49 protein-coding genes and 6 pseudogenes are annotated in these 52948 nt (G+C 58.3%); 18 read left to right on the plus strand and 37 right to left on the minus strand.

Going from position 1 to position 52948, the window contains the following annotated elements; all coding sequences use genetic code 11:
- Positions 1 to 58: 58 nt before the first annotated feature.
- From tnpB to H8A95_RS13715, 5 genes and pseudogenes are all read right to left on the minus strand, one after another.
- Positions 59 to 412 (minus strand): IS66 family insertion sequence element accessory protein TnpB, encoded by a 354-nt coding sequence (tnpB, locus tag H8A95_RS44440; protein WP_420839384.1) that lies wholly within the window; start codon positions 410 to 412, stop codon positions 59 to 61.
- On the minus strand, positions 393 to 866 hold the full coding sequence (gene tnpA, locus H8A95_RS13700; protein ID WP_229183656.1) for an IS66-like element accessory protein TnpA: 474 nt from the start codon (positions 864 to 866) through the stop codon (positions 393 to 395). Before tnpA ends, tnpB begins: the two co-directional genes overlap by 20 nt.
- A gap of 347 nt (positions 867 to 1213) precedes the next feature.
- A complete protein-coding gene (locus tag H8A95_RS13705) occupies positions 1214 to 1564 on the minus strand; it encodes an SGNH/GDSL hydrolase family protein (RefSeq protein ID WP_229169623.1) in 351 nt (116 codons plus the stop codon).
- A 24-nt stretch (positions 1565 to 1588) separates the two neighbouring features.
- A pseudogene (locus tag H8A95_RS13710) lies at positions 1589 to 2295 on the minus strand (S1/P1 nuclease).
- A gap of 47 nt (positions 2296 to 2342) precedes the next feature.
- The gene (locus H8A95_RS13715) at positions 2343 to 2504 is read right to left on the minus strand and encodes a hypothetical protein (protein ID WP_229169625.1); all 162 of its coding nucleotides are present in this window, start codon (positions 2502 to 2504) and stop codon (positions 2343 to 2345) included.
- 140 nt (positions 2505 to 2644) lie between these two features.
- On the opposite strand from H8A95_RS13715, the gene H8A95_RS13720 reads away from it, so the two are divergent.
- The 3 genes and pseudogenes from H8A95_RS13720 to H8A95_RS13730 form a co-directional block, all read left to right on the plus strand.
- The gene (locus H8A95_RS13720; RefSeq protein WP_229169626.1) at positions 2645 to 2893 is read left to right on the plus strand and encodes a hypothetical protein; all 249 of its coding nucleotides are present in this window, start codon (positions 2645 to 2647) and stop codon (positions 2891 to 2893) included.
- Positions 2894 to 3163: 270 nt separating this feature from the next.
- Positions 3164 to 3493 carry an RsbRD N-terminal domain-containing protein gene (locus H8A95_RS13725; RefSeq protein WP_229169627.1) on the plus strand — a complete coding sequence of 110 codons (330 nt, stop codon included), beginning with the start codon at positions 3164 to 3166 and terminating at the stop codon, positions 3491 to 3493.
- A gap of 615 nt (positions 3494 to 4108) precedes the next feature.
- Positions 4109 to 4542, plus strand: a pseudogene (locus H8A95_RS13730) (NEL-type E3 ubiquitin ligase domain-containing protein); the annotation flags it as partial.
- Positions 4543 to 5403: 861 nt separating this feature from the next.
- Here the strand turns inward: H8A95_RS13730 and H8A95_RS13735 are convergent.
- The 3 genes from H8A95_RS13735 to H8A95_RS13745 form a co-directional block, all read right to left on the minus strand.
- On the minus strand, positions 5404 to 7650 hold the full coding sequence (locus H8A95_RS13735; protein ID WP_229169628.1) for a hypothetical protein: 2247 nt from the start codon (positions 7648 to 7650) through the stop codon (positions 5404 to 5406).
- A gap of 638 nt (positions 7651 to 8288) precedes the next feature.
- Complete coding sequence (locus H8A95_RS13740; RefSeq protein WP_229169629.1) at positions 8289 to 8519, minus strand: hypothetical protein; 231 nt, start codon at positions 8517 to 8519, stop codon at positions 8289 to 8291.
- Positions 8520 to 8923: 404 nt separating this feature from the next.
- Positions 8924 to 10165 carry a cytochrome P450 gene (locus H8A95_RS13745; RefSeq protein ID WP_229169630.1) on the minus strand — a complete coding sequence of 414 codons (1242 nt, stop codon included), beginning with the start codon at positions 10163 to 10165 and terminating at the stop codon, positions 8924 to 8926.
- Between the two features lie 1170 nt (positions 10166 to 11335).
- Here H8A95_RS13745 and H8A95_RS13750 point away from each other — a divergent pair.
- The gene (locus H8A95_RS13750) at positions 11336 to 12079 is read left to right on the plus strand and encodes a radical SAM/SPASM domain-containing protein (RefSeq protein WP_229169631.1); all 744 of its coding nucleotides are present in this window, start codon (positions 11336 to 11338) and stop codon (positions 12077 to 12079) included.
- 136 nt (positions 12080 to 12215) lie between these two features.
- Here the strand turns inward: H8A95_RS13750 and H8A95_RS13755 are convergent, their stop codons facing one another.
- Positions 12216 to 12365, minus strand: coding sequence for a hypothetical protein (locus H8A95_RS13755; RefSeq protein WP_229169632.1), 150 nt, complete (start codon positions 12363 to 12365; stop codon positions 12216 to 12218).
- 95 nt (positions 12366 to 12460) lie between these two features.
- Here H8A95_RS13755 and H8A95_RS13760 point away from each other — a divergent pair, with 95 nt between their 5' ends.
- Together H8A95_RS13760 and H8A95_RS13765 are read left to right on the plus strand one after the other, a co-directional pair.
- Complete coding sequence (locus H8A95_RS13760) at positions 12461 to 13381, plus strand: integrase catalytic domain-containing protein (protein ID WP_229169633.1); 921 nt, start codon at positions 12461 to 12463, stop codon at positions 13379 to 13381.
- Positions 13344 to 13883, plus strand: a complete 540-nt coding sequence (locus H8A95_RS13765; RefSeq protein WP_229169634.1) for a hypothetical protein — start codon at positions 13344 to 13346, stop codon at positions 13881 to 13883. Before H8A95_RS13760 ends, H8A95_RS13765 begins: the two co-directional genes overlap by 38 nt.
- A gap of 614 nt (positions 13884 to 14497) precedes the next feature.
- Here H8A95_RS13765 and H8A95_RS13770 read toward each other — a convergent pair.
- Together H8A95_RS13770 and H8A95_RS13775 are read right to left on the minus strand one after the other, a co-directional pair.
- On the minus strand, positions 14498 to 14893 hold the full coding sequence (locus tag H8A95_RS13770) for a hypothetical protein (protein WP_229169635.1): 396 nt from the start codon (positions 14891 to 14893) through the stop codon (positions 14498 to 14500).
- Between the two features lie 231 nt (positions 14894 to 15124).
- The gene (locus H8A95_RS13775; RefSeq protein ID WP_229169636.1) at positions 15125 to 16366 is read right to left on the minus strand and encodes a cytochrome P450; all 1242 of its coding nucleotides are present in this window, start codon (positions 16364 to 16366) and stop codon (positions 15125 to 15127) included.
- Positions 16367 to 18107: 1741 nt separating this feature from the next.
- Between H8A95_RS13775 and H8A95_RS13780 the strand changes: the two genes are divergently transcribed.
- Positions 18108 to 18293, plus strand: a complete 186-nt coding sequence (locus tag H8A95_RS13780) for a hypothetical protein (RefSeq protein ID WP_229169638.1) — start codon at positions 18108 to 18110, stop codon at positions 18291 to 18293.
- A gap of 143 nt (positions 18294 to 18436) precedes the next feature.
- Here H8A95_RS13780 and H8A95_RS43795 read toward each other — a convergent pair.
- Together H8A95_RS43795 and H8A95_RS13795 are read right to left on the minus strand one after the other, a co-directional pair.
- Positions 18437 to 19705: pseudogene (locus tag H8A95_RS43795) on the minus strand (NAD(P)/FAD-dependent oxidoreductase).
- A 145-nt stretch (positions 19706 to 19850) separates the two neighbouring features.
- Positions 19851 to 20603, minus strand: a complete 753-nt coding sequence (locus H8A95_RS13795; RefSeq protein WP_229169639.1) for a 50S ribosomal protein L11 methyltransferase — start codon at positions 20601 to 20603, stop codon at positions 19851 to 19853.
- A 605-nt stretch (positions 20604 to 21208) separates the two neighbouring features.
- Between H8A95_RS13795 and H8A95_RS13800 the strand changes: the two genes are divergently transcribed.
- From H8A95_RS13800 to ahpD, 6 genes are all read left to right on the plus strand, one after another.
- Positions 21209 to 21472 carry a hypothetical protein gene (locus tag H8A95_RS13800; RefSeq protein ID WP_229169637.1) on the plus strand — a complete coding sequence of 88 codons (264 nt, stop codon included), beginning with the start codon at positions 21209 to 21211 and terminating at the stop codon, positions 21470 to 21472.
- A gap of 3165 nt (positions 21473 to 24637) precedes the next feature.
- Complete coding sequence (locus tag H8A95_RS13805; RefSeq protein ID WP_229183657.1) at positions 24638 to 25138, plus strand: hypothetical protein; 501 nt, start codon at positions 24638 to 24640, stop codon at positions 25136 to 25138.
- A 28-nt stretch (positions 25139 to 25166) separates the two neighbouring features.
- Positions 25167 to 26363, plus strand: a complete 1197-nt coding sequence (gene modC, locus H8A95_RS13810) for a molybdenum ABC transporter ATP-binding protein (protein ID WP_376711687.1) — start codon at positions 25167 to 25169, stop codon at positions 26361 to 26363.
- Positions 26347 to 26910, plus strand: a complete 564-nt coding sequence (locus H8A95_RS13815; RefSeq protein WP_229167791.1) for a DUF2478 domain-containing protein — start codon at positions 26347 to 26349, stop codon at positions 26908 to 26910. Before modC ends, H8A95_RS13815 begins: the two co-directional genes overlap by 17 nt.
- Before the next feature lie 400 nt (positions 26911 to 27310).
- Positions 27311 to 27865 carry a peroxiredoxin gene (locus H8A95_RS13820; protein WP_229167790.1) on the plus strand — a complete coding sequence of 185 codons (555 nt, stop codon included), beginning with the start codon at positions 27311 to 27313 and terminating at the stop codon, positions 27863 to 27865.
- A 6-nt stretch (positions 27866 to 27871) separates the two neighbouring features.
- Positions 27872 to 28420 carry an alkylhydroperoxidase, AhpD family gene (gene ahpD, locus H8A95_RS13825; RefSeq protein ID WP_229167789.1) on the plus strand — a complete coding sequence of 183 codons (549 nt, stop codon included), beginning with the start codon at positions 27872 to 27874 and terminating at the stop codon, positions 28418 to 28420.
- A gap of 225 nt (positions 28421 to 28645) precedes the next feature.
- Here the strand turns inward: ahpD and H8A95_RS13830 are convergent, their stop codons facing one another.
- The 7 genes from H8A95_RS13830 to nifH all read right to left on the minus strand — a co-directional run bounded on the left by H8A95_RS13830 (position 28646) and on the right by nifH (position 36173).
- Positions 28646 to 28942 (minus strand): ferredoxin family protein, encoded by a 297-nt coding sequence (locus H8A95_RS13830; protein ID WP_141341122.1) that lies wholly within the window; start codon positions 28940 to 28942, stop codon positions 28646 to 28648.
- A 39-nt stretch (positions 28943 to 28981) separates the two neighbouring features.
- Positions 28982 to 30289: an FAD-dependent monooxygenase gene (locus tag H8A95_RS13835; RefSeq protein ID WP_229167788.1), complete on the minus strand. Its 1308-nt coding sequence runs from the start codon at positions 30287 to 30289 to the stop codon at positions 28982 to 28984.
- A 13-nt stretch (positions 30290 to 30302) separates the two neighbouring features.
- Positions 30303 to 31412, minus strand: a complete 1110-nt coding sequence (locus H8A95_RS13840) for an electron transfer flavoprotein subunit alpha/FixB family protein (RefSeq protein WP_229167787.1) — start codon at positions 31410 to 31412, stop codon at positions 30303 to 30305.
- A gap of 944 nt (positions 31413 to 32356) precedes the next feature.
- Complete coding sequence (gene nifW / locus H8A95_RS13845; RefSeq protein ID WP_229167786.1) at positions 32357 to 32698, minus strand: nitrogenase stabilizing/protective protein NifW; 342 nt, start codon at positions 32696 to 32698, stop codon at positions 32357 to 32359.
- Positions 32699 to 32882: 184 nt separating this feature from the next.
- Positions 32883 to 34070, minus strand: coding sequence for a homocitrate synthase (gene nifV / locus H8A95_RS13850; RefSeq protein WP_229167785.1), 1188 nt, complete (start codon positions 34068 to 34070; stop codon positions 32883 to 32885).
- Positions 34071 to 34430: 360 nt separating this feature from the next.
- Positions 34431 to 35147 carry a nitrogen fixation protein NifQ gene (locus tag H8A95_RS13855; protein WP_312001051.1) on the minus strand — a complete coding sequence of 239 codons (717 nt, stop codon included), beginning with the start codon at positions 35145 to 35147 and terminating at the stop codon, positions 34431 to 34433.
- Between the two features lie 141 nt (positions 35148 to 35288).
- Positions 35289 to 36173 carry a nitrogenase iron protein gene (gene nifH, locus H8A95_RS13860; RefSeq protein WP_229167784.1) on the minus strand — a complete coding sequence of 295 codons (885 nt, stop codon included), beginning with the start codon at positions 36171 to 36173 and terminating at the stop codon, positions 35289 to 35291.
- Between the two features lie 859 nt (positions 36174 to 37032).
- Here nifH and H8A95_RS13865 point away from each other — a divergent pair.
- Both H8A95_RS13865 and H8A95_RS13870 read left to right on the plus strand, forming a co-directional pair.
- Positions 37033 to 37440, plus strand: a complete 408-nt coding sequence (locus H8A95_RS13865) for an ArsC/Spx/MgsR family protein (RefSeq protein ID WP_229167783.1) — start codon at positions 37033 to 37035, stop codon at positions 37438 to 37440.
- A 468-nt stretch (positions 37441 to 37908) separates the two neighbouring features.
- A complete protein-coding gene (locus tag H8A95_RS13870; protein WP_376711686.1) occupies positions 37909 to 38652 on the plus strand; it encodes an OmpW/AlkL family protein in 744 nt (247 codons plus the stop codon).
- Between the two features lie 544 nt (positions 38653 to 39196).
- On the opposite strand, the gene H8A95_RS13875 is transcribed toward H8A95_RS13870, so the two are convergent.
- The 16 genes and pseudogenes from H8A95_RS13875 to H8A95_RS13950 form a co-directional block, all read right to left on the minus strand.
- A complete protein-coding gene (locus H8A95_RS13875) occupies positions 39197 to 39544 on the minus strand; it encodes a (2Fe-2S) ferredoxin domain-containing protein (protein ID WP_229167781.1) in 348 nt (115 codons plus the stop codon).
- A 79-nt stretch (positions 39545 to 39623) separates the two neighbouring features.
- Positions 39624 to 39764 (minus strand): hypothetical protein, encoded by a 141-nt coding sequence (locus H8A95_RS13880; protein ID WP_229167780.1) that lies wholly within the window; start codon positions 39762 to 39764, stop codon positions 39624 to 39626.
- Positions 39765 to 40498: 734 nt separating this feature from the next.
- Positions 40499 to 40944 (minus strand): annotated as a pseudogene (locus H8A95_RS13885) (Rieske (2Fe-2S) protein).
- A gap of 18 nt (positions 40945 to 40962) precedes the next feature.
- On the minus strand, positions 40963 to 41184 hold the full coding sequence (locus H8A95_RS13890; protein WP_229167779.1) for a hypothetical protein: 222 nt from the start codon (positions 41182 to 41184) through the stop codon (positions 40963 to 40965).
- A 253-nt stretch (positions 41185 to 41437) separates the two neighbouring features.
- Entirely contained in the window at positions 41438 to 42631 is a 1194-nt protein-coding gene (locus H8A95_RS13895) for a DegT/DnrJ/EryC1/StrS family aminotransferase (RefSeq protein WP_229167795.1), read from the minus strand.
- A gap of 5 nt (positions 42632 to 42636) precedes the next feature.
- Positions 42637 to 42906 carry a hypothetical protein gene (locus H8A95_RS13900; protein ID WP_229167778.1) on the minus strand — a complete coding sequence of 90 codons (270 nt, stop codon included), beginning with the start codon at positions 42904 to 42906 and terminating at the stop codon, positions 42637 to 42639.
- Positions 42907 to 42939: 33 nt separating this feature from the next.
- Positions 42940 to 43299, minus strand: a complete 360-nt coding sequence (locus H8A95_RS13905; RefSeq protein ID WP_229167777.1) for a DUF3024 domain-containing protein — start codon at positions 43297 to 43299, stop codon at positions 42940 to 42942.
- A 12-nt stretch (positions 43300 to 43311) separates the two neighbouring features.
- Positions 43312 to 43551 carry a nitrogen fixation protein NifZ gene (locus tag H8A95_RS13910; RefSeq protein WP_229167776.1) on the minus strand — a complete coding sequence of 80 codons (240 nt, stop codon included), beginning with the start codon at positions 43549 to 43551 and terminating at the stop codon, positions 43312 to 43314.
- Entirely contained in the window at positions 43548 to 43868 is a 321-nt protein-coding gene (locus H8A95_RS13915) for a nitrogen fixation protein NifZ (protein ID WP_229167775.1), read from the minus strand. Before H8A95_RS13915 ends, H8A95_RS13910 begins: the two co-directional genes overlap by 4 nt.
- Positions 43869 to 43979: 111 nt before the next feature.
- Complete coding sequence (locus tag H8A95_RS13920; RefSeq protein ID WP_229167774.1) at positions 43980 to 44246, minus strand: hypothetical protein; 267 nt, start codon at positions 44244 to 44246, stop codon at positions 43980 to 43982.
- A 160-nt stretch (positions 44247 to 44406) separates the two neighbouring features.
- Entirely contained in the window at positions 44407 to 44631 is a 225-nt protein-coding gene (locus tag H8A95_RS13925) for a 4Fe-4S binding protein (RefSeq protein WP_229167773.1), read from the minus strand.
- 9 nt (positions 44632 to 44640) lie between these two features.
- On the minus strand, positions 44641 to 46143 hold the full coding sequence (gene nifB, locus H8A95_RS13930) for a nitrogenase cofactor biosynthesis protein NifB (RefSeq protein ID WP_376711688.1): 1503 nt from the start codon (positions 46141 to 46143) through the stop codon (positions 44641 to 44643).
- Positions 46144 to 46532: 389 nt separating this feature from the next.
- Complete coding sequence (locus H8A95_RS13935) at positions 46533 to 47396, minus strand: SIR2 family NAD-dependent protein deacylase (protein ID WP_229167771.1); 864 nt, start codon at positions 47394 to 47396, stop codon at positions 46533 to 46535.
- Positions 47393 to 47617 (minus strand): putative nitrogen fixation protein NifT, encoded by a 225-nt coding sequence (nifT, locus tag H8A95_RS13940; protein ID WP_229167770.1) that lies wholly within the window; start codon positions 47615 to 47617, stop codon positions 47393 to 47395. The genes H8A95_RS13935 and nifT overlap by 4 nt, the downstream gene beginning before the upstream one ends.
- Complete coding sequence (gene nifS, locus H8A95_RS13945; protein ID WP_229167769.1) at positions 47614 to 48822, minus strand: cysteine desulfurase NifS; 1209 nt, start codon at positions 48820 to 48822, stop codon at positions 47614 to 47616. Before nifS ends, nifT begins: the two co-directional genes overlap by 4 nt.
- Before the next feature lie 158 nt (positions 48823 to 48980).
- Positions 48981 to 49301 carry a HesB/IscA family protein gene (locus tag H8A95_RS13950; protein WP_229167768.1) on the minus strand — a complete coding sequence of 107 codons (321 nt, stop codon included), beginning with the start codon at positions 49299 to 49301 and terminating at the stop codon, positions 48981 to 48983.
- A 272-nt stretch (positions 49302 to 49573) separates the two neighbouring features.
- Here H8A95_RS13950 and H8A95_RS13955 point away from each other — a divergent pair, with 272 nt between their 5' ends.
- Positions 49574 to 50164 carry a hypothetical protein gene (locus H8A95_RS13955; RefSeq protein WP_229167794.1) on the plus strand — a complete coding sequence of 197 codons (591 nt, stop codon included), beginning with the start codon at positions 49574 to 49576 and terminating at the stop codon, positions 50162 to 50164.
- 6 nt (positions 50165 to 50170) lie between these two features.
- On the opposite strand, the gene H8A95_RS13960 is transcribed toward H8A95_RS13955, so the two are convergent.
- Positions 50171 to 50566, minus strand: coding sequence for a Rieske (2Fe-2S) protein (locus H8A95_RS13960; RefSeq protein ID WP_229167767.1), 396 nt, complete (start codon positions 50564 to 50566; stop codon positions 50171 to 50173).
- A gap of 80 nt (positions 50567 to 50646) precedes the next feature.
- Between H8A95_RS13960 and H8A95_RS13965 the strand changes: the two are divergent.
- A pseudogene (locus tag H8A95_RS13965) lies at positions 50647 to 51890 on the plus strand (IS701 family transposase).
- A gap of 154 nt (positions 51891 to 52044) precedes the next feature.
- Positions 52045 to 52948 (plus strand): annotated as a pseudogene (locus tag H8A95_RS13970) (IS110 family RNA-guided transposase); the annotation flags it as partial.

Here is a 52948-nt window from a genome sequence, read left to right on the forward strand (position 1 = left end):
ATTCATCGGATTCTTGAATCTGAACCGTACCGACGCGTCAACCGCTCAACTCGAGAGCTCAGCTGGCAACCTGATATTGCCGCACCGGATGGCGGACCATCGCATCGATATCGATGCCGTCAAGAATCCAGTGCAATTGCTCGGTCGTAAGCCGGACGACCGCCTCCTGGCGGCGCGGCCATCGGAACTTGTCCTCGGTCAGCCGCTTCAGGACCAGCACAAAGCCGGACCGGTCGAAGAACAGCAACTTCATCCGGTCGCAACGGCGATTGCAGAACGCAAAAACCGCCGGAGTGAATGGATCGAGCGCCATCGTCTCCTGGACCAGGACCGCAAGGCTATTGATGCCAGCCCGGAAGTCGATCGGCTCACGGTGCAGATAGACCTGCAGGTCACCGCCCAGTCTGAACATGGCCCAGTGCTCCGATGATCGCCGTCAATGCATCCACATCGCCGCATTCCAGCGCGAGCTTCACGCCGTTCGGCAGCGACACGCTCACTTTGGCCGGAGAACAAAAAGCTGCAGTCCCTTTGGGTTCCGAAGCACGCACTTCATCGCAAGTCGCCGGCAAATCCACCGTCGCCACGCCGTCTTGCCGCGACAGGGCTCGATCGGCGGACCCCTCAAGCTGAACCGGGATGAACGCCGGGCGTGAGGACGGCGGCAGCGACCTGGTCGCGGTGTGCTTCTTGATCCACTTCCGAAGCAGGTTCGCGTTGACCCCATGTTCGAGCGCAAGCCTCGATACCGAAACCCCAGGCTCAAGGCAGGCCGTGACAAGACGCTCTTTCGATGCCGCCTCGTAGCGCCGGCGACCGTTCCGGCCAACAAGCCTGACCCGCAGTTTCTGATCATCCGCTGCCATCACAAGGTGTCCACCTATTTGGTGGACACCTCATGCATCAGAGCACTCAAAAGCAAAAGGTGCGGAGAAATTCGCGCTTACCGTCAAAATTGCTGATCATCTGATCAAAGGGGCCCACGATCGAGGTGCCAGCTGCGCATGAGTTCAAAGCGGCGGAACAGAGCGACGTCGTGCTCCGTCGAAATCTTGCCGATGATACGGAGCATCTCTTCGGTCGCGGCGGTCGGCCTCTCCTGTTGGTCAAGCACAGCGGGTGCGCATTGAAGGCTCATAAGGACTACGTCGGCGTTCGCGCCCGAGAGGTGATCTAGGCCCCGAAGAATGGCCGCTCCAACGTCGTCTAGAAATTAGTCTTTCCATGCGGCGTTCGTGCCGATTTGCCAAATTACCAGCGCTGGTTTGAACGCGAGCACGTCGTTCTTGAATCGCGCAGCCTCGTCTGGCGCCTCTTGGCCGTTTAAGCCGACATTATGCATATTGATCTTTGGGCCCGGGAAGCGGGCGCTCAGCGCGGGCGCGAGCTTGTTCGGGTACGAGTTCTCCTTTGAACTCGCTCCTTCGCCTACCGTCGACGAAGAACCGATGGCAACAATGCTTACATCGTCGGGACCGTGCAGTGCCTCAGCCAGGAGGGGCAAATGCTGGCCCAACGAGATGAGGTCCTCACGCGTCTCGCAGCTTGGGTTTGCCGACGTCATCTTCTGCGCTTCCTGGCCAGATGGTTATCCGTTAGTCGGAGCTGTCACTTGGTAGGTATAAGGGCACTGCGACGAACTGAAGACGTCGTTCAGGTACCGCGCCAAGCGTAGGCCAGCGAAGCCGAGTTGCTGCGTTACGAGTGGTGTAGCCCGATCGTAATAAGCTTGGTCCAGGGTATCACCAGCTACCCAGATATTGCGGGCGATCGCTTCATTGTGAGCATCCTCAGTCCACATGACCGGATCGTGCTTGGTGTCGGTCTTCGCAGCATCGCTGGTCAGCCAACCTGACTCAAGATTATCGACAGAAGTCGGCCAATTGTACTCCATCGCGCGTATCAAGGTCGTCTCCCACATCTTGTGAAGATTGTCGGGCGGCGTCGAACACTTGTCCGCCGTGCAGGTCTTGCCCTTGAACTGGATCACCTTGATTGCGATCCCGTTGCCGCCGCTGCTTTCCCATATCGTGTGAAACGGCTGATGAATGTCACCGACGAAGTGAACGGCGAATTTGAGGGCTCGAAGCTGTTGTCGCCGGCGGTGCAACGCAGGTCATTCTTTAAACGCGAGAGCTCGTTAATGACGCAGTCGCCTTGCTCAGGCTTCTCCTTGGGGCACTCTGTTGCCGGATCGTAGTGCGTGTCCTGTCGCGGAATATCGACGAAATGCCAGTTATAGGTCTCATTCGGCTTTGGACCATTGTAGCGGACCTCGTCAGCCCAGGTCGAAATCGAGGCAAGTGACGGGGTCGTGCCGCGTTGGGGCTCGCCTGAAGTATCTAGGTTATGGCCTGCGCCGCGTTCTGAGAGAGCCGCCGCTGTGCGATTTCAGTGACGATCGAATGCCCTTCTTCGCCCCAGGCCCATGCATTGGAAGTTGTCAGGGTCAAAATCAACGACAGAAGAATTCGGCGCTTCGCAAATTTGAATCGACCGCTCATGAGCCCATCCTCGAAGTAAGTAAGATGATTATTTTTGATCCGTTTGTTCGACTTTAGCTAGAAAATGGTCCATAGTGCAATCTAGCGCTTGAATTGTTTTACGACGGAACGCCGCAGGCTCATTTTAGAAGACCCTCGCGATGACTGGCGAATCGCCCGGTTATAGAATGCCCGAGAAGCTGTACGATATCGCTGATTTGCTGCAAGGATATGATCCGAGCGATAAGTTGGCTTTTGTAAAGTCATGGGATTTCGGGGCGTACGGTCGCTACATTTCAGACGGGGCTGCAACGCCCGCCTCACTCGAGATTAGACTTGCTCAGGCAGAGCATGACGCGCGCATTGGAGAAGCCTTGGAACGCGTTTCTCGATCGCGAGCCGAAACCTGAGTTGGTTGGGGCCGGTTCACCCGCTTTATGGTAGTCTCCTGCCCAGAAGGTGCTTCCTTGGAGGGCGACGGGTTGTATCCTATTTCGGTGACCAGATTGGGGTCGGCATCAATTCGAAGCACCTGTTCAGCTACAGGAGACGAACATGGCCTCTCACGGGAAAAAGGTCCGAGTAAAATCAGTTTCCCTTAGCGTTCTTGGTATCGGTGGTGGCGTAGGGGGAGGTAAGCGACGCAGAACAAAAAGCGGTCCAAGGATTGATTTGCGTACATGGAAGATCGCCGTATATTGTTCAATACGCCCGATCAGCAGATGCGGGAAAAGGCCGATCCGTCTGTTGACGACATACGCAGCGAGTGCACCAATGTTATTGGCAAGCTCGATAGCAAATCACCTGCTGAGGCCGCTGTACGCGGGATACGACGGGCTTGTCACCAATTTCTTTCGCAGATAGGTGGTCCGGGACGGGCCGAGACCGACTTTTATTTCGCCCTAGGAGAACTCCGTGCGGCTGTTGGCCTCCATGTTGCCGCCCTTTCTCAGGCTTACAATGTGGGGGTCGAGGACCAACTCGCGCGCATACTGCCTAAAGACGATTAGCTGATCGATCTTTCGGTCAGATGACGATATGCGGCTATCGTGCTTCGGCTCGCAGTTTGGGATTCGGAACCTTTCCGTCTTTTTGCGTTGCGCGCGCTTGAAGCGCTCGCCGCGATACCGTCATTGCCGGCTCTTGGCAATATTCTGACCACGTCCGGCGACCTCGCCCGGGGATACGATGGCAAGGCTGACCAGGCGCGTCTGTGGCTCAACGTCAGGCATAGCGCCCTGAAGGACCGGGGGGCGAAGCCTTACAAGTCCGACCTGGTTCTACGGCCTCTGCCTATAGTCAGGGTTCTTCAGGGACGACTAACGGGGGCGGGGAGATCGATGCGCGGCGTGCTTTCCACTATCTCGTCCTGCCGAACTGAACCCATGCGCAGGTCTGGACGATGGGACTTCATGCGGAGCAGGATGCGTCGGCCGCGTATTGCGCGTTCGATCTGGACGGCGATATCGCTTGATTCGCTCAGGCGGCCAAAGTCGTTATCGATTGCGGGCAGGCGAGGAGATGGACAGAAGTCAGCCGATATGATCGGTGGCGCGTCAGAATAATAATCTGCCAGAGCGATGAGTGAGAGAATGAAGTGTTAATTCAAGGATCGCGGACAGCCGGTCGACGAGATCGAGGTCTACCTCGCCTACCAGACCCAGTTGCGCGAGCCGCTGGAGCTGCGACACGTCGCCCCCGACATGCGCTTTTTGACGGTCTCTCACGTTACCGGCGACGACGTTGCGAGCGCGATCGCAACGGTGCGACAGCGGGAAGCCACAGGCTTTGCGGACTATCTAGCAACGCGTTGGCAACCTTGGGAAACGGTGCTCAGGCGCACTGCCCCCGAAGAGCATGCAGAAATGGAGGAGCGGCTCGTCGATGCGATGGGCGAGGAGTTTCAAGTTCGGCTGAACCAAGGGCTCGCCGAAGTGGGCCTAGCGGGCGATGCCGATGCCGAGCGGACGCTCGGACCTCAAACCCTAACGAGATCGCCCTCGAGATCAAAAGCGAGGTGATGCACCGGGTGCTTGGGGCGCACGGCATCGAGCTGTAAAGATCGGTTAGACCAATGGTACAGATTGCTGTCGTGAGCTCGCGCCGCGCTCAGTGGACAGAGCCCGGCATGCTGATCGGGCTGCGGAGGCATCGCTTATTCAGCGATGCCATCCTTACTCAGTGTGTGATGGCGATCGAACAGTAAATTGCCGCCTCTATATCGATGTGAATTCCGGTATTGGAATTGCCGCCGTGAGCCTTTGACAAGAAGCAGCTCCGCCCTCACGCGGCTGAGACACTCAAGGAAGAACGAAAAGCCCCAGCATCTTCTGGGGGACCTGGAGGCCGGGATGCTGGGGCTCTCGTCGCCTTATCAAGAGAAGCAAACGGATAGGCGGCGTCATTGTGCATTGCAAAGTCGATTCGTCAAACCGGAGGGCATGCTTGTCTCTCGGGCATGCCAACTGCCGCGCGGCAATGAGGATGACAGTGCCCAGCCAGATTGTCGCGCTATAGCCAACCATCCGAAAGCCAAATCCCACCGGAGCTTTGCCCGTCAGTTCGCGGCGGACATGCAGGCCTTTCAGGCCGAGCGCGGCTACATCCAACCGGATCGTCCGCCGGGACCAAGCACATGTTTCCGCCTGCCGCGCTCAGCGGCTATAGCTTCCTGCCCGCGCGCCGATCTTCGGCGCCACCAATCGCCTCCTAGTGAGAGCTTACTTGCCGGTGATCGAAAATGATCCGGCTCGCCGGCCGACGAGCCTCTCGTTGATTTGGTGCGTGTTTTCTTCCCCCGAGTTCCATCCTTTGGGAGATGGAGTTGAAGGGCCCGGTGCGGCTCAGGTAATCCGCCGAGCCGACCTGGAGGCATGAAAGCTGCCATCGAACGGCTTACTGCCGCGAGACAAGAAGCTCACTAGATTCCCAGTCGCCCCATCTGCGCCGACACGTGTCCCGGATCGGGAAGGTGGTACCACGCCTGGCCGCCAGCTGCGGTGCTCAACAACGACCTACAAAACGCAGGTGTGAGCTTGCCGCGGTGGATCACGACGTTCTCGTGCCCCTCGGCGGCTCGAGCGTTCTGCCAGTTCTGATTATAGCCGCGCTGTTCATTGGACTTCACGTGGCAAGCGGCGAAGTCGCGGTCGCCCAGCGTTGCCAATTGCCAGGCATATACCGGCCGCTTGGTATGGATGTGCACCCACATCGGGCTTGGCGTCGCACCACTGCGGAGCGCCTTGGGCTGCAGCTTGATCTCGAACAGCGTCCCTGGCTCCTCCTTCAAGGCACGCGGTGGATCCACTGACGCCAGTTCCCCCGCCGCCCGCAACTGTTCAAGGTAATTTTGCGATGGAAACGCATAGGTCTTCATGCAATCGCTCGTGATCGCTGCCTTTCCCGCGTTCAATGAGTTTGCCTGTCCCTGCACCTGGGACCACATCGTCTTGAGCCGGACTATTTTTTCGTGCACTTCGGGCACTTGCGCAGCCGTGAGTAGGCCACGTCGGCGAGGCTCCTCCAGCGCGGCTACACAGGCCTCAATCTCGGCGGCCTGCGTCTGCGAGCGCTTAATGACGAGATCCAAGACGTGGTCGGCGTCCTCGGGTTTCATCTGGCGCGCTTGCGAGACGGCGCTTTGCTGAGCCGGCAGATCGAACTGCAGCAGCTCATCCAGTCGCTCGAGTAATCCCGCCAGTGCTTTCCTGGAGGGCGGAGCCTGCCACATCTGGAGGTGCTCGGTGGTGGATGACGCCCTCGCGCGTACCTCCTCCGCGGTCGCGAGTTTCTTGGTACCGAGATCCGAGAGCACGATAACCTTGCCTGTCGAGGCCGTGGCCGCATCGAGCCTGGCGAGTTGCGGCTCGGGCGGGCGGGCCGTCGAACTCCCCTCGCCTGCGGCCGCTGCGCGCCTTCCTTTGCCCTTTCTGCGCGCTGCACTGCCTTCGCCCACCACGGCGGTATTTTCCGCCAGCGCAGCCCAAGCCGGCGGTTCAATCGTGGCTGCTAACTTTGGCTGCACTGCCAGCAGCCGCATGACTTCGTTCGCCGTAAGCCACGCACCTTCCACGATCTCGTCCAGCAATCCCAACGGAAGGTCAGCTCCCGTTCCGGCCTCCCTCAGCGTGGCAACCATTGAGCTCACCCCTGAAGCGAATTCCGAAAGCCGCTCCATGACTCCTTCCAGAACGGCGCGATGCTCGGCGTCGAGCGGCGCCCCGTTGCTGTTCAGAACGGCCTCCATGGTCGAGACGAACGCCGGAAAAACATCCCGGATGAAGGTACCGAGCAGACGCACCCGCCCGTTCCCGTCCATGAGAAATTCGTGTACGGCTGGTCCGAACGTGCTCGCTTGCACATCAATCAAGACCTGCGCGAGAGCGATCAGCTGTTGCAGATACATGCATTTCGTATTGAGTGCCCAGCCGGTATGCAGTCGCAGTGCAGCCTCTTCGGCCTTGCGCATCTCGGCCGTAGCGCTTGGCAAGTCGGCAGTCGCCGCGCAGACGGTCTGCATCCGCTCCGAGCGCAGTGCCTTCTTTCCCCACCACTCCATGCAGGCCGCATAGTGTTCCGCCACGCTTGCAACCACGCGGCTCAGCTGGTCGGGCGTAGCGGTGCCTTTGACCTTCTCGAGCCATCCTGCTGCTGTCTTTCTGTTTTCCTCAAGTTGGTAGATAATCTGCGTGGCCACCGCGTTACATTCGGCGCCCGCGTCCAGCGTGTCATCGCGGAACCGGCGAGCCCGCTCGTCGGGCAGAATGCGCCGCGCCAAATCTGGGGGCAGATGGGCGTAGTAGTCCAGAATTGCTGAGCCTGCCCTAACGACTTGGTCGATCAGCTCTTGCGCCTCGGGAAAGTTCGGGGCGTGCGAGGCCGCCCGACGACAAGTATTGAACTCCTCAAGCAGGCTGCCCAACTCTCGCTTTGCTGCGTTGATCTCGTCCCGCGTTGGCGCCACCACATCCGAAGTTGGTGGCTGGTTCGCGAGCGGCGCGGTTCTATCTTGAGGACCGGAGCGCATCCGCTCCACGACGGCGTCGAAAGATTGACTGCGTTCCCCTGGGACGAGGCGGGGCTCTAGGCTCGAACTGCTTAACCCCCCGGCGCTGTCGGATCCCGCAGCCCCAACATGCGATGTGCCAGCTCGGCCAACGCCTCTCATATCTTATCTCCGATAAATTCGACAATGTGCAGTCTGCCCGGATAGCGCGCTTGGCTGACGAGTAGCTGACCGAGAGCGTTTTTTTCCGGATGCACAAGAAGGCCGAAGTCGCCGTGGGTCCACTTTCGCAGCTGCTGTACCGTTGGGGGCCGCGATGTGGAAATGGCCGCGTCAGCTGCGGGACAGTCACTAGCAGCACATAACTGCTGCGCGAGGCGCCTCGCCGTTATCTGCACTGTGGACTGCGACAGTATCGGCCGCGAGGCGATCCGTAAGAGTCCCTCCCCTCTACCGGTGGCTTCGTGCACACGAACTGGGCCAAAGCCATCCCAAACGCTGGAAAGCAGCGAGGAGAACGCTCGCGCCCTGAATAGTGAGTTGTGGTCAGGCAGAAATGACCTGCGTATACTCGGATGGCTGACCTACGGCTGCCGCACGCGTTCCGCTCTTAGGAAGGAGACTTACACCGAAGAGCTCACGAACCGAGCGGCCATACACCGATTGTGGCGAGACGTAGAAGGCCATGAGCAACAACATTTTCTCCCAACGCACGAATCGTGCAGAATCGACGTTTCGTAAATCCTTTGCAAAACATATCTCGCGAAGCCGCCGCCCATCCAGGCCCGGTCAGACCCACCTTACAGAAATATGGCAGCGAACGCACCAAGTGCGCCGAGCGTCAGCCCGATCAGCGAACCGGCTGTCGGCAGATCCCGAAAGAGCAGAAGGGTGAGTATCGGCTCCACCACCAGAATAGTTCCGACCGATATTGCGACAATGATCCAGATATTCTTCAGATGCATGTAGCCTAGCGCGTATCCGAAAACGAGCAGGATGCCACCGAAGGATATCAGGAGAAACATCGGCAACAGTATTGCCAGATCACCGCTGGCCTTTCCAAACTGCCGTGAAGGCAATCAGCTCGGCGATGATCGAAAGCGCTTCTCCAAGGAAAATCGCTGCCACCGCTACAATCTTCAATATCAAGCTCATCGGCCTCTACGGTTCCGGCTATCCAAGGCAACCGGAGACGGGGCATCGGAGTAACCGCTGAGGTTGCCTTTTCGGCCTGTCAGGCGCTTGCAAGGCGCCCGCGCGCGCCACGCCTATCGCTCCTCACGGGCACTTCAAACGTCTGCCCGGTTGTTGACTGGACCCCGACCTGCAGCACTTCGCGTCAATCAAACCATCTTCGCTGCTTGGAGCAGCGAAGATCGTTCAGGGCGAGCCCAACCCAACCGCGTGCCGGCTGCCACACCGGCGCGATCAGGGCCTAGGCTGCAATCCGCACGGGAAGTGCGGAATAGCCGTGCACGAAGTTAGATGCAATTCGCTCGGGTTCGCCGACAACCTTGACCTCCAGTCGCGCATCCAAAATCTCTTCCCAGAGGACTTTCAACTGCAGTTCCGCAAGATGTCGACCAACGCACCGATGGATGCCGAATCCGAACGAAAGATGCTGCCGCACATTCTTGCGGTCGATGACGAAGCTGTCGGCGTTCTCGATGACCTCTTCGTCCCGGTTGCCAGAGATGTACCACATGACGACCTTGTCGCCCTTCCTGATTTGCTTCCCACCTATGATGCAATCTGCTGCAGCGTTACGTCGCATATGTGCGATCGGCGTCTGGTATCGAATAATCTCGGACACGGCACTCGCCACCAGCCCCGGATTGTCGCTTAGTTTTCGTAGCTCGCCCGGGTGCTGATTCATGAACAGGACGCCGCCGGTAATCGAGTTGCGGGTGGTGTCGTTGCCTCCCACGATCAGCAGGAGCAGATTCCCGAGAAACTCATCCGGCGTCATATGGCGCGTGGCGGGCGAGTGCGCCATCAAGGAAATGAGGTCGAGACGCGGCTCGGCATCGATGCGCTCGTGCCAAAGTCGGGTGAAATAGTCCAGGCATCCGGACAAGATTGTACTTCGTTTGTCCCAGCTGTCGACCGCATGACCTGCTCTCGGAGGAGTGACAGCGACATCCGACCAATGGGTCAAGAGTCGCCGGTCTTCGAAGGGAAAGTCGAAGAGTGTGGCCAGCATCTGCGTCGTCAACTCGATGGACACCATGTCGACCCAATTGAACGGTTCATTGCGTGGCAAGCCGTCCAGAATTGCCCTGACCCGAGAGCGGATCAGGCTTTCGAGCTTCGTCAGGTTATCCGGTGCAACTATCGGACTTACGGCATTGCGCTGCTCGGCATGTTTCGGAGGCCCCATCTTGATGAAACTTGGGGTCCAGTGCTCGTCAGGCACGTCGACGATAGTGATACCTTGCTCCGACGAAAATGTTCTGTGATTTGTATCTACTGCTACAATATCGCGGTATTTCGTGAGGGACCAATATGGGCCATAGCGGCTGTCTTGGCAGTAGTGAACGGGATCTTCCCTTCGCAGCCGCTCAAAGCACCCCCATATGCTATCATCTTGAAAGCGCTTGGCTTCGCTTACATCCAGGCTGCTCAGCGGAATACTTGACGCATCATCGGCTCCCAAGTCTGCCAATCGCGTTTTCATGATCGTCTCCCGCCGATTCTGCTCGCTCAAGAGCTTACGGATCCGCGTGGTCGCGATCCATGGTGTCGACTACTGTGGCGCTTTGATTGCGAGCAGGTCGTCGCTCCAAACAGAGTATCCCCCAAAGCGCAGGAGGTCTCCCCTACCATTTCCGGCAGTAAGGATCGGATTGACTTTCCAACTCATCTGCTCCAGTGGATCTGAGAGCCATCATCGCCACACCGGTGCCGCCTAATGCCGGCTAAATCGCTGCTCGACCTATCAAACAGGCGCCATGTGGCAGCCGCTTTCCACTTTTTAAAAGTACCAAATGCGACATCTTTGGCTCGTCACGGTCGCACTTGAAGTTGTTACCCGTTGTCCGCATCGGTGCCGTGGCAATCACTAGCGCTGATTGTCGCCGACCAGATCCGTTAGCGCCGCTCCGCGCCGAGGGACACTAATTTGTTGTTCAACTGGCAAGCGGCCTGCTTCATCCATCGTCCTGACCGACAGAAGCTTTCGCGGAGGATCGCAGCCAAGGGCTGCGATGCTCGATCCTATATCTATCCCATTTATGGTCCGAACCATTCGCGATGGGCTATCCCCTGCGCGGCAAATGAAACTGTGGCCGGAAATCCGCGCCGCCATCGGGAGAAATTTGAGACGCCCGTTTGGCCCGCTCAGATGCAGGCTAAGCATCACTACTGCTCCGAAAAGCGTCTCCACAGACCCTTACGCGAGGACATCGAACCCAGCACCTGACGGCCGAAACGAAACGAGGATGTAAGTGACAGCCCAACCGTACTAAGCGGCGCTCAACGCGTAGAGAGCAGTATTCGACACGGCAGATCGGTAGTCCTTCAGTGCGCGCAATATCGAAACTCGGCGCATTGTGAGCCGTGATACTGGAGCTTCGTTTAGGCCATTTCGATAACCGACCTGCACTTTAATTGCGATCCGTAAGGAGCAAAGCAAGCAGTTGCGCACTGATGGCGACTCTCCTTCTCCAGCAACTTCTTGCTCCGGCACCTGAAAGGACCAGGCAGAATGACGGCATACCATATGATGTTACAGAACTCGCGCGCATCCCATCCTGGTGGCAGGGTATTGGAGATAACCACGACCGCTGGATGCATCGTCAGATGTTCTTATTGCCCGCAGGACAGGTTCGCCGATCGTCAAAGACCCGTGTCCCAAGCGAAGCACCTCGGTGTTCAGGATTTCAAGCGATGTCTGGCACGCGTACCAACAGCTACCGGCATCGGTTTTGCCGGCTACTCGGAACCTTGGCTGCATCCGGCGTGCACCGGGATGGTTGAGCATGCGTACGCACGCGGTCACGACGTCCGAATCTTCACGACGCTTGTCGGAATGAACGGGAGTGACGTTCGGCGCTTGCAGGTGCTCCAGTTCAGCGCTTTCGTTGTCCACGTTCCCGATGACGGAACTTATATGAACAGCCGCCTTATCGGAAAGACCTATCTCAATGTCATGCGCCGACTGGTCGAGGCGAACATTCCCTCAATTCGATTCGTCGTTCTCGGAAACGTCCATCCCGATCTCGCCGACATCATTCCCGCCAAAATGCTAAAACGCTTGCGGCCGCTGAGTAGCAGGCGGGGACATATTGATTTGAATATCATCAAGCCGCGACAGCCGGTCGTCGGACCTTTGACATGCATGGGCAAACAACAGTATCGTAATGTCCTTCTTCCAAACGGCGACGTTACATTGTGTTGCATGGATTTTGAGCGGCGTCATGTCCTGGGCAATCTTTTGCGCGACGAGTACGAAGACCTGTTCGAAGGGCGAACATTTAGCGAAATCGTCGATCGCATGAACGGAACGGATGGCTTTCTGCTTTGCAGGATATGTGAATTTGCCAAGCCGCAGACGTCGGAATGGTGTGTGGGAGCCGACCAGCAATCGTGAGGGCAGGCCCGCGCGAGGGCGGATGTCAAAAATCCGCTGAAGAACCACACAAGAGCGACGCCAACTCGCCTGCGCCGTGCCCGGAAGAGCCATGCCGATAGAAAGTAACCGGTATGAGCTCCCACGTCCGCGATGTTTAGCGGTCGCGTGCGTAGCGGATGGGCATCCAGTGCTGGCGCAGCGCCTCGACGACGGCTGGGATATCGAGGTAGGCGTTACGGAGGAAATCCTCGGTTTTGCGACCGTTTCGTGGCGGTCCGAGCAGCGGACGGGCCTGATCGCGCATTGCCTCACTAAAAATGTTACCGGACAACTTCCCTGTCGCGCCTGGGGCGGAGCTGCCGAATCAGTTCGGTGGCGGCTATGGCAGGGAGGATCAGCATGCGCGCAAAGCGCGAGATCACGTCAGCGCTGGCCGAGCGTTATCGGGCGGGCGGGCGGCTCGAGAAGGGACGGATCCTGGACGAGCTTTGCGCCGTCACGGGATGGCATCGCAAGCACGCGATCCGAGCACTGTCAGTGGCCGAGGCATTGGGATCGGCCGTGCCGCGGCGGCGAGGCCGGACCTACGGTGCTTCCATTCGGGTTGCACTGATTGTGCTATGGGACGCCTCTGACCGGCTCTGCAGTAAGCGGCTCGTCGCAATGATCCCGTTCTTGCTCCCGGCACTTGAACGGCACGGCAGATTGAAGCTTTCTGCCGATGAGCGGTCGCTAGTTTTAAAGGTGAGCGCGGCGACGATCGATCGCCTGCTGAGCGACGTAAAGATCGCAGCAGCCGGAGGACGCAGACGGCGGGCGGGGTTTTCCAGTGCCGTACGGCGGCAGGTCCCGGTGCGCACATTCAATGACTGGGGATCGCCTCCGCCGGGGTACTGCGAAGCGGATCTGGTTGCGCACGGCGGCATGTCCGTAGCCGGCGCGTTCATTCAGACGCTAACAATGGTGGATATCGCGACGGGATGGACTGAATGCTTTCCGCTCGTCGTGCGTGAAGCAGCTCTTGTGGTCGAGGCTCTCGAGCGCGCGCAGAACCTATTTCCCTGGCCCGTTCGCGGGCTCGATTTTGACAACGACAGCGCCTTCATGAACGACACGGTCGTGTCGTGGTGCCGCTCTCACAATGTCGAAGTCACTCGTTCCAGGGCCTACAAGAAGAACGATCAGGCATTCGTTGAACAAAAGAACGGAGCTATCGTTCGCCGCCTGGTGGGGTACGGGCGGTTTGAAGGCATTGATGCCGCTCGCTCGTTAGCTCGCCTGTTTGCGGCTGCACATCAATTTCCTCCAGCCCTCGTTTAAGCTCAAGGAGAAGCACCGCGAAGGTGCCAAGGTGATCAAAAACTATCTTCCTCCGGCTACGCCGTACGAAAGAGCATTGGTCCACCCGAGTCTCAATGAGGCATTTAAACGTAGGCTGCGGGAGATTTACCGCACGCTTGATCCGGTGGCATTGCTGGCACAGGTGCGGGACGCTCAAAATGAGCTGGGCAAGCGCGTTGATCAGCGGGCCGGAAAGCCAGCGATGATTATCGCGCCGGTGCAAAGCGACTTGGCGGCTTTTGCCCGAGAGCTCGGCGATGGTTGGAAAGATGGTGAGCAGCGGGGCATTCATCGGCGCCGCTATGTGCGGCGCAAGCCTGTGCCACGCCGGCCATCGATGCTCGACCCGTACATCCCCATCATCGAGGAATGGCTCGCCGCGGCTTCGCACTTGTCCGCGGTCGATCTTCTCTCCCGGCTGGAAGCGCATGCGCCTGGTCGGTCAGCGGGCATCAGCGGCGTACGGTGCAGCGATGGGTGAAGAATTGGCGATCAAAGGCCGCTCGACAGCTCATCAGCAGCACGGAGATCACACTAGCGGTCCAAGCTTCGTGCCTTAGGATCTAATCCGGTTCTTTCGCCGAATCACCGCAAGCCGCTCGCTCGCTACGGCGCTCTGGACGGCGCGCTTCGCGAGCGGCTTGCTCGGACTCGCGGCAGCTGCTTCAGGAGAGACTAGGGTGCGCTTCGGTAACATTGTCATCTGAGGCAATATGAAGGGGCAGCTTTCCATGGCGCGCGACATGTCTATGGAACAGCCCTGCCAAGGGTCATCCCGAATACTGAAGAGCCGTCACAAGCATGCCCGCATCGTGGAACGGACTGGAGGATCGTGGTGAAAGAAAGTACCGGCGGATGTCGATTTGCAGACCCTCGGCAGCCGCAAGCGTCTTATTATCCGGGAAGGAGATGCTGGTGTTCGACCGAAGAATTCACGAATCAAACGATGCGCGGATCCCGGCTAGATGTGGAACGTCCGTCCAAACAACATCTTCTTCTCGCATTCTAATTGAGCAGAACCGACGTTGCTCAACTCCTTTTCAAAATACGATTTCGCTGAAGATGCCATCCATTTTAGCGGTACTTAAAATACGCTCATAGCAATACCGCAGCGAGCGTGCCAAGCGCACCGAGCGCCAACCCGATTAGCGAACCTACCGTCGGCACGTCTCGAAACAGGAGAAGCGTGAGAATCGGTTCCACCACTAAAATTGCTCCCACCGATATCGCAATGATGATCCAGATATTCTCTAGATGCATGTATCCTAGTGCATATCCGAAAACGACAAGGATGCCGCCGAAGGATATCAGCAGGAACATCGGCAAGAGCGTTGTCAGGTCCCCGCCGGCCTTTCCAAACTGCTTTGAGGCAATCAACCCTGCGATTATCGAAAGCGCTTCGCCAAAGAAAATCGCTCCGACCGCTACAATCTTCAATGCTAAGCTCATCGCCTGACGTATCGAAAACGCTGGGTCAAAGGTAACTTCCAATGCTGGAATCCATCTCCTGACTGCCTTAGACAGTTGGAGATGCAAGGGCCCTCGGCTGGGCACCACCATTCATGGCTTCTCGCAGGCACTCAACGTCTGCTGAATGCTGCCCAGTTCCCGAGGCCGACATCCCTCACGCCGGTTAACCGCTTTCGTTATTGTGCAGCGACGAGAGTGAAGAAGAAGACGAAACTGAGCAGCTGGGCGGCCGCCAAGCCCGAGCATCATGGCCTAAGCTGCAATCTGCACAGGAAGTGCGGAATAGCCGTGAACAAAGTTGGACGCAATTCGCTCGGGCTCGCCCACAACCTTGATCTCCAGTCCAGCCTTCAAGATTTCTTCCCAGAGGATTTTCAACTGCAGCTCAGCAAGATGCCGTCCAACGCAACGATGGATCCCGAATCCGAACGAAAGATGCTGCCGTACGTTCTTGCGGTCGATGACGAAGCTGTCGGCGTTCACGATGACATCTTCGTCCCGGTTACCAGAGATATACCACATGACGACCTTGTCGCCCTTCCTGATTTGTTTCCCACCTATGATGATATCGGCCGCAGCGTTGCGCCGCACATGTGCTATGGGCGTTTGATATCGAATAATCTCGGATACGGCGCTCGAGACCAGCTTGGGATTATCGCGTAGTTTTCGCAGCTCGGAGGGGTGCTGGGTCATGAACAGGAGGCCGCCGGTAATCGAATTGCGCGTGGTGTCATTCCCACCCACGATCAGCAGAATCAGATTGCCGAGAAACTCGTTCGGCTCCATGTGTCGAGTTGCAGGCGAGTGCGCCATCATAGAAATCAGGTCGAGACGCGGCTCGGCTTTAATGCGCTCGTTCCAAAGCCGCGCGAAACACGCCAAGCACTCGGACAAGATCGCACAGCGCTTGTCCCAGCTGTCGATGGGCTGGCCAGTTTTCGGAATTGCTACAGCTACGTCCGACCAGTAGGTTAAGAGCCGCCGATCCTCAAACGGAAAGTCGAATAGCGTAGCAAGCATCTGCGTCGTCAACTCGATGGAGACCCTATCCACCCAATTGAAGTCATCGTTGCGCGGCAAGCCGTCCAGAATTGTCCTGACGCGACGGCGGATCACGCTTTCGAGTTTCGTCAGGTTTTCTGGCGCGACGATCGGACTTACAGTATCACGCTGCTCGCGATGCTTAGGCGGACCCATCTTGATGAAACTCTGAGTCCAGTGCTTGCCAGGCACGTCGGCAATGGTGACACCCTGCTCCGAAGAGAACATTTTGTGATTGGTATCTACCTCTACGATATCGCGGTATTTCGTTAGCGACCAATATGGACCATAGAGGCTGTCTTGGCAGTAGTGAACGGGAGCTTCCCGTCGCAGCCGCTCGAAATAACCCCACATGCTATCATCTTGAAAGCGCTTGGCTTCGCTTACATCCAGATTGCTCAGCGGGATATTACACGCGCCCTCGGCTCTATAGTCTGCCAATTGCGTTTTCATGATCGTCTCCGCAGATTTTGCTCTCTCGAGAGCTAAGGGATCCACAGATCGCGATCCATAGTTTCGAGCTGGCGTGGCGTTTTGGTTGCGAGCGGGTCGTCGCTCCAGCAGAGTATCGCAAATCCTAGGTCCGTCTCCCCTACCATTTCCGGCAGGTAAGGATCGCGTTGACTTTCCAACTCCATCTGCTCGAGTGGATCGATGAGAACCGTCCGCGCTACACAGGCAGTGCCGAATGCCAGCGACGTTGCTGCTCGCGCGATCAAACAAGACGCAATGCGGCCGCAGCTTCCCACCTCTTTAAGAGGCAAAATGCGACGTCTTCGGCTCCTCACGCCGCGCTTACTTCCATGCTGGCCGCTGGATTGTGCGGTGACCACTACCCACACTGATCGTACGTCCACGAATACGGTTAACGCCGTTCCGCTGAGAAAAGCCAATTAGTTCTCATGGCAACCAGCCTGCTTCATCCATTATCCTGACCAGAAACTTAAACGGGACAAGAAGCTTTCGCGGACAATCGCCGCCGAGGCCTGCGATGCTCGGTCGCTTGTCCATCGCATTCATGGCGCCCGAACCATTCGCGAGGAATATCACCTGCACCAAAAATGGCAAATCATAGAGAGTAGTCCGGAACCCGCGCCGCCATCGGAAGGCTTTAGGATGTCCCATTTGGGCAGGTCAGATGCTGGCTTCGCATCGCCACGGCTCCGGAAGCATCTCCGCAGCCCCTTCTAGCGAAGACACCGGGCCCAGCATCTGACGTGTGCCGACACGGAACGAGGATGTCAGTGACAGGCAACGATGCTGAGCGGCAGTCGACGCGTAGAGAGGAGAAATCGACACGCCAGACCGGGTCCCACCTTTCGGCAGCGGATTATCGAACTCGGCGCATGGCCAGCCATGACATAGCAGCTTCGTCTAGCCCTTTTCGCCAGCGGCCTATCCCGGATTTGCAATCCGTGAGAAGCAAAGCAAGCCCTGCGCACCAAACGCTCCGCTCCCTCTCCAGCAATTTCTTGCTCCGCCACCTGAAAGGCCAGAACAGAATGACGGTATATCCAAGGGAGTTACAAAACTTACGCGCAGCCAATCCTGGTAGCAGGATTTTGGAGATAACCACGACCGCAGGATGCATCGTCCGGTGTTCTTATTGCCCCGAAGACAAGTTCGCCGATCGCCAAAGACCTGTGTCTCAAGCGAAGCACCTTGGCCTTCACGATTTCGAGCGATGTTTGGCACGCGTACCAACGGCTACCGACATAAGTTTTGCCGGATACTCGGAGCCTTGGCTGCATCCGGAGTGCACCAGGATGGTTGAGCATGCTTACGCACGCGGCCATGACATCCGAATTTTCACGACCCTTGTCGGAATGAACGGGAATGAGGTCCGGCGCTTGCAAGTGCTACAGTTCAGGGCTTTCGTCGTCCACGTTCCTGATGACGGCACTTATGTGAACAGCCGCCTCGTTGGAAAGTCCTATCTCAATGTCATGCGCCTGCTCCTCGAGGCGAACATTCCCTCAATTCGGTTCGTCGTCCTGGGCAAAGTCCATCCTGATCTCGCCGACATCATTCCCGCCAAAACGCTAGAGCGCTGGCGGCCACTGAGTAGCAGGCGAGGACGTCTTGATCCGGATATCATCAAACCAAGACGGCCGGCCGTTGGAACTTTGACGTGTATTGGCAGACAACAATATCGCAATGTCCTTCTCCAAACGGCGACGTTACTCTGTGCTGCATGGATTTTGAGCGGCGTCATGTTCTTGGCAATCTTTTGCGCGACGAATACGAATATCTCTTTGAAGGACCAATCTTTCGTGAAGTTGTCGATCGCATGAACGGAATGGGCGGCTTTCTGCTCTGCAGGATGTGCGAATTTGCCAATCCGCAGACGTGGGGACGCTCTATGGATGCCGACCAATAATTGTGACGGCAGGGCCGCGCGAGTGCGGATGTAAAGAATTCACGTAGAACGACACACGACCAAAGCCGATTAGCTCGCCACGTGCCGGGAATGGCCGCCGATGGGAAACCCGCCGATCGGATATACGACTGACACTAGGCGGATTAGAGCCGCGCTTCAGTGAGGTGAACCACTTGAGAGCCTGCTCTATAGAGGGCCTCATGGGCGGCACAAAACCGCCGATGTTCAACCGGCGCGGCCGGGAGTGGTAGATCCTTTTCCGCAAGGCGGCCGAGGACGTAGGACGCCAACGCAAGGCCGAAGACGGTCCAGGTGCAATCCCGCGCCCGTTGTAGCCACCGAAGGATACCAGGTTACGGTCGAGCTTGTGAAAGCGCGGCAGGTGATCGGAAGTCATCCCGATCATCCCGAACCAGCAGGTTTCGAACTCGTGGTCACCCAACTGCGGAAACAGCCTGCGCAGCGACCTCACCGCCCAGGCACGGTGAACCAAGGCGGCGATACCCTCCAGAGCTCCAACGCTGCCGAACACCAGACGACCGGACCGATCGAAGCGAAACGAGGAAAGGACCTCGCCGGTGTCCCATGCTCCTTGCCGTTCGGGCAGGATAGAGGTCCTGAGACGATCTGATAAGGACTGCGTGGCCAAATTGAAGTAAGGTAGGCGAATTTGCTCTCGCTGAACCTGCAGCCAAGGTCTTTTGCCGTAGGCGTCGGTAGCGATGATCACCCACTCAGTACATACGGATCCCATCGCCGTGCCGCCCCTCCAGTCCAACCCCATTTCGCCGACTCTGAGGACGTCAGTCTGAGTGCATATCCTCGCGCCCCTGCAAGCGCAATGCGTGCCAAGCCGCGCGCATAGGCCAGAGGCTGAATTGTACTGGCGCGCTTGTCTAGCAGCGCGCCGGTATAGTTGCCACCTCCAATCTTTCTGCGCGTCTCCTCCGCACCACGACCGGAGCGCCGCGTTTCTGCCACTGTTCGGCACGTATCTGGATTTCCTCCAAGCCCGGTGGCCGACCGCGCGATGCAGGGTCCCCCGCTCAACTTCGCAGTCGATCCCATGTCTCTCGATCAGTTCAAAACCTCTTCGGTCCTCCACCCAGTAATTCGATGAGCCGCTCTCCAAAGGGAGGGCCGAGCGTACCTGAGAGCGTGTCGGACATAACCCACATGCCCGCATTGACGAGCCCGACGTTGCGCCCGGAACCACCGAATCCAATTTCGGATGCCTCCAGCAGGAGACCGCGCACGCCTGCCTTCGCGAGGTGAATAGCCGCAGAGAGCCCAGTATATCCGCCGCCGATCACAACGACATCGGCTTGCAAATCACCCACGAGAGGACCGGTATAGGGCGGCGCTGGCGCTGTCAGCTCCCATAAGCCGTGCGATCTGCGACTGCCTTGCATCGGACGAACTCGTTCTGCAGCCCCATTAACTCGGCCGGCGGCCTTCGTTGTGGAACTGCCAATCCGAACACACCTCGCACTGAACTGGCACTTTAACAGGTTGACCAGTAGCGGCGCTTGGGAGGATCCAGGAGCGGAAGCGGCTTCACCGAACCGTGAGCTCCCAGATGATGCGGATGTGCCCTCCATGAATCGATGGTCGGAAAATGTGCATATTTCTAACGCGCAGCTTACTGTCATCAATCAAGTTCAGGACGCGCCCAATATCTCCCTGATCCGAAAAGACGACATACATTAGACCATCGGCATTGAGCCAGATATGTGCTCCCCCTAGAGCTGCGGCCATGACCTTGTGATCTTCGTCAAAGCAAGAGCGCTCCAGGTCGTCCTTTGCTTTTCGGTTCCAATACGGTGCGGCAAAGAGAATAAGGTCGAATTTTTCTTTAGGCTGCAGCGCAGAATAAATGTCACTGAGGCGCACGTCTGCGTGCTCGGAATAACCCAGCCGCTCGATGTTTAGCTTTGTGTTGAGAACGGCTTGCGGGTTAATATCCAGAGCCACTAGGTGTTCTGCTCCAGCGCGGAGTGCTGCCAAGCCCAACACACCTGATCCGCATCCCAGATCTAACACTGTTGCTCCAGATTCGATGTGCCACTTCGATATCAAGGCGTCGGGAGCATGACTTAGGCGTGGCGACAGCACACCAGGAAGAATGTGCAAGAGCATACCGCACACTTCCACGTCGTGCGGGAGTTCGCATGACCGTAGATCAGCGATCATTGCGTCCACATCGGTCGTTTGACGCCTCGCCGATACGGTTGGGGATGCCGTCATTTCAACTCTCCATTTTTGCAGCGCGATCAGAAGCTGCCTTGCCTCATCATCGACCGCTCCCATCAATGAAATTACTCTATTGAGCGCGTAGGGGTAGCTGCCGCACGCTCGATGCTCTGTGAGAGCACACCGGTCTACGGGATTGAGAGCATGGCTTGTCCTGCGTCTCTGAACGCCATCGGCCTTCGCGAGCTATCGTTGCCTCTTAGTACCAATGCCCCTAGCAACGACCGTGCCATCACCATTCAAAACGCGCTCGGCCCCTGATCTTCCTTGGAATAACGGCCGGCGACAGGCCCTGAGCTGTTCTGCCGCTGGCCCAGCGTGTCGGTAACCGAACACGTATATCCAGCCACATCATTTGTCAGCGCGCTCCGCTTGCCGCAACGCCGACAGGTGTCACGCTTGAAGCGCTCAGAAACGAGATCGACGCCTCGCCGAACAGCAATCAGCACGTTGGTCGCCCGCGAGCAGCTCCCGATGACAGCGTCGGTCGGGACCGCGTCTTCGACGACTTGGCGGGGTCGTCATATGTCACACTGCGGCCCTTTCAGAACCAGGACAATGATTGCAAGCCGCGCACGGAAGAAAGCACGAGCGCTATATCGCATGTCCGTAACACGGCTCGGGATCATTCTTGCGTTGGAGATACTCTGGAGCGATATACTATGGACCGGGCGCTTCAGGCTGGTTGGCATATGCGCGGCAAGACAGCATCATCTCTTCTCGTGTCGCTGGTGGAGGATCCCTCCAAACTGGTTGTTTCGCGCGACCACTGGGCGAGAGCGATCGCCAACAATGCGAACACGCTGCACACCTACATTGTCCCGAAGTCCGCGGTCTGGACGCCCGACGACGCGCTGAGCAGTATCGGGCTCGGAATGAACGTTGAGGACCAGGACAACATTGATGCGGATGTGGGTCTGATGTGATCGCTGGGCAACATCAGCTCTGTTGGAGCGCCGACCGAATGATGCTGCAAATATAGAAAGGGCTCTTATTCCGCTTTTTCCCAATCAGCGCATGATCAAGCAGCGACACACGAGAAGCTATTCTCTCGCAAGCGTCCCGGCCGGCCTGACCTCCGGCCTTTCGGCTCACCGCATTGCATGCCGTGGCATAGCCCCACGACCTCCCGGCACGGATGCTTTCCTCGAAACTCGGCAGAAATCTAGATTGAAACTCAAGGGCCGCCTTTTGCAGAAAACGGGAAGGCCCGTCTTGCGCAGCTGCTTATCGCGCGCAACCACACGCATGCGCCGCTGGAGGTCAACATCGCTGCGTTCCCGTGAGCTGCCGCTCTGAGTTCGTATATGACTGCACGCCGGTCACCCCTGTGGAGCGCAGGAATTCCGCAACTCACATGATCGTGGCGCCGAAAACTCGCAGTGATCCGCAGCAAATTTCGGTCGCACGCCCAGCCTAAGGTGATATCGGTTGATAAGAGCCTTGAATACATCGAACCGCTCGCCACATCCGCCGGGCAATGGGGGCGAGTCGCACGTTTTCAGGCGTAACTCCATCGGCATGAATGCGGAACGAGCAATTACGCAATGTTGAGGCGTACGCGCCGTACTTCCAACGCCCAAGTGAACCTGCATCTGCGATGAGTTCGATTGACGATAGATTAAGTGAAATCAGATGGATACGAAACGAGATTTGGCGCTGTCGTAGGTTGCTTAAGACCGAACTGCCTCGCGAGGAGAGTGAGGCCGTTGAGAAGCGTCTGCTTGAACAGCTTTCCGCCTTTGAACGGCTCTTGACGACCGCATTTCCTCTCGTCTTGAGTTCTGGGGTGAACTCAACCAAAAGCAGTCCGATCGGTCCAAGTGAATCCACTGAAACGCTCGTTGAGAACGCCGCAACGGCATCAACCGGCGCCTTCGGGAACTCGATCGGTGGCTGATGCGAGCAGCTTCTCCTGCTTAAGAAGTCCCCCGCTCGGGCGTCTCACTCCCGATGCAGGATCGGACCGTTGTTGACGCCTCGTTTTTTCGACCCGCCCCTTCTCTCCGCCGCGGTTGGCATCACCCGGCGGCATTCGACACGCAAGTCCTTAAAATTGTCCCTCAGACAAAACATGGCCGCGTCCACATCGCCACGCCCTGTAAAGTGGTCACAGAAGCGTATCACGTCTGGTCTGCAAGACGTCAATATCTCTTCTGATCTTCGTTCTCGCGCCCGAGCGTATCCCGTGCACCACGTCGCTGCGATCGCAATCACAACAAGGGCGGTTACATCGCGAGGCGCACGGTAAGTCCAACCCGTTCGTCGCTTTTGCCTGAACAAACCTCTCTTAAGCTGCATACCCTTCACTATTGTTCTTTGCCCCGCGAGTATCATCTATTTAGGAAAGCAGGTAGCCGCATCGGCAGGAGCGGTCGTGTCACTGCCGATTCGGGCGTCTTTGTTTCAATACTTCCGGAATCATCGTTGCATCGCGCGCCAGACCTTGCTGCCAAGACCAACGCACAACACAGGCTGGCTGCATTTGCAGCGGGCGCAGCCCATTTTAGGGACTGTGTTTAGGTCTACATTCGCGACGCTAGTTCCCAACGTGACAGTTCTGAAGGCGATTGATCCTGCTTGGCACTGCCTACAACCTGACGCTACGATCGATTCAAGCACTTTTGCTCGTCGAACAAGTGCCAATACGCTCCAAGATGGGAATATCCGCATCTTGATGGGAGACAGTAAGGAGAGCTGCTCGACAATTACACGTTTCACCGGCGGCAGCGCGGACGGAACGTGATCCAACGCTGGCCGATAGCTGCTCGGCTACGCTGGAGCGCAACGCAATTGTTGAAGGCTTCGCAAGGGCAAATGATCGCGTCGCGTCGATCACGGGACGAATTGCGTCGACGCTGTTCTTTTTGTTGGGTGTCCGACCTAGGTTGCAAGCCTGCACGCTCGAAATTGCGGGACCGGCAGCTTTACGACTTGCCCATAGGTTCGAATCGTAGACCTTCAGGGTAGTGATTGTCGCGTGTGGGACGGTCGCTTGATCCCAAAGGTTCGAGCCGATAAATCAACGGTCCAGCTCCTCTAGCGCGGCACCGCACTGCTGCGAGCCAGTCCGCGAGCGAGCACCGCATGTTCAAAATGGATGCGCCGTGAGAGCTAACAACGCGACGCGCGCCTCTTTCTTCGCCACAAACGCCGGCGTAGCCGCAGTTCATCAGATACCCGACGGCTCTGCCTCGCCAGATCGCGCGCCCCGATCTCGACGGCTATCGACGCCAGGCGGTAGGTGCCGCCGATCAGATGGATGACCTCGTCTGCGTTGACACTTTGTTGACTGTCCCGGCGGTCCGGCGCAATTGACGGGCTGCCGACGATCAAGCCCGTGTCGACATCAGTGCAGATGACCCTGCCGGCGCCGTCGGGTCCGCTTCGTCCAAGACTGCGATGTCGCAATCTCGATACGGCGACTGCGGTGCGCTGATGCGCACTGGGGCGATAGTCATGGCCTCTCCTATGTGCGCCCGTATCAGGACGCGAGAGCGGTCCAGGTAGCTGGCGCAAGCGATTGTTCGCAGGCGAAACCGCCAGCGTGCTGGTGATGAGATCAGGAGATCAATTGTGAATTCGCATTGAGTGCGCCCTCAGAACTGCAAGGAAGATCGCGAAGGCTGTGGACGAGGGCTAGATCGTGATGCTCATGAGTTTACGATAACGCGCATCCTTGAAATGTCCGTCCAAGAGATAACTAAACTTCTAGCTAAGTGGCCAAATGAGGCCAATGAGAGCCCCCTTTCGTCGGCGCAGAACAGCCGGACGACAAATCCTAGTGCCGACCTCTGCATGAGGGGCGAACGTCATAGTCGTGGCCTCTCCAACCCATTCTCGCTGCAAGAGCCGACAGTATCGTCTTCAGCTTTCATCCCGTCCCGCCTGGATGGCCGGTTCGCGACGCGGACGTCTGAAACTCGACGACACGATGAGGCGATTCCACACGCGGGGTGGGGACCCATACGAGCATCACCATGAACGAAGCCTTCCCCGCACCATGCTATTAACCGGCACGCAGATTGCTGGTGAGGAGCAAGGAGCTACCGCGAGTAAAGCGACCGCGGCGGACCATCTTCGGAGTCCCAATGAGGCTTTTTCGATTGATTCTATTCGACCTGGCTTTGATGCTGCTTGCACCTGAAGTCGCAGAAGGCATGAATACTGGCGTCGGCGCACACTTCACATCGGCCACCAGCGTTGTGGCGCCGTTCGAGCAAATCGCCTGCCATGAGGCGGTCTCAAGCTCTGGGGATAGCCGACGCGTCTACAGCCAAACGACGCAAGCCGCGCCAGTCCAGCCGGCGGACGAACTGAATCCGGCCAAGCTGGCTGAGGATTCCGCGATACCGGACGCCCGCCTTGCATGTGTGATCGGTAAGCGCTTCCGGCAGCGTTCGATTGCAACGATCCTCGATGACAGGGAGATGCTCAAGATGCCGGCCGTCGTAACACCGTCGATCTGCAATGCTGCCGCCGCACCTTTTGGCCTCCTCGAGGCGGAAACGCCGCGCTGGAGCGAAACAGACTGGATTGTGGGCGGCATGGTGATCATCGCCTTTGCGATCATCATTCTCGTCGTGATTTGATGGAAAGATGCAGCATAGGCGCGGGCACGTGAGAGAAGCAAAACCGGGCTATATAGAAGTCGCCTTCAACGGCGCTATCGCGGGGATCCCGCTGGATGCGCAATTCAGCGCCCCAGCCAAAGGTGTCACGGCCGTCTTCGGTCCTCCAGGGTGCGGCAAGACGACACTCGCGCGCTGCATTGCCGGCATCCAGCGTCTGCCGAGTGGATTCTGCGGCGTCGATGGTGAAATTTGGCAGGACGAAACGACGTTTCGGCCGCCTCATCTGCGTCCTGTCGCATATGTATTCCAGCGACCAATTCTTTTCTCTCATTTGTCCGTCAGGCGCACCCTTCTGTACAACGCGTCAAAATCGAACGTGTCACTGATTGACCTTGATGGCGTCGTCGACTTGCTCGACCTGGCACCGCTGCTTGACCGTGCGCCGTCATATCTTTCTGGCGCCGAGCGACAGCGACTTGCCCTTGGCAGCGCGCTGTTGTCCCAACCTCGGCTACTTCTGCTGGACGACCCGCTCATTGTGCTCGACCGGGCCGCCAAGCGAGAGATTCTGCCGTTTATCGAGCGCATGCGTGACGAGCTCACGTTGCCGATGATCTATATCTGCCACGACATGGCTGACATCGAGCGCTTTGCCGACCATCTCGTCATGATGAAAGATGGCATTGTGACCGCGGCTGGGCCGCTGCATGTCGTCCAGAGCGATCCAGCGCTTGCTGCTCGAGGCGACGCGGCTGTCTGCGTCGACACCGTAGTCGGCGGCTATGACGGGCGCTATGGGCTGATCATCCTCCGCCTCAAGGGGGCGCGTCTGTTGATACCTGGAGCACCGCTCAGACCAGGCGCGCAGCTACGGCTGCGCATCGCAGCCGGCGATGTCAGCATTGCGCGCGAACCACCGCGCGCGAGCTCGATCCTCAATGTTTTTCCGGCACGCATCAAAGCCTCTCTGCCGTTCGACGAAGCTCATGTCACCTTGGTTCTCGCTCTCGAAACTGGCCGTTCGGGCGTGCCGCTTTTGGCCCGCATCACGCGCCGTTCCTTTGATGAGCTAGGGCTTGGCAATGGAACGGACGTGTTCGCCGAGGTCGCCCGGGCCTTGCCGGTCGCGCACCCCGAACGATTGCTCACAACGCCATCCACACCAGTACGAGACGTTCGACAGCTAGGCGCCGACACGAGAAGCGAACAGAAATTGGGGCACGGCCATGATCGACCATCTTGATGATATCGATCCAAATGATGTGGCGGCAATTTTCTACCAGCCAAAAGATGACGTCGATAAGCTGCTTGCCGATTTCGCCCAGGATCTCGCGCGGCAAGGCGTGCACGTCGGTGGCATCGTGCAGCGACACTTGAAGGACGCAAACGGCCCGCACTCCATGCTCGCAGTCGACGTTGCAACTGGGCAAGAGATCTCGATTTCCCAGCCACTCGGTAGCGGAGCTACGTCCTGTCGGCTCGATGTGCATGGACTGGCCGAGGCCGCCGCTATCGTTTCCCGGGCGCTTCGCGACAAACTCGATCTCCTCGTGATCAGCAAATTCGCCAAACAAGAAGCGGTTGGCCGCGGCCTGCGCGCTGAACTCGTTAACGCGATCACCCGGGGTGTGCCACTTCTGACAGCCGTTCCAAGGAAATGTCTTGCCGACTGGCGAACTTTTACTGGTGATGTTGGCACGCTGCTGCTTTGCGATCCTTTAGCTGTGGAGAAATGGTGGCGCGACATCTCCACGCGCCTGGCGCGCAGCCGTGCCTACAGTCCCAGCTGAGGCTATTTGGGGACGATGATGCCAGACAGCTTGATGACGGCTGCGAGAATATCAGGGACGTTGCCTCCGAAATCGCCGGCCCGGCTTCTTTCGCAGGCTACGAAAGAGCCTTAGCTTCGGCGTCCGTTTCACACCGTGAGTTACCATGATGCTCTGCGAGGGCGCCAAGGGTCCATTCTTGGTCGGCAAGTGCCCGTTTTTCAACAGCGCTTCAAGAGCATCGGGTATCCAAGCCGCATGATTGGAGGTGGATGTGATAGACATCAGATCTCAAGATCAATGCCTGCAGCCAAGCCGCTCGTTAGCTTAGTTGCGACAATCCGATCTTGAGAACGGATGGCATGTAGCTTGCTTCACCGGTGACTGCACAACTTAGGCAAAGCAAACTTGTGAGGTCAGCATGCTCGGAATTGGAAGTCAGTTGCCGCCGTTCGAAATCACAGGCGTGAAGCCCGGCTTTCAGGCGCAGGAACAAGAAGGACACAGCGCGTTCGAGACGCTCACCGAAACGAGCTTCCCAGAAAAATGGAAGATCATCTTTTTCTACCCCAAGGATTTTACCTTCGTCTGTCCGACCGAGATCGTCGAGTTCGGCCGGCTATCCAAGGAATTCGCTGATCGCGATGCTGTGGTACTGGGTGGCTCGACTGACAATGAGTTCTGCAAGCTCGCCTGGCGGCGCTCGCATGCAGACCTGCACAACCTGCCGATTTGGCAGTTTGCCGACACAAAGGGAACCTTAGTCGATGGCCTCGGCGTACGTTCGCCCGAGGGCGTTGCCTATCGCTACACCTTTATCGTCGACCCCGGCAACACAATCCAACACGTCTATGCGACCAATCTCAATGTCGGGCGTAGCCCCAAGGACACGCTCCGCGTTCTGGACGCACTGCAAACCGACGAACTCTGTCCCTGCAACCGCGAAGTCGGCGGCGAAACCCTGAAGGTTGCGTGAGGCAGCATGTCATCGATTGAGCAGTTGAATGAGACGATTCCCGATTTCGCCAAGGACGTCAGACTTAACCTGGCGTCCTTGCTGGCCGATGATACGCTGTCGCAGCAGCGACAATACGGCCTGCTGCTGGCGAGCGCGATTGCCACTCGCAATTCAGCCCTGATTGCCGTGATCGAAGCGGCAGCAGCAGCCGTGATGACGCCCGTGGCGATCGCCGCAGCGAAATCCGCAGCCTCTGTGATGGCGATGAACAATGTCTACTACCGATTCGTTCACCTCGCGTCCGACCCGGAATATAAGACCATGCCGCCACGATTGCGCATGAACGTGATCGGCAATCCTGGCGTGGATAAGTCCGATTTCGAGCTGTGGTCGCTGGCGGTCTCGGCCATAAATGGCTGCGGTGCCTGTATCGAAGCGCACGAGAAGACGCTGCGGGCTGAGGGCGTCAGTTCCGGAGTGATCCAGACTGCTGTGCGCTTTGCTGCGATTGTGCAATCAGTGGCGGTTGCGATCGAGGCCGCCGGGCGCGCCCCGTCCAAGCCGACGGGCTGATTTCCTTTGCGCCGTCGGATCGACACCGCTTATGGCGCCACTCCGTTGCGGCACGACCAATCCTCGGCATCCCAAGCGAATGATATCCTCAAGCTGAGTCTTGCGGGCGTCCCCTCGGTTGCCTCGTTTGAATTTCACCTTAAGTGCAGACGAGCCAGAATGCGCCACAAAGGCGGTGAGATCCTCCTTGTGATGGCGATCTCACCGCGGCCTTTCGTTGCACTCTCACCCAAACTTGAACAGCACGCCGTACCCACCGCGCGGATGGCTCCATTTGATGTCGCCGGTGGGTTCAGCGATCACGCGGCAGGTGCCGCACTCGATGCAGCCGTCGACGGTTATCTCAACTTGGCCGTTGTCGTTGAGTTCGTAGCATCGCGCAGGGCAGGCTTTCAAAAGCGCGAGTAGCTGCGGCGACGGCGTCGTGTGCGCGCGCACGGTGACGTGAGGGCGACCGACATCGACAAGATAGCGGTTGTAGTACAGCTTGTCTTCGACGCGCACTGAGGGCTCGACATTCATTCTTTGACCTTCCATTGCTCGATTTCACACCGTTGCCGGTCAGCGCCAGGCCCTGGCAAAACGGCACGCATCTCCGAACAGACCTGTCCATGACCGCGCCTTGACGAAGGATTTCAGGGTCGCCTTCTCCTTCTCAACCTTCGGCGTACCGTCGACGCGTACAAAGTTCTGAAGCGCCTTGGAGATAAGCTGCGGATAGGTAAGAAAGAAGTTTTGCGAATGGGTGTGCATCAGCGTCGGCATGTCTTTGTACTTCTTGAGGTCTTTGATGACGAAGGACTCGTCCAGCATCTCCTTGTAGAGCAACAGATTTTTTGCGGTCATCGGCTCCCGGCGCGATTTGACCTGGGCGATCGCTTCGGCCGCGATGCGGCCTGAGGTCATCGCAAGATTGGAGCCTTCGCGATGAATGGCATTGTTGAGCTGTGCCGCATCCCCCACCACCACCCAACCATCACCGTAGAGCTGCGGGATTGCTTTGTACCCGCCTTCAGGAATGAGATGCGCCGCATATTCCTTGACTTCGGAACCTGCTATCAGCGGCGCCACGGACGGATGCTGCTTGAAATGATCGAGCATGCCGTAGGGTGTCTGGCCGGTTCGCTGGAAATCGGCGACGAGGCAGCCGATGCCGAGCGAAATGCACTCCTTGTTGGCATAGATGAAACCCATTCCGGTCATGCCGCGGGAAATGGTACCGGCAGCCTCGATCACGACGCCTTCGTCGCCCTTAAGATTGAAACGCGCCTCGATCGTCTCGCGAGGCAAAAAGTGCATTTCCTTCACTGCGAGCGCGACATTATCGGGTGTCGGCCGCGGGCGCAGCCCCGCCCGTGTCCCGAGGAGACCATTGACCCCCTCGGCCAGCACGACGACGTCGGCGTGTATTTCGCCGTCGCGGCGATCCGTACGAACTCCGACGATCCTCTCGTGGTGGTCCCGTACGAGCTCCGTGACTGTCGTCTCGCACAGCACCGTCGCGCCGGCCTCCCGCACCTTCGAGGAGAACCATTTGTCAAACTGCGCGCGTATGATCGTGTATCGGTTCGGCCGCTCCTCGTTGAAGTCATCCGAGCGGTAGTGCATGCCGACATGGGAGCGATCGTCCATCATCCAGAACCGTTGTTCGACCAGATGGCGTTCGAGCGGCGCCTCCTCGCGAAACTCGGGGATCAGCTTTTCCATCATGTCGGCATAGAGGATCGCGCCCTGCACATTCTTCGATCCGGAATATTCGCCCCGCTCGAGCTGCAGCACATTCATGCCGTGCTTGGCCATTGTCAACGCCGCCGCGTTGCCGGCCATACCGGCTCCGACTACGATCGCATCGAACCTCTCTTCAATCATCACATCATCTCCTCTAGACCGCCAGCTGGGCGCGCGAATGCGGCAAGAGCCTGGCACGAAATGCGGCCGTCAGCGACGGGAGCAGCTGCATGGCATCACTGACGATCGCGACATGAGCGAAGTCGAAGATCGGCGCGTCCTTGTCGGTATTGATCGCGACGATCAGGTCCGCCCCCTCCACGCCGACCCTGTGCTGGATTGCGCCGGAAATACCGGCGGCAATATAGAGCTTTGGCCGGATAGTCTTGCCGGTCTGGCCGATCTGCCGGTCAGACGTCACCCATCCTTTTTGCACCAGAGGACGCGAGCAACCGTACTCGGCGCCAAGAAGAGTTGCTAGCTCGCGCACCAGCCGAAAATTCTCGGGCGATCCCAGTCCCAAGCCGCCGGCGACGACGACATCGGCATAAGCCAGATTTGACGTTTCGGAATCGCGATCGGGAATGAACGTCAGCACTTTCGTGACGATATCGTCTTCGACAAGGCCAAGCGGATGGATGATGATACGAGCGGCGTCGCGTACGACACGCTCCGGCATCGGCATGACGCGCGGCCGGACGGTTGCCATCTGCGGACGGTAGTTCAAAGTATAAATCGTGCACAGCAGCGAGCCGCCAAAGGTCGGACGCGTCGCCGCAAGCGACCCATCGGCGTCGACGTCGAGCGCTGTGCAGTCGGCGGTGAGCCCCGTCGACAAGGTGGTCGCCACCGAACCTGCAAGATCGCGACCGAGTGTCGTCGCGCCCAGCAGCAGGATTTCAGGCTTGTAGGTGTTGACGAGTTCGGTTAGCGCTTTGGTATAGGATTCATTTCGGTAATCCGACAAAACATTATCGCTCACGAGATAGGCCAGATCGGCGCCATAGCAAAAGGATTCAAGTGCGGCGTTACGCGTCGGCTGCCCCTCCGGACCGATAACGACCGCGGCGAGGTTCACCTTCAGCCTGTCGGCAAGTCTGCGCCCCGCCCCCATGAGCTCCCAGGAGACCGGATGCACCTGGCCACGCTCCTGCTCGACGAAAACCCAGACATGCTTGTAGGCCTTAAAGTGCTCCGGCAGTTCCTTTTTGGCCGCGGCGCGGCCGGCCGCCGCCGGCGCGGCCGTTTTGGTGACATTGCTCATGTTTTAAATTCCCCTCAATAGTGCGCGCGCCCGCGCCGCAGGATTGGTTTCCACTTCGGTTGGCTGAAGATCACTTTTGCTCAGCAGATGGCCAGCTGCTCGGTGGTCCCGCCTGCTCGGTGTGGCCCGACCGCACAACGAGAGGCGTCGCCCCGGGCGAACGCACAGAGCGAGAGGGGCCGGAGACACGCTTCCTGCGCGCTCCGTTCGACAAGCGCCAGCGAGGCGGCCAGGCCGCTGCGATCACCCTCGTTGACCCTCTCCATGCTTGAGTACGCGGCTCCACTTGCTTCGCAAGAGCAGCACCTCGCTTTCGGTTTAGCGCTCCACATCGGCTGTAACGCCCCGGGTGATCTTGCCACCGCGCTATCATGCGATGAGTGCTCGGCCGCCAGCGCTGATGACTCGCGTGGGCCGACGTTGTCCGCTCTTTCTGGCGCATGTTGCTATCAGCCCTGGGATAAATGTAGATTCGCGCACAAGCGGGCGCCCGCCTGATGCGGACGAAGATGTGCATACGCTTCCCAAGTGAAGCGCGGACGGGCGACTTACCCGTTGGCCGCCCTCGCGGGCTCGATAGTGGCTTTAATCGAATCAAAAGCCATCTCGGATGGCACTGCGCGAGCGTGAGCCACGAGATGATGCCGCGCAACTCGGCAGGCAGTAGACGTAACGTAAAAGGTCTTCCTTCAAATCTCATTTCGGACGGCTACCATTTGTCTGCACAGGACCGGATCGACACGACAACAGCAAGTGTCGTACCAGTTGCAAGAACCAAGTAAATCAGGCGAGACCAATAACTTGTGAGACACTTGGAACGGCTGCTAATCCCAGGACACGACCAGTTCGGACATGGGTCGGGAATACGACAGCGCCGCGCGAGTCCTGGCGGAGAGAGTTGATGGAAGAAGACGAAGCCTGCACGAGGATCCGTCAGCGTAAGATCACTTCAGCTCGCTCAATGGGACAAAGGCCGCCGGCTTGCCACGGTCTGTGACGGCATCCTTCAGAACCTTAAACACCCGCTGCTCGATTGGCGACGATGCCACGAAGTCGGCATAGGCCTGCTCCAGCATCGCTTTGCAACGAGCTCTGATGTCCGGCTCTGCGACACCGGCGAATTGCTCATTGGCAAAATATTGTCCCATGCGCTTTAGGATGTGAAGGCGCGCGACATCGACGATCCTGGGGTCGTACTTGACGCCCAGCAGTGAAAAAAACTCTTCCGCCGACGAAGCCTTGCTGAGCCGATCCAGGATACTGGCTGCTGGGTGCGAGTTACTCATCGAAAAATCTCCTTTGAATCAGCGGGTGGACGGTCGGCGAAATGGAGCAGCGTCCGGTGATCCTGCTGCGGCCTTCACGTCGCGCAACCATGCGGAGGCAGGCCATCGTTGCCGCCGATCAACGATTCCGTCCTCGCGCGCTTGGTTTTTGAATGGTCTCCCCAGACGTTGCTGGGCACTTTCTTCACGCGGGGTGGGTCGCCAAGCATCCGCACACATCGCGCCAGATCGTCGCCACCGTTTCGCGCTCGACCGGCAGCTTGTGCTCGATGGCATGCTTGCGGACTTGCGATAGGATCTGTCTGGCCTGATCGGCGCTGGCGACGAGCTGCAATTCATTGAGCAACGCAGTGATCGCCGACAGCCCGGAATGCTTGCCGATCACAAAGCGGTTGCGGCGTCCAAGTAGAACGGGATCAAGCGACTGGTAGGTGCGTTGATCCTTTAAAAGGCCATCCACATGAATGCCCGATTCGTGCGTAAACACATGTTCTCCGACGATGGCCTTGTTCAGAGGAATCGCACGTGCGGCTGCGGCTGCAACCACTGCAGCAACGTTCTCGAGCTCCGACAGTATGATGCCGGTCTCGTACCTATAGAGCTGCTTGAGCGCGACCGCGACTTCCTCGAGCGGTGCATTTCCGGCCCGCTCGCCGAGGCCGATAACGGTTACCGAGGCGTGGCTCGCGCCGGCCTTGATGGCGGAGAGCGTATTGGCGGTTGCAAGACCAAGATCATCGTGACCGTGAAACTCGAGTTCGAGATCCGTGGTCGCACGCAAATTTCCGACCAGCGCGAAGGTTGTGTCCGGGTCGAGCACGCCGAGCGTATCGGCAATACGAAATCTACGCGCTCCCGCCGCTTTTGCTGCTGCTATCAGTCTGATGAGAAAATCGATGTCGGCGCGGGAGGAGTCCTCGCCACCGACGGCGACATCAAGTCCCCGCTCACGGGCGTAACCTACCACTCGCTTGACCTGCTCCAGCGCCAAATCGCGACGGCCGCCAAGCTTGGCCGCAATCTGCACATCGGAACTCGGGATCGACATATTGACCATGGACACCTTCGCTTCGATCGCCGCGTCGATGTCTGCTTCCCGCATCCGGCACCAGGCGATGGTGGTCAGCGGAAGCTCCGCTTCGACAATGACGCGGATGGCGGCGACCTCCTCGTTGCCCATCGCGGGCGTTCCCGCCTCGATCTCCGTCACGCCGGCCCGTGCCAGCGCCTGCGCGATCGCCAGCTTTTCCTCTGTGGTGAACGCAACGCCGGGCGCCTGCTCGCCGTCGCGTAGCGTCGTGTCGTTGAGCACGATCGGCTTGGGGCGCGCCTGCTCGGGCCAAGACGGTTTGGCGGTGGTGGTGGCGGTCATCACGAAAGGGCTCCTCATTGCTTTTGATCCATGCGCTTCAGCAACCCGCATGCCAGCCCGCCATCCCTGGCAACGCATTGAAGAAGCTAAGCTTCCTTTCTCATCCTCCTTCCGGAATTGTCGCAAACGCGACACTACTCATGAAGTCGGACGCCTCATCCTGCCTCTTGCCACGCCGAGCTCGAACGTTAGTGCGCCCGCGGCGCGCCGGATGTCAGAATTGTCGAGCACTTCGAGACCGGCACCGCCTTGGACACCTGGTCGCGCTCGCATCGAAACGGCATCAGCCGCGCCCTCCGCCTCCTGCGAACCGGCATGGTCTTCTCAGACGGATCGGCGATCGCGGATTCTTGTGGCAACTCAGATGGGCCAGTCGCCGCCGACGATCGAGCCAGCCGCCTGCAACAGAAAGTCGCGCCGGCGCTCGGCCATACGGCTTTCGCCGCTTTCTTCGCCGAAGCAGAGGTTGAAGTCGTTACATTGCGTGCAAACGGGCGTTGTGCACATCACTAGTCCTTCATCCTCGCACAGCGAGCGGTAGAAGAAGCGCTTCCAGCGCATGTTGTTGACATTGCGCGCGGCGAGCGGCGCGAAGTGGCGGCTTAGCAGCCGAGAGAGTTCGCCGCGATTGCGTAATCCGAGATCTTCCCACAGGTGGTCTGGCTCAATGGCGCGGCGCGCGATCATCGCGGCCAGCCAGCGCCCGATATGCCCTTCCGTCGAGCGTTGCTTGAGCAAGAGATCGCGCACCATTGCGATCTCGTCGTTCTCATCGCACTTAAACGCCAGGAGCTGCTCCGAGATCTTGACCTCAACCGACGGAAAGTAGTGCTGCAGCAGGCCCGCCAGCTCGTGGCCGGACAGGCCGGCCTTCTCGGGAAGCGGGCCACCATCCATCGCGGCGGCCGCCAGAATAGACGCTAGGACGTGGCGATCGAAATTGCTGTCAGTGGCAATATCGGCATCTTCAGGAGGCACGCCAGTGAGCGCTCGGTAGGTTGCAATTCCTCTCTGCACCTCGCGGCTCGCATCGACGGCGCAAGCAGCCATAAACGGAAGGAAGCGTGCTTCGGGCATGATGTTTTTGGGTTCCCACAACGTTTGCCCCGGCCCATTCTGGCTGGTCGGGTGATCGTCAGAATGCCGGTCTCCCCGGATGGGGGCTGTGGGGGAGACCGGCATCCGTCGCGCGCCTTCACAAGGCCGCGACCCGCGACCTTATGAGACCGCGAGTTCGGCGGCGGTCTTGCCGATGATGGATTCGTCGACGGGCGTCATTATGCCATGCTCCATCAGCATGTCCTCGAGCTCGTCCATGGAGATCGGGGTCGGAATGATGCCTTTGCCGCCATTGTTGTGAACCTTGGTCGCAAGATTGCGATAGTGATCGGCCTGCTGCGACTCGGGCGCATACTCCAGCACCGTCATGCGCCGCAGCTCGGCATGCTGCACCACATTGTCGCGCGGCACGAAGTAGATCAGCTGAGTGCCTAGTTTCTTGGCCAGCGCCTCCGCCAGTTCCAGTTCCTTATCGGTCTGCCGCTCGTTACAGACCAGGCCACCCAGCCGCACTCCGCCCGAGTTGGCGTATTTCAGGATGCCCTTGGAGATGTTGTTTGCGGCATACATCGCCATCATTTCACCAGACATCACGATATAGATTTCCTGCGCCTTGTTCTCGCGGATTGGCATCGCGAAGCCACCGCAAACGACGTCGCCGAGCACGTCGTAGGAGACATAGTCAATGTTCTCATAGGCGCCGTTCTCCTCCAGAAAATTGATCGAGGTGATGACGCCGCGGCCGGCGCAGCCGACACCCGGCTCAGGACCACCGGACTCCACGCAGCGGATGTCCTTGTAGCCGACCTTCATCACATCCTCGAGTTCGAGGTCCTCCACGCTGCCGGCGCTCGCTGCAAGGCTCAAAATCGTGTCCTGCGCCTTGGCGTGCAAGATCAGGCGGGTCGAGTCCGCCTTAGGATCGCATCCCACGATCAGGATTTTCTGGCCCATTTCGGCCAGTGCCGCCAATGTGTTCTGGGAAGTGGTCGACTTGCCGATGCCGCCCTTTCCGTAGAACGCGATTTGTCTCAGTGAAGACATGTTGTTCTCCATCAACCGATTTGCCAAAAAGTTGCGTGCTTCCTACACGCGAGCTTGTTTCTCTTTCAGAAACGGGGCACACGGGTTCAAGGGAAGGAGCGCATCGCTCGTCTTACGCGTCGGCGTGCACTCAGCCCTCACTCAGTGTTGCTGCCGCTTAATAGCAACCGCCATGCCAACGCTGTCCGCGCTCATTAAGCGTCTGATTGCGTTCTAAAAAACCAACCGTCCGTTGAGTAGCCCCAGGGCGTTTGGACCGGACAGGATCTTCGCGGATGTTAGAAAACGAACAACGGCCACACCCATCAACCGAAAAACGGCAGCTTGGCATGACCTGATCCAATGCCCTCTATGGAACGGGACTTGCTCCTGTTCTTGCAAGCCGGTGGTCGGCAATTTGCGGCGAGTGAGATCCAGGTCGAGGTCAAAACCTCTAAGGCAAGTGGCACGGCGATAGGGTTCGTGGTCGAGGATGACGCGATCAATTGTGCGGCCGAACCCCCAACTTGATCCAGCTGATCAGATCGACGCGCATGAGTTTAAAGGCAGCAAGAAACGCCTTACAGGGCCGCCTGCGGATCGAAGCGAACTGAGGTCCTGCTCCGCGCTTCGTTTGTGAGACATAAGAGGCCGATGCTCGTTGATGAGTTAGCGGCTCAATTTCTTAGATTGTTCGGATCTTGCTCGTTTGCGAACAACCCTAGGAGATCACGGCCGTCGATGGCATTAAGGCCGGCGTACGCGTGGTACGGTGCTTAAGCCGCTGACGTGTGATGGTGCGCAAGAGTGTCAAATGCGCTCTCGGACGTAGCGGAATCGCCGCCGATCGTTCAGCTCAGCGTACCCACATAGGTATACCATGGCGAAGATCCTCTTTTATCAGAAGCCGGGCTGCGTTGCCAATGCGCGTCAGATGCTGGCGCTGAAGGCCGCGGGCCATGACGTGATAGCCAAAGATATATTGAAGGAGCCGTGGGCTGCGGAGGAATTGCGACGCTTCTTCCGCAGTATGCCGATCGCATCCTGGTTCAACCGAGCCGCGCCTCGTATCAAGTCGGGGGAAATTAATCCTGACACAATCGACGCAGCGAGTGCACTCGCGTTGATGCTGGCAGATCCGCTCCTGATCAGACGACCGCTGATTAACGTCGACGGTGCAAGATGCGCCGGCTTCGATCATGAACCCGTTCTGTCGCTGCTCGGCCGGGACACGCAAGATGATCTTGAGGGATGCTCCCACGAACAACAGGGCACGCGCTGTCCTTAGATGTGAGGATACGATCGATCATACTACCATGCCGCCAACCAACGCGAACAACGATCCTCCCACTTCCGCCCTTTTCAGAATGGCGGACGGCACGTTCGCTGAGAACGCCGGCGTGCGTGACTCCTCGTAACCAGCGGCGCTCAGATTGCTCGGTTTTTTATACGACCCTTTCCGTCGCGTGCGGTGTGTGAAAGCGCCGCAGTTCGACCGCGTTTGTCGCGCATGATTCCTGCCTGGATTTGATCAGAGCGTTAAGCCGATACGCGGTTTATTGAATAGATTCGGCTCAGACAGGACATTGAACTGAATAACGATCCGGACAGAGACTGCGAAGCTCCGTGGCCGTGATCCTTATGCAACGCGGCTGCATGATTGCGCTACGTCCGCCGCCATTTTGATCAGCATCAAATCCTTCGCCGCCCCCCTGTGTGACAGAGACCTCGCGCGACTCTTCGTGCGAACTTTGGAATGGAGAATTCGATGAGGACAAAGGCAATTCTGACAACGGCATCGCTGCTTGCGCTCGCGAGTCCGTCGGCCAGCGTCTCGGTACAGGCCGCGGACCTGGCGCGGGCCCCGATCTACTACAAAGCACCCCAAATCGAGCCCTTCAATCCGTGGATGATCCGCCTGCGCGTGCTTGGCGTTTTGCCGGATACCGCCGGAAGCTCCGTCAATGTCTCCGGGGCGCCGGCACTGTCCTCGCCCGCCTCCGGACTATCGATCAGCGACCAAGTCGTACCGGAGCTCGATATCACCTATTTCTTCACAAATAACATCGCCGCCGAACTCATTCTCGGCGTGGCCCGTCACCACATTAGTGGCACCGGCACGCTAAATGGCCTAGATATCGGCAAAGTTTGGCTGTTGCCGCCAACCCTGACTCTGCAATATCACTTCACCGATTTCGGCCCGTTCAAGCCCTACATAGGCGCGGGCATCAACTACACCGTATTTTTCAACCAATCGGCAGCCAATACGTCGCTCGCCGGCCTTGCGGTGACGGATTTGCACATCGGCAACCAGTTCGGCGCCGCGGTCCAATTCGGCTTCGATTATATGCTTGACCGCCATTGGGGCCTCAACTTCGACGTGAAGAAGTTGTGGTTGCGGCCGGATTATTCGGCGACCGTAAACAATGCGATTGCTGTCACCGGCCGCGCCAATATCGACCCATGGCTCGTCAGCGGCGGCATCACTTACAAGTTCTGAAGCTAGAAACACGCTTCAGTGAACTTCTCGGGCGCGCCGAGTCGTCGGGCGCGTCTCCCCGCTTTAGTGCAGTGCGACGGCGAGCGAGATGATGTGTAAAGGACACGTCGTCTCGCCGGAGGCGGGAACCATTCGCGGTATTGCTCTCGCTATGAGCCACGGATGTGGCGGTAAGTGACGGAGCACGCGCAGACCGAGCCAGTAGCGATCAAAACGATCATGCTCATCTTTCTCGGCGATAGCAGAAGCGGCCCCCTGCTTATCGGAGCCGAGAATTCAAGGCGGGTACGCCCCCGTGTGAGAACGACCGTGCTCGCAAGAGACTTGAGCTCAGGGCTCATCGGCCCCGATCATAAGCAGGACTCAGGTCGAGGCTTCCTTCTCACTGGATGGTCCGGATCCAGGGCCATACAAATCAGTAGTCGCGACGTACTGGAAGCGTTAGGGCGCCCGGTCATCGTGAGACATGCCGAGATGCCAGCTGCTGGGCGGATAAGCTGTCCATATTGATGACACCAGGGCAAGCGGCGCTAAAGCGGAGCCTTTAGCTTCGCTTCAGTACCATCACGAGGCGGTCGACACGTTTGCCCTGCTTGAGATGGGAGTCTACGATTTCATCAACGTCTTCTGGCTTAGTCGCGCGATACCAGACCCCGTCTGGATAAACGACCATCAAGGGACCGGAGTTACAAAAGCCAAGGCATCCCGCCACCGTGAAACCGACATCGGCGAGGCCTTGGGCTTCGATTGCCTTACCCATCCGATCCCAGAGGGCCTGCGCCCCAGAAGCGCCGCAGCTGCCGTGCGGATGATCCGGTGGACGCTGCGTGTGGCAGGCAAAGACGTGATGCCTATAAAGTTGAGGAAGCTCGAATTCGGTTTCTGCGTTCATGCGCCTATCCTGCAATCAACGGGCTCCATCAGATGAAAAGAGACAATATCCGGGCGCATCCGCCCCAACAATCTTCTCTTCAGTCGAACGTCCCATTGACCAATTGATCCCTACTAATTCCCACTCGAGCTTGCGAAAGCAGGCGAAATGAGCGGGCGACATAATGATGATTATCGCTGACGATCAGCGACAGATGCTTGCCATCTGAAACAACCGCCATGATCAACTTCAGCGTCGTGATCTTCTTTCTCCGCATCACTTACGCAACCATCTGCCTTCTCCAAGCAAGTTCCGCACCAGATGCGTAGCGCTCGTTTCTGCAACGATCTCATTCTCCGCTCCGGCGCGACTGACAATTATGCCGGGCTTGCGACAATGTCGTCCTCTGTGTGATGCATGACAAATGTCGCATCGCGTGTGACACTCTCCCGCTTCAGCCTTTCGCAGTTCGTCCGCAGCACGCGCACGTGCCCGTTAATGCATTCGACCTTGGCCGTCGCCGTCGGCTGACCGTGGTGGCGGCACTCGCTAAGGGCATCGCATGAACGGAGGCTTGGCATTGCAATTGCTACGACCGCTTCAGAGGTCGCCCAAGAATCGCGACACAGGATCGTCATTCCTCCAGACCAAACGGTCCTGTCAGTCTGGGTCCCCCCCATTTCACCCAGCCCAGACGGTGGCCTCGGCGAACTTATAACCGCCGAGGGCATTTCCTTCGCGAAGATTCTATCCCCCGGCAGCAATGGCCTTACTGGCTCCATTTGGTGAGCTAGCGCCAGGGCACCTCGTTGGTGTCGCGAAGATCGCGGTTGCTGTTCGGAATCCAGCGGCCTGACCCGTTTTGCCATTCAGTTCAACGCATTGACGCGGGTCCGCGCCAGGACTGATGAGTACGATGGCTCTATTCGGCGATGCGCCCGAGGCGACTTGAGCAACGGCCAAGTGATACGCCTGTTAATCGGGATGGATCGTAATATCCATGATTTCGTCGGTGTCCTCAGACGGGTCGTAAAACCGATCGTCCTCCAACAGCCTGACGCCGCACAGGCACACGTCACCGTCGATGATGGCGAGCGCGACAGGCTCAAGCGCTTGTCCATTGCAGGGACCCTCGATGCATAGCCCAGTGTCGATCTCAAATCTCGCACCGTGCCTGCCGCATCTGAGAAAGGATCGGTCAGAGGAGAAAACTCGCCGGAGCCGATGTTGAGCCAAAAGCTGCCATGCGGACAGCGATTGACGTACCCTAAATAGTCGTCGCTGAAAGTGCGAACCACAACAATCGGAAACGGCCGGCTCTCGCCGCTGTCGTCGAGTCGCGACAAGTTAAAGCCCCTGGCGCCACTCCGCTCGATGGCGTCGGCCGCACAGACGGCGAACACCTCGATCTGATCACTCATCGGCCGATCATCCCTTGCTCATCCGGGCCTCGCAGTTTCCTGCTTGAAGGCTTCGACCGCTGTCCGGGCCAGTTGAAAAACACCGCGGCCACGAGCGAGCGGCCGATAAGTCGAGCCCGCACGAGTGTTGAGAACATCAAACCATTGCTTCGGCGTGAGCTTCGCCGGGCGCTCGCTGATGTGAACCACCCTCCCGTTCGGAGCAAAGCGGACGTGAATGATGACTTGTTGCGAGTTCATTGCAACTCCCTATTTGGCCTGCGTTAAAGACCCGAGCCGAAACTGAGGATCTGAATTGTGATGAGCTCGGTTTCCAGCGGCTTGGCGCCTGCCCTCGAGCCGTGGATTTCAGACCGCGCCTCGCTACTTTCGAGCAGGTCTTCTTCGCGCTCACGGGCCAGCCCTCGATCGCGTTCCTCATCTTGCGCGATGACGCAAAACTACGATCGTCGCCATTCAATCCTCATCCTTCCGTGTGGTGGATGACGCCATCTCAGTAGATCGCTGCACCCGCGCCCACGTTAATCGACGCATCTTTCATGGTCTCGACAATGAACTCGATCTTGTTGTTCGTGAGATGGGTGTGAAACGGCAGCGCCAGGGCGCGATCGGCGACCTTTTCCGTAACCAGGAAATCGCCACGTCGATAGCCGAGGTCGAAATAGTGGCGTTGCAAGTGCAGCGGGTGGCTATAAGCGGCGGATTCAATTTTGGCAACGCGCAGATCATCGACAATGGCGTCGCGGTCGGATCGCGTGAAGCGCGTTCCCAGATGGACGAGATAGAGCAACCAGTTCACCTCGGTCACATGAGCGGCAACGTAAGGCGGCTTAATGCCTTCAAATGATTGCATATGCGCGCTGTAGAGCTGCTCCACCAGCCGGCGACGCTCCAGGATTTCATCGAGACGCTTGAGCTGCGCCAGCCCCAAGGCTGCCGTGAGATCGCTCATGCCGGCCTGGTACGGTGCTGTGGCACCGACGATCACCGAGGAGCGCTCGTCCAGGCGGTGGGCGCGATAGCGACGCAAGCCAACCGCGAGGTCAATATCGTCCGTTACCACCATTGCGCCTTCGCCACAGCTTAGGGCCAAGGGTTGGGCAAAGTCGAAGACCGCCAGGTCGCCAAACCGCCCGACTAGCTCACCCTTGTACCGCGATCCGATTGCTTCGGTGGAATCCTCCAAAAGCGCCAGGTGATGGTGCTGCGCGATCGCCCGCAGTTCCGACCACGGCGCGGGATGGCCGTTGGGATTACCGGCGACAATCGCTCGCGTGTTGGCTGTGATGCGCTCTTCGGCTTTGTCTGGGACTAATGTTCCCGACCAATAGTCGATGTCGGCAAAAACCGCCCGTGCACCTGCAAGACCGATCGCATGGACTGTCTCGCGGAAGCAATAGGGCGAGGCGATGACCTCCTGCCCTGGCCCGATGCCGAGCGCCTTGAGCGCCAGCAGGAGCCCGATGGTGCCGCTCGATGCCGCAACGGCATATTTGCGGCCAAGATAGGCCGCAAAAGCGTGCTCGAACGCCTCAGTAGCCCGCCCATTGGAGATCTGCGGCGAGCACAGAAGCGTTTCCACGGCGGAAAGCTCGGCGAAGCTGATATCGGGATCCGACAGTGGAATGACGGATGTATGTGCCTCCCCCCTGTCCGCGCTATCAAGCCGATGTTCTGCCAGTTCAATCCCGCTCACCGCGCAGCATTCCTCTTCGCCAACACGATACCGGTCGCCCGCTTCGGATCGGCCGTAATCTGCACGCAGTGATCCGCCCCGTCGAGCAAATGTAGGTCGAAACGAGGAAACTGCCGGAACGGCTGATCCGTCACATCCGACGCATCGCAGCGAACGCATGCAAGCTGCGGAAAGCGGCGCCGCAGCTCGACAAGGGAGCCCGTGTCGACGCCATCAGCCGCAAGCAGCCGTTCGATTTCGATCAGTTCCTCCGCAGTGAGCGCCATCGTGGCTCCTCTATCACTCGCCGAAGGCGGTCGTCATTGCCAGAACAGACGCTCCGGATCTGCGTTCAATTCGTCGATTGCTGAAGTCAGGCGGTGGTAAAGGCTGTAAAATTCCCAGATTCCTCGCGCGTGGTTCTTGCAAAACACCTTCCAGACTCCGCTCACGGTATCATAAAGAATCAGCGCGACATCAACGAGACCGCCATCCTTGTCGATATTGGGCGAGCAACAGGGGCTCTCGATCAGATAGCCACCCTTCACCGGCGTCACGTTCGGCGAGACATAGAGATAGCGCTTGCGCGAGCTCAAGCCGCGCTCGATCCGCTTACGATCCAGCTCGTTTGGGTGAGGGACCAGCCCAGTCTTTACCTTTCTCATCAGCCCGGCATTCATCGCGAAAGTCCCTCAAAGCGCTGTGATTTCCTCTTCAAGACAGCCAATGAGCAGCTGCTCACCAAAATCGACCGTATAGATCGGCACGTCCGCTTCGGTATGGATAGCGACCCTGACGATCTCGCCGGCTGCTCCGGCGCCGAGCACGAGCCCCTCGGGCTCGGTATTGGGAAAAGAGCCATCGTTGATGAGGTCGACTACGGCCTTAACGCGCTGGCCCCGCCGATATTTCGGAAAGCGGACCTCGGTCATGACATAGCCTCTTCCGGCAATGGCAGATCATCGATCTCCTCGTATGCGTCCACCGCCTCAAGCTCCTTGCACTTCATGCCAACGCGGTAGCCGGTTTCGAGAAACTCGACGCCGTAAATGTAGAATTGCTGCACGAACGTGCCGATCGAGACGACGTAACCCACCTCTCCCTTCTTGACCAATATCTCGCCAATCTCCTTGCCGCGATATGTGCCATCGTTGCGGATGGTGCGATTGGCGCGCACCTTTTCGCTAAAGCTGAAGGCAGGCGGCCCGCTGAGCTCGACGACCTCGCTGTCGCGGACAATTTTATTCATACACCGTCTCCTCGTGGACACGCAGGGACGCTGCCGTACCAGCGCAAGCGAGGTCCTGCATCGAATTGTTCTTATCTCCATCTGCCGATTCACCAGCGGCAATGCAGCGCGCTACTTCATAATAGACGTGCTGGCCATGATCACGCTGCGCGGAGCAGTTAACGCCTCCGGCGACAGTCGCTGTATATTCTCGAGTTGCATCGAGGCGTCCGGGTCGTTCGCTATGGCTAGCGGCCACTCATTGGAGACACCGCGTGCCACGATGTAGCGGAACTCAACCTCCTCATAGCTCATCAATCGGTCGAGCAGCTGCGGCGCGATGTGGCGCGCCACGGCGCGACTAAGCTCATAGGTATGGCCGGCCAGCATCAGCGTCACTCGCTTGCATCAACCGGAGTCCCGGCCCGGATGGCGAGGCTGCGATGGCCCCTCCTTTCGCAGCCGCAGAACCAAGCGCACGGCCCTGCGCCGCATTCCCGCGTACGGTTTCGTTCACATCATCAAGCGGCGGCGGCGATCCGTTCATGGAGCTCACCCTTTAGGCTGGCGCCTGGTAACGCGGCAAGGACGCGTCAATGATGCAGGTATTGTCAACCGGACAGGCGGCGACACATTGCGGCTCGTCGAAATAGCCAATGCATTCGGTGCATTTTGCTGGTTCAATGACGAAGCTCCCCGCCTTCTCCGAGATTGCAACGTTCGGGCATAAGGGTTCGCAGGCTGAGCAGCTCGTACATTGCGAGGCGATGATCTTGAATGGCACACAACCTCCCTACGCCGCAGAGATCGGGGCTCCCTGCCGAATCGAAGCATCGCCGCGCTTCACGTGCTGGATCTCACCGCTTTTCACCCTGTCGAGATAGGACCGGAACCAGGCGACCGCCGACTTATCGATGAAGTCATGCGCGTATTGATCGACCGGCTCGATTCCAGCCTTGATCAGATTGCTTTTCGGGCTGCCGCCGATTTTGGCCACAAACACCGCATGGCAGTCGTTGATGCCGCGGATAATGGTCGAAAGCCTATCGTCCTCGTCATAGCCGCCCTGGCAGTAGACGTCTACCCGGCGGTGGCCAACGAATTTTGTGCCGGAAGTGGAAAGTTCGTAGACCTGGAATTCCTTCGCATGTCCAAAGTGCTCGTTGATTAGCCCCGAGCCTTTGGTTGCGACTGCCACCAGAAGCGAGATCTCACTCGTCTTCCCAGCCAATCTCCCGAGCTCCTCTTTACTGGCCGCGGCTTTGGCGGCCCGCTCATCCTCTACGCGGTCTTGATAGGCCTTGCGTATCTCGAGGTCATATTCGACGTCCATCTTTATGACCTCATCGGTGGTAAACTCTGCGCTGCGATCCTCTCCGAGCAGACCCACAGCATCGGCCCGGCACTGACGGCAGTGGCGCATCATATTCATCTCCCCTTCACAAGCATCTTGCAGCGCCTTCAATTCCTGCGCCGTCGGCCCACGCTGACCGTTGAGGCCAAATACTGTACCGTACTCGGGTGCGGAGATCAGCGGCATGATATTGTGAAGGAAGGCGCCGCGCGACTTCACCGCTTTGTTGACCTCGACCAGGTGATGGTCGTTGATTTGCGGGATCATCACAGAGTTGACCTTACACAGGATCCCCCGCTCACTAAGCATCTGCAGGCCTTGCAGCTGGCGATCGGTGAGTATCCTTGCCGCGTCGATGCCGGTATAGCGCCTGTGGTTGAAGAAGATCCAAGGATAGATCTTGGCGCCGATTTCGGGATCGATCATGTTGATGGTGATCGTGACATGGTCAATCCCGGACCTGGCGATGACGTCAACATAATCTGGCAGGCTCAGCCCATTGGTTGATAGACACAGCTTAATGTCCGGAGCCGCTTTGGCGACGAGTTCGAACGTCTTGAACGTCTTTTCGGGATTGGCCAGCGGATCGCCGGGACCGGCGATGCCGAGCACGGTCATCTGGGGAATGGTGGCCGCGACCGCAAGCGCTTTCTTGACCGCCTGCTCAGGCGTGAGCTTCTCGCTCACCACGCCCGGACGTGATTCGTTGGCGCAGTCGTATTTGCGGTTGCAGTAATTGCACTGGATGTTGCAGGCTGGCGCCACCGCGACGTGCATGCGGGCGTAATGATGATGCGCCTGTTCGCTGTAGCAGGGATGGTTCTTTACTTTTTCCCAGATCGCGGTCGGCAGATCGCCTTGCCCCGCCCGCGAGCCGCAACTCGCTTGGCCGATGCTGGACGAGCTGCGGCAGCCCTTATGCATGGCGGCTGGCTGCAGCATCTTGCTGGCATCTACCGCAGCTTTGGCATATTTTCCGCGCCCGACGACCGCGTTCATTTCCATTTCTCCATGCAGGCAATCATCGGCTTCCTAGGACCAGCCCCGAGAGAGCCTTAAGAAGAGCAGTAGCAACTCACATGCCACGGCGGAAACGATGACATTGCAGCCATACGCCAGAGAGTTAGCGGGAACACCAACCCAACGCATGCAGGAACGGCAATGATGCGTATGTCAGAAACGCGACAAGTACGTCCTGTTCTGACGCAGAGCTCCACGGCTGTTGCATTCATTCACGCGCTCAGCCCGGGCGCCATCTCTATTGCCCTTGATGCGATGCAGCCTCTCACAACAGGCCGATGCGAGCTGGAGGATCCGGCTTCGCAACGCCGCTAATGGGTGAGCAGTATCTCGACCGCGAGAGGCAGTCCAATCGCAAGCGGTGTCAAGCCTTGCTCGCGCAGAAAACGGAGCTCATTGCGTGAGAGCGCATCCAGATCAACGATCGCATAGTGGGTGTTGGCCGACCGCTTGATGATTTGCCGGGCGTAGCTACGCAACAGCTGATCGTTAAAGCGACAACCGATGAAGAGAAAGCTCTGTCCGATCCGCCTTGCCTTGATGATGTCCGGAACCGGTGTCTGGACGTCGATTTCGGTTAGCACCTCGACGTAGTCAGCATCGGAAATCAGGAAGTTCTTTGCCGGCTGCACGCCGCCGTGCCGCTTATACAGCACCGTCGCCCAGCTGTCCGCCACGACACTTTCGACCTCTTGGCCAACCGAGTCATAAAAGCGATACCAGCGATTCTCGCCAATGCCGACGCGGGTGATACCTTGCACTTCACCCCATCCATCGCGCTTATCCAGCGCCGCGCGCATCGCCCCATCATACCATGTGTCAACTATGATGGGCAGCGAAAGAGACGCAAGATGATCGTGCAACCTGGTCGGCTCGACCGGACGAGCGAAGGCCTGCGCCATCAATGCCGTCACGGTGGAGCGATGTTTGCTGATCTCGATGTGCTGCGCCGCGGCCCATGCATTGCCCTTAGCCCGCCGCGGCAGCGCAACCTTGTTGGCGAAGAAGTCAGACAACGCCTCGGGCGTCGTCGGCACATCGGGTCTGGACAGTTCGGCGAGCCCAGGACCGAGATAGGGAACAACGCTCGCGGCCCTCAGCCCGGCAGCAACGTTCGCTAAAATGGCCTTAGCGTCGGTCGCGTCGACAACATCGACCTGCGGGGTCGCCTTCACGGATCGTCACCGTTCTCGCCCCGTTTCTTGGCATTGACTGTTACCGGCAAGAGCGTATCGCTCCCCATCTCCGGCAAATCGAGTACCCAACCATTAGCTATTTTGATCCAGCCGCCCCATAGCGTCTCGTGCTCGGATTCCACGATCGGCTCTTCGAGATCCTTTTTCGGCACGTAGATCGACAGGCCCGCGTCCGGCGAGCGGCGGATCATGATCTTCACGAGCTCAACTCCCTCGATTGCGGCGCATAGTCGGCCAGACTGGCAGATTCCCGCGAGTTGGCGCGCAGGCGAGCCACGATGTCGGACAGTATGCACACTACCTCGTCGACGTCGGCGAAAGAGGTTTCACGCGACAGAGAGAAGCGCACCGCGCCGCGCATGCTCCGCGCCGGTACCTGCATAGCGCGCAGAACATGTGATGGCTCCATTGAGCCGGAGTTGCAAGCTGATCCGAGCGACACGGCAATGCCCGCACGATTGAGATGATGGACGATTGCTTCGCCTTCGAGATCATCGAAAGCGATATTGGCCGTGTTCGTTAGCCGGTTTCTGACATCGCCGAGCGCCGCGCACTCGCCATTGTGCAAAATCGCCTGCTCCAAGCGGTCTCGCAACGCACCAATGCGAACACGTTCCGGCTCGAGCCGCTCCAACGCCAGTTCCGCCGCTTTTCCAAGGCCGACGATGCCGGGGATATTCTCAGTTCCGCCGCGGCGCCGACGTTCTTGTGATCCGCCCCAGATCAGCGGTTGGAATTTTGTCCCTTTGCGCAGATAGAGCGCGCCGATCCCTTTCGGGCCATGCAGCTTATGCGCTGAAAGCGACAGCATGTCGATCGCACTGTCCTTTAGGTCGACATGTAACTTTCCGATAGCCTGGACCGCATCTGTGTGAAACAGCGCGCCTGCCTCACGGGTCAACCCGGCTAGAAACTCCACCGGAAAAATCGTACCAGTCTCGTTGTTGGCCCACATGATCGAGGCGACCGCCGTGCGGGGCCCGAGCGCGCAGCGAAAGGCCTCGATGTCGAGCCGGCCGCGGGAATCTACGGGTACGATATGCGTCTTGACGCCTCGCGTCGCCAACTGCTCGACCAGCGAAAGGATGGCGGAATGCTCAACCGAGGTGGTGACGATCTCGTCGCGGTCCTCCTGGGTTGCAAGCGCCGAGAGGATGGCGGCGTTATTCGCCTCGGTCCCACCGGAGGTAAAAACGTTCTCATGATCGTGGTCGTTGCCCAACAGATCCTGCAGGCTGCGGCGCGCCTGCTTCAGCGCGGCTGCGACCTCACCGCCAAAGGCATGGCTGGATGACGCATTGCCGAATTGCTCGGTGAAGAATGGCAACATAGCTTGCACGACGGACGGATCGGTCCGGGTCGTCGCATTGTTATCGAGATAAATCGGCACTTGATCTGCACTCAACCTTGAGCCTCGGCTGCGGCAGCAACCGGGATTAAGCGGACGAATTCGCCGAGCCTATTGGACTACGGCGCGAATGCGTAGTTCTCGGCCGTTCGTGGCGGCCAGGCAATTGCTTCAGTTGCTCTGGTTCGGCCAGCATGCTTGACGTCTATTCTTTATTAGCTGAACGATTTTCCGCAGGAGCAGCTCGAGGTGGCGTTCGGGTTGTGAAAGGTGAAGCCTGGGCTCTCCAGCGCCATCACGAAATCGATGGTTGCGCCGACCAGATGCTCATGGCTCTTGTTGTCGACAAACACCTTCAGGCCGCCGCACTCGATCACTTTGTCGTCGGGCTTCGGTTCCTCGGCCAGACCCATCATGTATTTGAGCCCGTTGCAGCCGCCTGCCTCGACCATAATGCGCAGACCACTTGCTGGCTGCGTCGATGATGAAATCGCGCTCTTGACCGCATTCACCGCGCTATCCGTCAGGTTGATCATGGCTTATCCTCCATCTTCTTAGGACTAACTGCTTATGGCAAATCATATGCCAGCGTGCCCCGTTTGATGATGCTTTCTTTTTCGGATCGTGCCTGTTGGCTTTGGAACTTGTGTCGAATTTCCGACAAGGCTGCTTGAGGCGGTCTGAGCCCATTTACGCCTTTTCCTTCCAAGCTATGTCGACGACCGCTGCGTATGGGCGGCAAGCAATTTGCATTGCGTCTCGCACCGGCCAAGGCGTCGGTGAAACGCTTAGATCGAGGACGATTTTAATGACTACAATCGAGAACACCGCGCTCGGCAGACTTGAGAAGGAAGGCCGCCTGCTCAATGCCGTATTCAAAGGCGGGACTATTAAGCCTGGGCGGTTCGGCTTTCGCGGCGACATCGCACTGAAATTCCAGACCCAGGTCGCGGACGAGAAGCGGCCGCCGGACTATTCGATCGAGCAGGTTTTGACAATCGCGCAGAGCGGAGAACGAGTCATTCCGGTGCTGGCCGGCTATCTGCATTCGTTCGCGTATCTTGCCGACGTTGCAGGCGTGCTGGACGGCGCGTTAAGCCCAGACGGCAGCTACTTCATGTTCTGCAACAACATAGATCTGCTGGCGAAATACCGAATCAAGCTTGGTGACGCTATCTTCCACGTCCTACCGTGCGATGAATCCACTGTTTGGAAGGAGATGATGGACCTGGTCGGGGTCAACAAGGACGATATTAGGAAGCTCGATCCAGGTGGCAAGCTCGATTACCTGCTCGATGCGGCAAAGGATCTCGATCTGTCCTATGACGAAATCTCGTACGAAGACGGACTAAAGAGGATGGCCCCCGTGAAAAACCGCAACGAGAACCGGCCGGTCTGACAAGCTTCATTCGTTGTGGGAGGCATCGTCTTCGACGAGACGCACGCCGACGACGCAGATATCACCACCCAGGACTGTTAACGCGATCGGCGTGAGCGCTCCACCCTTACAGGGACCTTCGACGCACCGTCTGGTGCCGAGTTCGAAGGTCGATCCGTGCTTGCCGCACGTCAGCCGAACGCCGTATGGATCGAGGAATTCGTTCCGCTCCCAGTCCAGATTGACGCTGTTGTGCGGGCATTCATTGACATAGCCAAGCATCTTCTTACCCCATCGGACCACAACGATGGACCACGGCCGGTGATTGCCCTCGTCATCGATGACCATAAGGTGGAATCCCATGGCCCGGCGGCTCGGAATATCTTTGAAGCTGCAAATCGCATAGATAGCATCTGGCTGCATTCATGGCTCGTTCAACAAGCACTACTTTGGCAGAATGTTGCTTTTAGCGCTTTTTTTTATTTTCCCGAATCAATTTTTCAATGGCACATGAGTGGTCGGCTCTCGGAGGGCTGACCATGGCGAAGTGGGAAGACGAACTCGAACGCTGGCTGAAGCCGTTCCTGGACCGACTGGGTCATAAGACCTGACAGCGGATGTGCCCCTTGTACGTTGCGGGATTGATCGGCCCTGGCGATCGCAAAAGCGATCAGCCGATCGCAGAACGCCTTGCAACCGGCAACTACGATCAGCTGCACCATTTCATCGCCGATGGCGTCTGGGACGCGACACCGTTGGAATCCGAACTGCTCAACCGGGCGGACCGGCTTGTCGGCGGCAAGGATGCGGTGCTTGTTATTGACGACACGGCAAAGCCGAAGAAGGGCGACCGCTCGGTTGGTGTCGCGGCTCAATATGCGTCCTCTCTGGGCAAAGCGGCAAATTGCCAAACGCCGGTGTCGCTGACACTTGCGCACGGCGAAGTGCCCGTGATGGTCGCCTTGTGTCTCTTTCTGCCCGAGAGTTGGACAGCCAATGTGTCTCGATTGAAGCGTGCTCGCGTGCCGATCGAACACCGAACGGCACGATCCAAGCCGGAAATTGCTTTGGCCGAGGTTGATCGAGCGATGGCAGCCAACGCTGGATGTGTGCTGGCGGACGCAGGATACGGGCTCAGCGCACCGTTTCGGCAAGGGCTAACCGAACGCGGGCTGGCCTGGGCCGTCGGCATTCCTCAAGGTGTATCCGGTTGATGTACAGCTCATTTGGCCGATTACTAAAGTCCGCGGGAAACCACGAAAGCACCACGTACCAGATATCTTATCGATTGCGGCGCTTGGTCTTGCGGATCATCGCACTCTCCGCGGCACTTTCCATCTGGTTCGTTGAGAGCCGCCATCGATCCATCTAAGCACGGTGAACAACGTGCTTCAGGGGAGACGAAATACTGTCTCGCCAACCTCCCTGCGGCGACGGATCTGCGCACACTGGCCGCTACCATCAAGGCACGATGGATTTGTGAGCAGGCGCATCAGCAGTTGAAGGAGGAGCTTGGACTTGATCACTTCGAGGGGCGATCATGGCAGGGCCTCCATCGCCACGCCTTGATGGCAATGATTGCCTACGCCTTCCTGCAGCATCGTCGCTTCGCATACGCGGGGCGGAAAAAAAGAATCAACGGGCCACCGCCTCAACCGACCGTGCCCGCCGTACGTCACGCCATCGTCGACCTCATCCTTCGGCCGCCGCCTCAACGGCGCCCGTATTGCCGAAAATAAATCCTTGAAAAACAGTGGCGCAAACACATTCTGCCAAAGAAGCTAGATGCCGTAATGGGCCCGGCGCCGAGCAAGGGGTCATGATGGTGGCTGCCCCCGATAGATGATGAAAACGGGGTCACGACTTGAGTCGGCCCAAGCATCTAGAGACGGAGGACAGCCGTGGAGAACTATGCCGGAATCGAGTGTCATTGGAACTGTCGAGCGTGTGCGTTGTGGATGCCCAGGGTAAGGTTCTGAAGGAGGCGAAGGTAGCGATCGAACCCGACGCCTTAGTCGAGTTTTTCGAGAGGCTTGGGTTTGCGATAAAGCGGATCGGGCTGGAAGCGGGACCGCTGTCACAATGGCTGCATGCGGGCCTGAAAGGAGCAGGGTTCGAGACGGTTCTGCTCGAAACACGGCATGTGAAGGCCGCATTGGCTGCGATGACGGTGAAGACTGATCGCAAGGATGCGTGCGGGATCGCCCAGTTGATCCGGATGGGATGGTTTCGGCCTGTACACGCAAAGTCGGTCGATGCGCAGGAGGTCCGGGCCCTCCTGATCGCACGTAAACAGCTTCTCGGGCGGCTGATCGACATGGAGTTGAGTATCCGCGGAATCTTGCGTGGCTTTGGGCTGAAGGTGTTGGTCCGGTGACGCGGAAGAATTTCGAAGCGCGGATCCGAGAGTTGGTCGTGGGTCAGGCGACATTGGAGCGCATTGCTACAGTGATGCTTTCGGCACGATCGGCCTTGAAGGCAGTACGGAGGGCTACACAAGGCTGTGCTGGCAATTGTGCGTGACGATGTGGTTTGTCGCCGGTTCATGACAGTGCCGGGCGTAGGTCCCCTGGTGGCTGTTACCTACAAATCGGCGATTGATGATCCTCATCGCATCGTAAAATCGACGGCGGCGGGTGCGGTGTTCGGGCTCACGCCAAGGAAATACCAATCAGGATAAAACGTCACGGGCAGTATCACGCGGGTCGGAGACGAGATCGTACGGACAGCGCTATTGAGGCTGCCAACGTTCTGCTATCGCGCATCACGCGGTTCTCGAAACTCAAGCGTTGGGGGATGGACGTC

It is taken from the genome of Bradyrhizobium oropedii (assembly GCF_020889685.1).
GTDB lineage: Bacteria > Pseudomonadota > Alphaproteobacteria > Rhizobiales > Xanthobacteraceae > Bradyrhizobium > Bradyrhizobium oropedii.

Bases quoted from the DNA above. Each gene is read 5' to 3' on its own strand.
- nifW (WP_229167786.1), bottom strand. From the start codon at position 32,698: ATGAGTAACTCGCACCCAGCAGCCAGTATCCTGGATCGGCTCAGCAAG.
- H8A95_RS13715 (WP_229169625.1), bottom strand. From the start codon at position 2,504: ATGAGCGGTCGATTCAAATTTGCGAAGCGCCGAATTCTTCTGTCGTTG.
- H8A95_RS13905 (WP_229167777.1), bottom strand. From the start codon at position 43,299: ATGAATGCCGGGCTGATGAGAAAGGTAAAGACTGGGCTGGTCCCTCAC.
- H8A95_RS13875 (WP_229167781.1), bottom strand. From the start codon at position 39,544: ATGAACGCAGAAACCGAATTCGAGCTTCCTCAACTTTATAGGCATCAC.
- nifH (WP_229167784.1), bottom strand. From the start codon at position 36,173: ATGTCTTCACTGAGACAAATCGCGTTCTACGGAAAGGGCGGCATCGGC.
- H8A95_RS13735 (WP_229169628.1), bottom strand. From the start codon at position 7,650: ATGAGAGGCGTTGGCCGAGCTGGCACATCGCATGTTGGGGCTGCGGGA.
- H8A95_RS13795 (WP_229169639.1), bottom strand. From the start codon at position 20,603: ATGGGAGCGGTCGATGATGAGGCAAGGCAGCTTCTGATCGCGCTGCAA.
- nifB (WP_376711688.1), bottom strand. From the start codon at position 46,143: ATGCTGCAGCCAGCCGCCATGCATAAGGGCTGCCGCAGCTCGTCCAGC.
- H8A95_RS13745 (WP_229169630.1), bottom strand. From the start codon at position 10,165: ATGAAAACGCGATTGGCAGACTTGGGAGCCGATGATGCGTCAAGTATT.
- H8A95_RS13910 (WP_229167776.1), bottom strand. From the start codon at position 43,551: ATGACCGAGGTCCGCTTTCCGAAATATCGGCGGGGCCAGCGCGTTAAG.
- H8A95_RS13890 (WP_229167779.1), bottom strand. From the start codon at position 41,184: ATGAACTCGCAACAAGTCATCATTCACGTCCGCTTTGCTCCGAACGGG.
- H8A95_RS13760 (WP_229169633.1), top strand. From the start codon at position 12,461: ATGCGCGCAAAGCGCGAGATCACGTCAGCGCTGGCCGAGCGTTATCGG.
- H8A95_RS13755 (WP_229169632.1), bottom strand. From the start codon at position 12,365: ATGCGCGATCAGGCCCGTCCGCTGCTCGGACCGCCACGAAACGGTCGC.
- H8A95_RS13705 (WP_229169623.1), bottom strand. From the start codon at position 1,564: ATGACGTCGGCAAACCCAAGCTGCGAGACGCGTGAGGACCTCATCTCG.
- H8A95_RS13900 (WP_229167778.1), bottom strand. From the start codon at position 42,906: ATGGCGCTCACTGCGGAGGAACTGATCGAAATCGAACGGCTGCTTGCG.
- tnpA (WP_229183656.1), bottom strand. From the start codon at position 866: ATGGCAGCGGATGATCAGAAACTGCGGGTCAGGCTTGTTGGCCGGAAC.
- H8A95_RS13720 (WP_229169626.1), top strand. From the start codon at position 2,645: ATGACTGGCGAATCGCCCGGTTATAGAATGCCCGAGAAGCTGTACGAT.
- H8A95_RS13950 (WP_229167768.1), bottom strand. From the start codon at position 49,301: ATGATCAACCTGACGGATAGCGCGGTGAATGCGGTCAAGAGCGCGATT.
- H8A95_RS13855 (WP_312001051.1), bottom strand. From the start codon at position 35,147: ATGCCCGAAGCACGCTTCCTTCCGTTTATGGCTGCTTGCGCCGTCGAT.
- H8A95_RS13820 (WP_229167790.1), top strand. From the start codon at position 27,311: ATGCTCGGAATTGGAAGTCAGTTGCCGCCGTTCGAAATCACAGGCGTG.
- H8A95_RS13725 (WP_229169627.1), top strand. From the start codon at position 3,164: ATGGAAGATCGCCGTATATTGTTCAATACGCCCGATCAGCAGATGCGG.
- H8A95_RS13955 (WP_229167794.1), top strand. From the start codon at position 49,574: ATGACTACAATCGAGAACACCGCGCTCGGCAGACTTGAGAAGGAAGGC.
- H8A95_RS13915 (WP_229167775.1), bottom strand. From the start codon at position 43,868: ATGAATAAAATTGTCCGCGACAGCGAGGTCGTCGAGCTCAGCGGGCCG.
- nifV (WP_229167785.1), bottom strand. From the start codon at position 34,070: ATGACCGCCACCACCACCGCCAAACCGTCTTGGCCCGAGCAGGCGCGC.
- H8A95_RS13865 (WP_229167783.1), top strand. From the start codon at position 37,033: ATGGCGAAGATCCTCTTTTATCAGAAGCCGGGCTGCGTTGCCAATGCG.
- H8A95_RS13870 (WP_376711686.1), top strand. From the start codon at position 37,909: ATGGAGAATTCGATGAGGACAAAGGCAATTCTGACAACGGCATCGCTG.
- H8A95_RS13780 (WP_229169638.1), top strand. From the start codon at position 18,108: ATGGATTTTGAGCGGCGTCATGTTCTTGGCAATCTTTTGCGCGACGAA.
- H8A95_RS13775 (WP_229169636.1), bottom strand. From the start codon at position 16,366: ATGAAAACGCAATTGGCAGACTATAGAGCCGAGGGCGCGTGTAATATC.
- tnpB (WP_420839384.1), bottom strand. From the start codon at position 412: ATGTTCAGACTGGGCGGTGACCTGCAGGTCTATCTGCACCGTGAGCCG.
- H8A95_RS13835 (WP_229167788.1), bottom strand. From the start codon at position 30,289: ATGATTGAAGAGAGGTTCGATGCGATCGTAGTCGGAGCCGGTATGGCC.
- H8A95_RS13830 (WP_141341122.1), bottom strand. From the start codon at position 28,942: ATGAATGTCGAGCCCTCAGTGCGCGTCGAAGACAAGCTGTACTACAAC.
- H8A95_RS13805 (WP_229183657.1), top strand. From the start codon at position 24,638: ATGAGGCTTTTTCGATTGATTCTATTCGACCTGGCTTTGATGCTGCTT.
- H8A95_RS13880 (WP_229167780.1), bottom strand. From the start codon at position 39,764: ATGGCGGTTGTTTCAGATGGCAAGCATCTGTCGCTGATCGTCAGCGAT.
- H8A95_RS13815 (WP_229167791.1), top strand. From the start codon at position 26,347: ATGATCGACCATCTTGATGATATCGATCCAAATGATGTGGCGGCAATT.
- H8A95_RS13840 (WP_229167787.1), bottom strand. From the start codon at position 31,412: ATGAGCAATGTCACCAAAACGGCCGCGCCGGCGGCGGCCGGCCGCGCC.
- ahpD (WP_229167789.1), top strand. From the start codon at position 27,872: ATGTCATCGATTGAGCAGTTGAATGAGACGATTCCCGATTTCGCCAAG.
- H8A95_RS13800 (WP_229169637.1), top strand. From the start codon at position 21,209: ATGGACCGGGCGCTTCAGGCTGGTTGGCATATGCGCGGCAAGACAGCA.
- H8A95_RS13960 (WP_229167767.1), bottom strand. From the start codon at position 50,566: ATGCAGCCAGATGCTATCTATGCGATTTGCAGCTTCAAAGATATTCCG.